48 protein-coding genes (1 of these 48 running past the window's edge) are annotated in these 57,671 nt (G+C 66.9%); 26 read left to right on the top strand and 22 right to left on the bottom strand.

The window, feature by feature from the left end; genetic code table 11:
• Positions 1-207 precede the first annotated feature (207 nt).
• On the top strand, positions 208-993 hold the full coding sequence (locus tag Q4F91_RS02470) for a DUF4143 domain-containing protein (RefSeq protein ID WP_303334199.1): 786 nt from the start codon (positions 208-210) through the stop codon (positions 991-993).
• A 148-nt stretch (positions 994-1,141) separates the two neighbouring features.
• Here the strand turns inward: Q4F91_RS02470 and Q4F91_RS02475 are convergent, their stop codons facing one another.
• The 8 genes from Q4F91_RS02475 to map all read right to left on the bottom strand — a co-directional run bounded on the left by Q4F91_RS02475 (position 1,142) and on the right by map (position 12,002).
• Positions 1,142-2,416, bottom strand: coding sequence for a carboxylesterase (locus Q4F91_RS02475; protein WP_303334201.1), 1,275 nt, complete (start codon positions 2,414-2,416; stop codon positions 1,142-1,144).
• Between the two features lie 103 nt (positions 2,417-2,519).
• Positions 2,520-4,766 (bottom strand): formate C-acetyltransferase, encoded by a 2,247-nt coding sequence (gene pflB, locus Q4F91_RS02480; protein WP_303334202.1) that lies wholly within the window; start codon positions 4,764-4,766, stop codon positions 2,520-2,522.
• Positions 4,767-4,814: 48 nt separating this feature from the next.
• Positions 4,815-5,570, bottom strand: a complete 756-nt coding sequence (pflA, locus tag Q4F91_RS02485; protein WP_303334204.1) for a pyruvate formate-lyase-activating protein — start codon at positions 5,568-5,570, stop codon at positions 4,815-4,817.
• 288 nt (positions 5,571-5,858) lie between these two features.
• Positions 5,859-6,602 (bottom strand): amino acid ABC transporter ATP-binding protein, encoded by a 744-nt coding sequence (locus Q4F91_RS02490; protein WP_303334205.1) that lies wholly within the window; start codon positions 6,600-6,602, stop codon positions 5,859-5,861.
• A complete protein-coding gene (locus Q4F91_RS02495; RefSeq protein ID WP_303334206.1) occupies positions 6,599-7,363 on the bottom strand; it encodes an amino acid ABC transporter permease in 765 nt (254 codons plus the stop codon). Before Q4F91_RS02495 ends, Q4F91_RS02490 begins: the two co-directional genes overlap by 4 nt.
• Before the next feature lie 142 nt (positions 7,364-7,505).
• Positions 7,506-8,273 carry a basic amino acid ABC transporter substrate-binding protein gene (locus Q4F91_RS02500; RefSeq protein WP_303334207.1) on the bottom strand — a complete coding sequence of 256 codons (768 nt, stop codon included), beginning with the start codon at positions 8,271-8,273 and terminating at the stop codon, positions 7,506-7,508.
• Between the two features lie 250 nt (positions 8,274-8,523).
• A complete protein-coding gene (locus tag Q4F91_RS02505; RefSeq protein ID WP_303334208.1) occupies positions 8,524-11,118 on the bottom strand; it encodes a [protein-PII] uridylyltransferase in 2,595 nt (864 codons plus the stop codon).
• 56 nt (positions 11,119-11,174) lie between these two features.
• Positions 11,175-12,002 (bottom strand): type I methionyl aminopeptidase, encoded by an 828-nt coding sequence (gene map, locus Q4F91_RS02510; protein ID WP_303334209.1) that lies wholly within the window; start codon positions 12,000-12,002, stop codon positions 11,175-11,177.
• Between the two features lie 456 nt (positions 12,003-12,458).
• Between map and Q4F91_RS02515 the strand changes: the two genes are divergently transcribed.
• The 16 genes from Q4F91_RS02515 to bamA all read left to right on the top strand — a co-directional run bounded on the left by Q4F91_RS02515 (position 12,459) and on the right by bamA (position 28,394).
• Positions 12,459-12,869, top strand: coding sequence for a NirD/YgiW/YdeI family stress tolerance protein (locus Q4F91_RS02515; RefSeq protein ID WP_303334210.1), 411 nt, complete (start codon positions 12,459-12,461; stop codon positions 12,867-12,869).
• An 88-nt stretch (positions 12,870-12,957) separates the two neighbouring features.
• Positions 12,958-13,404, top strand: a complete 447-nt coding sequence (locus Q4F91_RS02520; RefSeq protein WP_303334211.1) for a NirD/YgiW/YdeI family stress tolerance protein — start codon at positions 12,958-12,960, stop codon at positions 13,402-13,404.
• Between the two features lie 292 nt (positions 13,405-13,696).
• Complete coding sequence (locus tag Q4F91_RS02525) at positions 13,697-14,113, top strand: NirD/YgiW/YdeI family stress tolerance protein (RefSeq protein ID WP_303334212.1); 417 nt, start codon at positions 13,697-13,699, stop codon at positions 14,111-14,113.
• Between the two features lie 261 nt (positions 14,114-14,374).
• Positions 14,375-14,851 (top strand): YgiW/YdeI family stress tolerance OB fold protein, encoded by a 477-nt coding sequence (locus tag Q4F91_RS02530; protein WP_303334213.1) that lies wholly within the window; start codon positions 14,375-14,377, stop codon positions 14,849-14,851.
• Between the two features lie 229 nt (positions 14,852-15,080).
• On the top strand, positions 15,081-15,848 hold the full coding sequence (gene rpsB / locus Q4F91_RS02535) for a 30S ribosomal protein S2 (RefSeq protein WP_303334214.1): 768 nt from the start codon (positions 15,081-15,083) through the stop codon (positions 15,846-15,848).
• A 180-nt stretch (positions 15,849-16,028) separates the two neighbouring features.
• Entirely contained in the window at positions 16,029-16,913 is an 885-nt protein-coding gene (tsf, locus tag Q4F91_RS02540; RefSeq protein WP_303334215.1) for a translation elongation factor Ts, read from the top strand.
• 362 nt (positions 16,914-17,275) lie between these two features.
• Positions 17,276-18,007 carry a UMP kinase gene (gene pyrH, locus Q4F91_RS02545; RefSeq protein WP_303334216.1) on the top strand — a complete coding sequence of 244 codons (732 nt, stop codon included), beginning with the start codon at positions 17,276-17,278 and terminating at the stop codon, positions 18,005-18,007.
• Positions 18,008-18,182: 175 nt separating this feature from the next.
• Complete coding sequence (frr, locus tag Q4F91_RS02550; RefSeq protein WP_303334217.1) at positions 18,183-18,743, top strand: ribosome recycling factor; 561 nt, start codon at positions 18,183-18,185, stop codon at positions 18,741-18,743.
• Between the two features lie 155 nt (positions 18,744-18,898).
• Positions 18,899-19,300: a hypothetical protein gene (locus Q4F91_RS02555; RefSeq protein WP_303334218.1), complete on the top strand. Its 402-nt coding sequence runs from the start codon at positions 18,899-18,901 to the stop codon at positions 19,298-19,300.
• 168 nt (positions 19,301-19,468) lie between these two features.
• Entirely contained in the window at positions 19,469-20,179 is a 711-nt protein-coding gene (uppS, locus tag Q4F91_RS02560; RefSeq protein WP_303334219.1) for a polyprenyl diphosphate synthase, read from the top strand.
• Between the two features lie 222 nt (positions 20,180-20,401).
• Entirely contained in the window at positions 20,402-21,247 is an 846-nt protein-coding gene (locus Q4F91_RS02565; protein ID WP_303334221.1) for a phosphatidate cytidylyltransferase, read from the top strand.
• A complete protein-coding gene (locus Q4F91_RS02570; RefSeq protein ID WP_303334222.1) occupies positions 21,244-21,882 on the top strand; it encodes a YigZ family protein in 639 nt (212 codons plus the stop codon). Before Q4F91_RS02565 ends, Q4F91_RS02570 begins: the two co-directional genes overlap by 4 nt.
• A 196-nt stretch (positions 21,883-22,078) precedes the next feature.
• The gene (locus Q4F91_RS02575) at positions 22,079-23,242 is read left to right on the top strand and encodes a metallophosphoesterase (RefSeq protein ID WP_303334225.1); all 1,164 of its coding nucleotides are present in this window, start codon (positions 22,079-22,081) and stop codon (positions 23,240-23,242) included.
• A gap of 48 nt (positions 23,243-23,290) precedes the next feature.
• Positions 23,291-24,463, top strand: coding sequence for a 1-deoxy-D-xylulose-5-phosphate reductoisomerase (gene dxr / locus Q4F91_RS02580; protein WP_303334227.1), 1,173 nt, complete (start codon positions 23,291-23,293; stop codon positions 24,461-24,463).
• Positions 24,464-24,486: 23 nt separating this feature from the next.
• The gene (gene rseP / locus Q4F91_RS02585) at positions 24,487-25,878 is read left to right on the top strand and encodes an RIP metalloprotease RseP (protein WP_303334229.1); all 1,392 of its coding nucleotides are present in this window, start codon (positions 24,487-24,489) and stop codon (positions 25,876-25,878) included.
• Positions 25,879-26,072: 194 nt separating this feature from the next.
• Positions 26,073-28,394, top strand: coding sequence for an outer membrane protein assembly factor BamA (bamA, locus tag Q4F91_RS02590; protein ID WP_303334231.1), 2,322 nt, complete (start codon positions 26,073-26,075; stop codon positions 28,392-28,394).
• 134 nt (positions 28,395-28,528) lie between these two features.
• Here the strand turns inward: bamA and Q4F91_RS02595 are convergent, their stop codons facing one another.
• The 3 genes from Q4F91_RS02595 to Q4F91_RS02605 form a co-directional block, all read right to left on the bottom strand.
• The gene (locus tag Q4F91_RS02595; RefSeq protein ID WP_303334233.1) at positions 28,529-29,662 is read right to left on the bottom strand and encodes an amino acid racemase; all 1,134 of its coding nucleotides are present in this window, start codon (positions 29,660-29,662) and stop codon (positions 28,529-28,531) included.
• A gap of 37 nt (positions 29,663-29,699) precedes the next feature.
• Complete coding sequence (locus Q4F91_RS02600) at positions 29,700-30,479, bottom strand: alpha/beta hydrolase (protein WP_303334235.1); 780 nt, start codon at positions 30,477-30,479, stop codon at positions 29,700-29,702.
• 88 nt (positions 30,480-30,567) lie between these two features.
• Positions 30,568-31,890, bottom strand: a complete 1,323-nt coding sequence (locus Q4F91_RS02605) for an anaerobic C4-dicarboxylate transporter family protein (protein WP_303334237.1) — start codon at positions 31,888-31,890, stop codon at positions 30,568-30,570.
• A 314-nt stretch (positions 31,891-32,204) separates the two neighbouring features.
• Here Q4F91_RS02605 and Q4F91_RS02610 point away from each other — a divergent pair, with 314 nt between their 5' ends.
• Positions 32,205-33,167: a LysR family transcriptional regulator gene (locus tag Q4F91_RS02610; protein ID WP_303334239.1), complete on the top strand. Its 963-nt coding sequence runs from the start codon at positions 32,205-32,207 to the stop codon at positions 33,165-33,167.
• Positions 33,168-33,493: 326 nt separating this feature from the next.
• Here Q4F91_RS02610 and dcuC read toward each other — a convergent pair whose 3' ends face one another.
• On the bottom strand, positions 33,494-34,756 hold the full coding sequence (gene dcuC, locus Q4F91_RS02615; protein WP_303334241.1) for a C4-dicarboxylate transporter DcuC: 1,263 nt from the start codon (positions 34,754-34,756) through the stop codon (positions 33,494-33,496).
• Between the two features lie 492 nt (positions 34,757-35,248).
• Between dcuC and Q4F91_RS02620 the strand changes: the two genes are divergently transcribed.
• From Q4F91_RS02620 to ccmI, 4 genes are all read left to right on the top strand, one after another.
• The gene (locus Q4F91_RS02620; RefSeq protein ID WP_303334243.1) at positions 35,249-36,004 is read left to right on the top strand and encodes a GntR family transcriptional regulator; all 756 of its coding nucleotides are present in this window, start codon (positions 35,249-35,251) and stop codon (positions 36,002-36,004) included.
• Positions 36,005-36,154: 150 nt separating this feature from the next.
• Positions 36,155-37,579: a sodium:alanine symporter family protein gene (locus Q4F91_RS02625; protein ID WP_303334245.1), complete on the top strand. Its 1,425-nt coding sequence runs from the start codon at positions 36,155-36,157 to the stop codon at positions 37,577-37,579.
• Between the two features lie 357 nt (positions 37,580-37,936).
• On the top strand, positions 37,937-39,568 hold the full coding sequence (locus Q4F91_RS02630) for an ammonia-forming cytochrome c nitrite reductase subunit c552 (RefSeq protein WP_303334247.1): 1,632 nt from the start codon (positions 37,937-37,939) through the stop codon (positions 39,566-39,568).
• A 159-nt stretch (positions 39,569-39,727) separates the two neighbouring features.
• Positions 39,728-40,618, top strand: a complete 891-nt coding sequence (gene ccmI, locus Q4F91_RS02635) for a c-type cytochrome biogenesis protein CcmI (protein ID WP_303334249.1) — start codon at positions 39,728-39,730, stop codon at positions 40,616-40,618.
• A gap of 76 nt (positions 40,619-40,694) precedes the next feature.
• Here ccmI and Q4F91_RS02640 read toward each other — a convergent pair whose 3' ends face one another.
• From Q4F91_RS02640 to Q4F91_RS02670, 7 genes are all read right to left on the bottom strand, one after another.
• On the bottom strand, positions 40,695-41,522 hold the full coding sequence (locus Q4F91_RS02640; RefSeq protein WP_303334251.1) for a DUF1266 domain-containing protein: 828 nt from the start codon (positions 41,520-41,522) through the stop codon (positions 40,695-40,697).
• A gap of 32 nt (positions 41,523-41,554) precedes the next feature.
• Positions 41,555-43,768, bottom strand: coding sequence for a U32 family peptidase (locus tag Q4F91_RS02645; protein WP_303334252.1), 2,214 nt, complete (start codon positions 43,766-43,768; stop codon positions 41,555-41,557).
• Complete coding sequence (locus Q4F91_RS02650; RefSeq protein ID WP_303334253.1) at positions 43,765-44,478, bottom strand: ankyrin repeat domain-containing protein; 714 nt, start codon at positions 44,476-44,478, stop codon at positions 43,765-43,767. The genes Q4F91_RS02645 and Q4F91_RS02650 overlap by 4 nt, the downstream gene beginning before the upstream one ends.
• 165 nt (positions 44,479-44,643) lie before the next feature.
• A complete protein-coding gene (locus tag Q4F91_RS02655) occupies positions 44,644-45,429 on the bottom strand; it encodes a TatD family hydrolase (RefSeq protein WP_303334255.1) in 786 nt (261 codons plus the stop codon).
• 25 nt (positions 45,430-45,454) lie between these two features.
• Positions 45,455-47,881 carry an ABC transporter permease gene (locus tag Q4F91_RS02660; protein WP_303334257.1) on the bottom strand — a complete coding sequence of 809 codons (2,427 nt, stop codon included), beginning with the start codon at positions 47,879-47,881 and terminating at the stop codon, positions 45,455-45,457.
• A gap of 5 nt (positions 47,882-47,886) precedes the next feature.
• Positions 47,887-48,900: an HlyD family secretion protein gene (locus Q4F91_RS02665; RefSeq protein ID WP_303334259.1), complete on the bottom strand. Its 1,014-nt coding sequence runs from the start codon at positions 48,898-48,900 to the stop codon at positions 47,887-47,889.
• Positions 48,901-49,024: 124 nt separating this feature from the next.
• Positions 49,025-50,425 (bottom strand): TolC family protein, encoded by a 1,401-nt coding sequence (locus Q4F91_RS02670; protein ID WP_303334260.1) that lies wholly within the window; start codon positions 50,423-50,425, stop codon positions 49,025-49,027.
• A 248-nt stretch (positions 50,426-50,673) separates the two neighbouring features.
• Between Q4F91_RS02670 and Q4F91_RS02675 the strand changes: the two genes are divergently transcribed.
• The 4 genes from Q4F91_RS02675 (at position 50,674) to Q4F91_RS02690 (ending at position 53,676) form a co-directional block, all read left to right on the top strand.
• Entirely contained in the window at positions 50,674-51,327 is a 654-nt protein-coding gene (locus Q4F91_RS02675; protein ID WP_303334261.1) for a heme-binding beta-barrel domain-containing protein, read from the top strand.
• A 581-nt stretch (positions 51,328-51,908) separates the two neighbouring features.
• Entirely contained in the window at positions 51,909-52,676 is a 768-nt protein-coding gene (locus tag Q4F91_RS02680) for a Crp/Fnr family transcriptional regulator (protein WP_303334263.1), read from the top strand.
• Positions 52,673-53,095 (top strand): LysR family transcriptional regulator, encoded by a 423-nt coding sequence (locus tag Q4F91_RS02685; RefSeq protein WP_303334265.1) that lies wholly within the window; start codon positions 52,673-52,675, stop codon positions 53,093-53,095. The genes Q4F91_RS02680 and Q4F91_RS02685 overlap by 4 nt, the downstream gene beginning before the upstream one ends.
• Entirely contained in the window at positions 53,038-53,676 is a 639-nt protein-coding gene (locus tag Q4F91_RS02690) for a LysR substrate-binding domain-containing protein (RefSeq protein WP_303334281.1), read from the top strand. The genes Q4F91_RS02685 and Q4F91_RS02690 overlap by 58 nt, the downstream gene beginning before the upstream one ends.
• A 3-nt stretch (positions 53,677-53,679) precedes the next feature.
• Here Q4F91_RS02690 and Q4F91_RS02695 read toward each other — a convergent pair whose 3' ends face one another.
• The 3 genes in view from Q4F91_RS02695 to Q4F91_RS02705 are tightly spaced (each overlapping or abutting the next) and all read right to left on the bottom strand, a layout consistent with a single transcriptional unit that may run on beyond the window.
• Positions 53,680-54,753: a 4Fe-4S binding protein gene (locus Q4F91_RS02695; RefSeq protein WP_303334267.1), complete on the bottom strand. Its 1,074-nt coding sequence runs from the start codon at positions 54,751-54,753 to the stop codon at positions 53,680-53,682.
• Positions 54,753-57,245: an FAD-dependent oxidoreductase gene (locus Q4F91_RS02700; RefSeq protein WP_303334269.1), complete on the bottom strand. Its 2,493-nt coding sequence runs from the start codon at positions 57,243-57,245 to the stop codon at positions 54,753-54,755. The genes Q4F91_RS02695 and Q4F91_RS02700 overlap by 1 nt, the downstream gene beginning before the upstream one ends.
• Positions 57,242-57,671, bottom strand: the 3' portion of a protein-coding gene (locus Q4F91_RS02705) for a 4Fe-4S dicluster domain-containing protein (RefSeq protein ID WP_303334271.1). 236 nt of this gene lie beyond the right edge of the window; only the last 430 of its 666 coding nucleotides appear in the window; the start codon falls outside the window, past its right edge; the stop codon is at positions 57,242-57,244. Before Q4F91_RS02705 ends, Q4F91_RS02700 begins: the two co-directional genes overlap by 4 nt.

Here is a 57,671-nt window from a genome sequence, read left to right on the forward strand (position 1 = left end):
ACGCCTAAGGACTTACCTCATAGTAGGTACTTTCCCGTAATTCCGCGAAGTGCCCGGACTTGTCTCCCTCTGAGGGATGAAGGAACTCAATGTTCCGTATGATAATTTGGAAATCCGGGAAGGTTGTTCAACAGCTGTCAGCCCATCAGTGCCGGCTGCTGCGCAGAACGTTCCGTTCCTATCCAGTGAATCACTGAGGGAGGCTTTGTGGCAGAGATTCCTGAAAAGGCAATCAACCCGGTTTCGCTTGAGGAGATTGCGGCGGAGACGGGGCTCTTCAATGCGCAGCGGCGCATTCCGGAGTTCCTCGTCATGGGCATGCTCCCGCAGGTGCTAGCGGCGGAGAACCGGGCGGAGAAACTCCGCGTTCTGCTTGACCGCGCGGTCACGGGCGGCATTCTCGCCGTGGCCGGACTGCGGAATCCCCAGGCATTCCTCCGGCTCCTCCATGTCCTCGCCGGGTCCGTCGGCCGGGACGTGACGATGGAGTCGCTCGGTCGCGCGGCGGGCGTCTCGCGGCACACGGCGGAAAGCTATCTCGCGCTCCTCGAGGAGGCCGGGCTCGTCACGGTCTGCCGCCCCTGGGCGGATAGTCTCCCGACGGAGGTGCGCGGGACGCGGAAGATCTGGTTCCGTGACCTCGGCATCCGCAACGCCGTGCTCAACGACTTCACGCATGCCGGCGCCCGCAAGGATCTCGCGGGACTCTGGCAGAACTTCTTCTTCATGGAGCGCGTCAAATGGAACGCGGCGCACGGCACGGGCCGCGAGCTGCACTTCTGGCGCCTGATGCGCCCCTCGACCGCGCACATCGACTTCATCGAGACGGGGCCGGGTGGCATGCGGCTCTTCGCCTGCCGTGAGGACGGCGCCCGCATGCCGAAGCTTCCCGCGCTCTTCGAGAAGGCCTACGGTCCCGGGAGACTCGAGATCGTCGACCGCCGCTCCGTCGTCCGGTTCATCACGGGCAACGGCGGCATGACTGAGACCTGAGGCGGTTGAGTCTGAGCGGACGGATTTCCTGAACACATACTTCCGTTTTCCTTAAGGATTCCGGCAGTACGCTGACGAAATTCTGCTCTCCTCACAAGGAAAGCGCGCCAGGACCGAAGTCCGGCGCGCTTCTTCTCAGGAGGAATTTTCAGCCCTTCACGGGCGGCGGATTTCCGTTCATCACGCCGAGGATGTCGATCTGCTGCCACACAAACCACGGGTTGAAGGTGAGGCGGGCGCGAACGCCTGTGCGCAGCTTGTCGCCCCAGGCGCCGTAGTGGATCTCGGTCTCGGGGACGCCGGCGCAGGCATCCGCGGTCGGGCGTTCCTCGCCGCGGCTGCAGATGAGCGAGTCGCCTCCGCGGCCGTAGTGCGGGTTGTCCGGGCGGTAGAGCAGACCCATGTGCGAGAAGCTCGAGATCCGCGCCTCGGGGATGTTCGCGCGGCGCACGATCACGCGCGGGTCGTTGCCCGACAGTTCCTTCGCTTCGGCCGAGGAGCCGTACCAGAGGAAGCGCGTCGCGGGATTTGTGAAGCGCTTCGCGAAGAAGCCGATGAGCGACTGAGTGTCGACGACCGAGTCGCGCTCGCTCATCATCAGCACCGCCGGGCGGTCGAAGGCCTTTTTCTCGAGCGCTCGTTCCGCGCCGCGCATCGTCGAGACAAAGGCGGCGAGCGCGGGCACGGGGACGATCGTGTAGCGATAGGGGCTCTGCCCGCCCATCATGGATTCCTCGGGCTCGCGCAGCCAGTCGACGAAGGGCGAGATCACGGGCGCGAGGAAGGCAAGTTTGGTGCGCACCGCCACCGCGGGAGAGAAGAGCACGAGGCCCGAAACCCACTCGTGCTCGGACGCGAACTCGATGGCGAGATTGCAGCCCGTCGAGAAACCGGCGAGCCAGATCTGAGGCGTCTCCCCGGGACGGGCGGCGGCGATGTCGCGACGGAGGATCTCCGCCTGCTCGGCGACGACCTGACGCCAGTCGTCCGCGGTCGGGGTGAGCATGTCCTCGGGGCGGGTGCCGCAGCCGGGGAGCAGCACCGTGCGCACGAGCCAGCCGGCCTCGGCGTAGGAGCGCGCCTGATCGATGAAGCTCCAGGGCGAGTCGCCGAGCCCGTGAATGAGAAGGATGCCGCCCTTCGGAGGCGCGTCCCCGGCGGGCGGCGTCTCGGACGGCGTGTTCCAGGCGAGCTCGGCTTCGCGCCCCTCCGCCGAGGCGGAGACGAACTTCCGGCGCGCGGCGACCCACGCGCGGGTGTCCGCGGCGTACTGGGCGAACGTCGTCTGCCCGAGCGGCTGCACGGGCGGCGGGGTCTCGGACGTGCTCGCGCACGCGACGAGCCCGGCCGAGCCGGGAAGGGCGAGGATCGCAGCGCTCCCGAGGAGCCTGCGGCGGGAGATGGTGTGCGGCGTCTTTTTCATAAGCAAAAATATAGCGGGCCGGAAAAATTCCGGCCCGCCGATTGGTTGCCTGTTTCAAGCGGAAACCTGCTGTTTCCGCTCAAAACATTTTGCCGCGTTCGCCTTAGAGAACCTTGTGGCAGGTACGGGCGATCACGTCGAGCTGCTGCTCACGCGTGAGGTCGATGAACTTCACGGCGTAGCCGGAGACGCGGATCGTGAAGTTCGCGTACTCGGGCTTCTCCGGGTGCTCCATCGCGTCGATGAGCTTCTCGGTGCCGAAGACATTGACGTTGAGATGGTGGGCGCCCTGGCTGAAGTAGCCGTCCATCACGTTGACGAGGTTCTCGGCGCGCTCGTCGGTCGAGTGACCGAGGGCGTCCGGGCTGATCGTCTGCGTGTTGGAGATGCCGTCGAGGGCGAACTCGTACGGGAGCTTCGCAACCGAGTTGAGCGAGGCGAGAAGACCGTTCTTCTCAGCGCCGTAGCTCGGATTGGCGCCCGGCGAGAGCGGCTCGCCGGCCTTGCGACCGTCAGGCAGCGACCCGGTGGCCTTGCCGTACACGACGTTCGACGTGATCGTCAGGATGGACGTCGTCGGCTCGGAATGACGGTAGGTCGGGTAGCGGCGGAGGTGGTCCATGAAGGTCTTGAGGATCCACACGGCGATCGAGTCGGCGCGTTCGTCGTCGTTGCCGTAGCGCGGGAAGTCGCCCTCGGTCTCGTAGTCGACGGCGAGGCCCTGCTCGTTGCGGATGGGCTTGACCTTGGCGTACTTGATGGCGCAGAGCGAGTCAACCACATGCGAGAAGCCAGCGATGCCGGTCGCGAACGTGCGGCGCACGTCCGTGTCGATGAGCGCGAGCTCAGCGGCCTCGTAGTAGTACTTGTCGTGCATGTAGTGGATCAGGTTCAGCGTGTTGACATAGAGACCCGCGAGCCAGTCCATCATCGGGATGAAGCGCTCAATGACCTCGTTGTAGTCAAGGACGTCCGCAGTGATCGGGCGGTAGGCGGGGCCCACCTGAACGCCGGACTTCTCGTCAACGCCGCCGTTGATTGCGTAGAGCATGCACTTGGCGAGGTTGGCGCGGGCGCCGAAGAACTGCATTTCCTTGCCGGTCTCGGTCGCGGACACGCAGCAGCAGATCGAGTAGTCATCGCCCCAGACCGGACGCATCACATCGTCGTTCTCGTACTGGATCGAGGAGGTCTTCACGGAGACGCGGGCGGCGTACTCGCGGAACTTGCGGGGCAGAGCCTTCGTGTAGAGGACCGTGAGGTTGGGCTCCGGCGACGGGCCCATGTTCTCGAGGGTGTGCAGGAAGCGGAAGTCGTTCTTCGTCACCATCGAGCGGCCGTCCATGCCAATGCCGGCCATCTCAAGCGTCGCCCAGATCGGGTCGCCGGAGAAGAGGGAGTTGTACTCGGGGATGCGGGCGAACTTCACCATGCGGAACTTCATGACGAGGTGGTCGATGAGCTCCTGGGCTTCGCTCTCGGTGAGCGTGCCTTCGGCAAGGTCGCGGCTGATGTAGATGTCGAGGAAGGTCGAGATGCGGCCGACGGACATCGCGGCGCCGTTCTGCGTGCGGACGGCGGCGAGGTAGCCGAAGTAGAGCCACTGCACGGCCTCGCGGGCGTTCTGCGCCGGCTGGCTGATGTCAAAGCCGTAGCTCTTGGCGAGTTCCTTCATCTGGTTGAGGCAGCGGATCTGCTCGGCGAGTTCCTCGCGCTGGCGGATCACCTCGTCGCTCATCATGCCGCAGCCGCAGTTGGCGAGATCCTTCTGCTTGGCCTTGATGAGGTAGTCGATGCCGTAGAGGGCCACGCGGCGATAGTCGCCGACGATGCGGCCGCGGCCGTACGTGTCGGGAAGACCGGTGATGATCTTGTTGCGGCGGGCCGTGCGCATCTCGGGCGTGTACGCATCAAAGACGCCCTGGTTGTGGGTCTTGCGGTACTCGTTGAAGATCTGGTCGAACTTCGGGTTCGGGGTGTAGCCGTAGGTCGTGCAGGCCTCCTGCGCCATGCGGATGCCGCCGTAGGGCATGAAGGCGCGCTTCAGGGGCTTGTCGGTCTGCAGGCCGACCACCTTCTCAAGATCCTTGAGATCGTCCGAGATGTACGCGGCCGGGTAGGCGGTGATCGACGAGACGATCTCCGTCTCCATGTCGAGGACGCCGCCCTTGGCGCGCTCTTCCTTCTGGTACTCCTGGAGCTTGGCCCAGAGCTTGTCGGTCGCCTCGGTCGGGCCGCAGAGGAACTCACTGCCGCCGTCGTACGGCGTGTAGTTGGTCTGAACGAAATCGCGGACGTTCACGTCCTCGCGCCAGTGGCTGCCGTTAAAGCCGCGCCATGCATTGGTCATGATGGAGACTCCTTTTGAAGAAGATTTGAATGACAAAGATGGGGAAATTCAGGACGATTTCTTGGTGAGATCCGTGACCCGTGCTCCGAGAATGCGCTCAGCGTTGGCGATGCGTTCACGCGTGGGAGACGGCAGACCCTTGGTGCGGCACGGAATGCGCAGCAGCTCCCACTTCGGCTCCGCAAAGCCGTGGTAGGGGAGAACCTCGACGCGGTCAACGGTCTTCAAGGTGCGGATGAAAGCCGCAAGACGCTCGAGCGCCGCGTCATCGTCCGTCCACTCGGGCACGAGCACGTGGCGGATCCACATGGCCTTGCCGATGTCGGAGAGATGGCGCGCGCAGTCGAGGATGTTCTCGTTGCCGAAGCCCGTGAGGTGACGGTGCGCTTCCGTGTCAATGTGCTTGATGTCGAGCATCACGAGATCCGTGACGCTCATCAGGTCGTCGAACTTGGCGAGCCATTCCGGGTCGCGGCTGAAGGGCGCGCCGCTCGTGTCGAGCGTGGTGTTCACACCCTGGGCCTTCGCGAGCCGGAAGAGCTCGGTGACGAATTCAATCTGCAGGAGCGGCTCGCCTCCGCTCACTGTTATGCCGCCCTTCGTGCCCCAGTAGGTCCGGTAGCGGAGGGCTTTGCGGAGAACGGCCTCGGCCTCGATCTCCTCGCCCGCATGAACGCGCCACGTGTCGGGGTTGTGACAGTAGGCGCAGCGCATGCGGCAGCCCTGCACGAACACAACGAAACGCACGCCGGGTCCGTCGACGGAACCGAAGGTCTCAAAGGAATGAATGCGTCCGATGGTCATGGTGCAGATACGGTGGAGAGGCTCGATTCAGGGGCTGATCTCGAAAAGGCTTCTAGGTAGAGACATCTAAGTAAAAGCCCTCGGTAGGTCACTTTAACCAATCTGAGAAATTAGGGTATCCCCTCACTAGGGGATACCCTAACACAGGGTTAGCCCTTACGACTTTCGACCTACGACGAAATAGTTGGAATCTATCAGGAAACAATTTGGCCCGACGGCGATTCTATCGACATCGGGCCACTTCCGTACCAATTACGGGGGACTAAATTGTGACTGATTTGCCTTCGATCACAGGACGCGGGCGAGGAAGGACCGGGTGCGCTCCTCCTTCGGGCTGACGAGGATCTCGTCGGGCGATCCCTGCTCGACGATCTTCCCGCCGTCCATGAAGATCACGCGGTCGGCGACCTCGCGGGCGAAGCCGATCTCGTGGGTGACCACGATCATCGTCATGCCCGACTCGGCGAGCCGCTTCATCACGGCGAGCACTTCGCCGACGAGCTCGGGGTCGAGCGCCGAGGTGGGCTCGTCAAAGAGCATCACCTTCGGGGACATCGCGAGCGCGCGGGCGATCGCGACGCGCTGCTGCTGGCCGCCCGAGAGCGCCGCCGGGTAGGCGTCGGCCTTGTCGGAGAGCCCCACGCTCTTCAGAAGCTCGAGCGCCTGCGCGCGCGCCTCGTCGGCGCCGGCGCCGAGCACGATGCGCTTGGCGAGCATCACGTTCTCGAGCACCGTTTTGTGCGGCCAGAGGTTGAAGCGCTGGAAGACCATGCCGAGGTGCTCGCGCACCTTGTTCAGGTTCGTCCTCGGGCTCGTGATCTCGGCGCCGTCCACGTAGATGTGGCCGGAGGTCGCGACCTCGAGCGCGTTGATGCAGCGCAGCATCGTGCTCTTGCCCGACCCGGAGGGGCCGAGCACCACGACCTTCTCGCCCGGGTGCACGTCAAGGCTGATGCCGTCGAGCACCACGTGGTCGCCGAAGGCCTTCTTGAGATCGCGGATCTCCACGATGGGTTTCGTCGTTTCGCTCATGACTGCGCTCCAAGTCCGTTGTCACCGCGCCCGAGGCGCTTCTCGAGCCTGCGGATGCCCCAGGCCAGGAGCAGCGTCATCACCCAGTAGACGCAGGAGATGGTGATGTAGGGCTCCCAGTAGCGGGCCGAGGCGCCGGCGACGGTGCGCGCGGCGTAGGCGAGCTCAGCGAGGCCGATGGCGCTGACGAGCGACGAGTCCTTCAGGATCGCGATCGCGTTGTTGCCGAGCGCGGGGAGCATGCGGCGGAAGGCCTGCGGCAGGATGATGTGGCGCATCGCCTGGAAGTAGCCCATGCCGAGCGAGCGGGCGGACTCCATCTGGCCCTTGTCGAGCGACTGGATGCCGGCGCGGAAGATCTCGCACATGTAGGCGCCCGAGTTGAGCGTGATGGCGGTGATGCCGGCGAGCATGGCGCCGTAGTTGGCGCGGAGCTCCCGGGCGAGCGCGCCGTCGATCAGGATGCCGTCGATCGGGTGGATGAAGATCGGCAGCACCGCGAAGTGCATGAGGAAGATCTGCACGAAGAGCGGAGTGCCGCGGAAGAAGCTCACGTAGACGGCGATCGGCCAGCGCACGCCGTAGTGGAGGAGGGACTTTGCGGGCTCGTAGCGGGCGCTGGCGAGCCTGCCCATGCCGAGGAGGGTGCCGAGGATCATGCCGAGGAAGACGCAGATCACGGTGATCTCAACCGTGGTCACGGCTCCGTGCACGAAGAGCGGCCAGTATTCGGCGATGACGTCGGAATGGAAGCCAAACATCTCTTGTCAATGCGGATGGTCAGAATACAAAAATCCGTCGGAAGCCCGTTCCCCCAGAAGCGAGGCGGGCCGCCGACGTGGCTGATGCGGGCGGCTTCTTCTATAAAAGCCGCCCGTCATGGACGCAGTTGAGCGCCGCGGATTACGGGAGCTTCGGGGCGTCCGAGCCGAACCACTTGCGGTACACCTCGTTGTAGGCGCCCGACTCGATGGTCTTCTCGAGACCGCGGTTCACGTCCTCAAGGACCTTGGTGTTGCCCTTGCGGATGCCGATGCCGAAGTACTGCTCGGCGAAGCCCGGGTCACGGCACTGGTTGAACTTCTTCTCGGGGTTTTGCTTGACGTACCACTGAAGGACGCCGACGTCGCCGATCATGGCGTCAACGCCGCCGTTGGCGAGCTCCTCGAGGGCGAGCGGGGTGTTGTCGAAGCGGCGGATGTTGGTAGAGGCCTTGCCGAACTCGGCCGAGGCGGCGACGTCACCGGCGGAGGCGTTCACCACGGCGATGAGCTTGCCCTTCAATTCCTTCAGGCTCGAGATCTTGAGGCTCTCGTTCGTGAGGATGAGCTGGTGGGCGAGGAAGTACGGACGCGAGAAGTCGATCGACTGCTGGCGCTTCTCGGTGATCGTGATGCCCGACATGATGATGTCGCGGTCGCCGTTGTTGAGGCCGGCGAAGATCGCGTCCCACGGCGTGTTGATGAACTCGACCTCGAAGCCGCCCGCCTTGGCGATCTCCTTCATGAGGTCGACGTCGAAGCCGACGAGTTCCTTCTGCGCGGTCTCGAACTCGAACGGACGGTAGGTCGCGCCCGTGCCGACGGTGTAGGTCGCGGCGCTCGCGATGCCCGCGGCGAGGGCGGCGGAGAGGAAGGCGGCCGAGAAAAGAACCTTGGTCTTGAGAGACATGGCTGAGAACTCCTTTGGGTTTCGGGGGGAGAGGCGTTCCGCACCGGGAAGCGGGCCGGCGCAGACGTCGGGATTGGATTGGTTGTCGAAAAAGGATTATCCGCAGGGCGTTTCCCTGCGTAAAGACTTTTCGCCGCAGGGCGAGGAAAATTTCGCCCCCGGAATGTGCATTCGGGCGAAAACACTAGTCAGAAAGCAATAGGCGTGCCGCCCTCCGGTTCCGGAGGGCGGAAACGCATGTGTCCCGTTCTCAGCAGCCGTGCGGGAGCAGCGCCTCGATGAGCTCCCCCTCGAGCGCGAGGAGCCGCGTGTCGTCGTGGAGCGCCTCGCCGTCGATCAGGAAGACGTCCTCGGCGCGCTCGCCGAGCGTGGCGATCTTCGCCGTCTGCAGGTTGACGCCGTACTTGGCGAGCACCTGGGAGATCGAGTAAAGGAGGCCGATGCGGTCGGTGCCGACCAGGTTCAGGATGAAGGCGCGGCCCGACTCGTCCGGGCCGATCTTCACGAAGGGCCGGGTGGGGAAGTGGCGCGAGCGTCTCGAGAACCTCGCCTGCGGCGCGGGCGGAAGGGGCTTCTCGGAGATGAGGCCCGCCGCGAGCTTCTCCTCCATCAGCGCGAGCTTCTCGCCCGTGTCGAAGCGGTTGAAGGAGTCGGTGACGAGGAAGGTGTCCAGAGCCCAGCCGTGGCGCGTCGTGTGCACGCGGGCGTCCACGACCGAGAGCGAGTTCTTGCCGAACCACGCGACGGCGCGCAGAAAGAGGTCCTTGCGGTCGGGAAGGTAGATGAGGAAGACGAGGCCGCCCATCATTTCGCTCCGCTTCACCCGCACGACGGGCGCGTCGTCGAGCACATGGCCCGCGAGCATCTCGGCGTGCCAGGCGATCTCGTCCGAGGAGTGGCGCATGAAGTAGACGAGGTCGAGCTCCTTCCAGAGGCGCTCGCGCGCCTCGGGCGACACGCGGCCCGCGAGCTTCTCCGCGGCCTCGGCCTGGCGGCGGCGGATCACGTCGGTCACGGTGTCGGGGAGCGACCCGCCCGAGAGCCACTCGAGCGAGGCCTTGTAGAGCGTCTCGAGAAGCTGCGCCTTCCAGGGCGTCCAGACCTTGGGCGAGGTGGCGCGGATGTCGGCCACCGTGAGAAGGTAGAGGGCGTCGAGGCGTTCCTTCGTGCCGACGATCCTCGCGAAGCGCTCGACCACCTTCGGGTCCGAGATGTCCTCTTTCTGGGAAACGCGGCTCATCATGAGGTGCTCGAGGACGAGGAAGCAGATGAAGCTGCTGTCCTCCTCGGAGAGTCCGAAGCGCTCGCAGAAGATCCGCGCCTTCTCGGCGCCGATCGCCTCGTGGCCGCCCCCGAGGCCCTTGCCGATGTCGTGGAAGAGGCCCGCGATGAGAAGGCGCCACGAGCCGGGCAGAGCCGTCATGAGCTGTGTGCAGAGCGGATACTCGTGCGCGTGCTCGCTTCGGCGGAACTGGCAGAGGTTCTGCACGACGAGGATCGAGTGCTGGTCGACGGTGAAGATGTGGTAGAGGTCGTGCTGCATCTGCCCGACCACGTGCCGGAAGGCCGGCAGGAACCTGCCGAGGATCGCCCAGGCGTTCATCATCTTGAGCGCGTCGTCGGTGAACTTGTCGAGCTGCAGGATGTCGAGGAAGACCTTCTGATTGACGGGGTTCTCGCGGTACGCGGGGCCGATCAAGGGCGTCGCGTGCCAGAGCGCACGCAGGAGCCTCGTGGAGAAGCGCGTGATCTCGGGGCGCCTCGCGAAGACGAGGAAGACGCGCAGGATCGCGTTCGTGTCCTTCTCGAAGATCTCCTCGTCGACGATGTCCATCTCGTCGCCCAAGGCGAGGAACGCCGGGTCGATGCGCACGGGCGTCGCGCGCGAGTTGCCGCCGAAGAGGCGGTCGGAGATCGCCTGGAGCTGGATCACCGACATCTGCACCACGGACTTCGCGTTCCAGTAGTAGCGCTTCATGAGCGCCTCGGAGGCGCGCATCATGCCGGTGGCCTTGTAGCCGAGTCTTCCGGCGAGCGACTCCTGCACGTCAAAGAGCAGCCGGTTCTCGTCGCGCGAGGTGAGGAGGTGGAGCTCGATGCGCAGGTTCGAGAGGAACCTGAAGCACTGCTCGATCGTGTGCATCTCGCGCTCGGTGATGAGCTCGGCCTCGTGCATCTCCTCGACGCTCTCGGCGATGCCGGCGGCCTTCACGCACCAGAGGAAGGTCTGCAGGTCGCGCAGACCGCCCGGGCTTTCCTTCAGGTTGGGCTCGAGCGAGTAGGGCGTGCTCTCGTACTTCTGGTGACGGCGCTGCAGCTCGAGCATCTTGTCGCGGAAGAACGATCCCGCGTCGAGGCTCGCGAAGAAGTCGTCGCGCGCGTCGGCGTAGAGCTCTGCGCTCCCCCAGAGACGGCGGCTCTCGAGGTACGTCGTGGCGATTGAGACGTCGGTGCCCGCCTCGCGGGTGTACTCGGTCCGCGTGCGCACGGCGGCGCCCACGGTGAGGCCGAGCTCCCAGAGCGCGGCGAGGAACCCGGAGAGCTTCTCGCCGAGCGCCCGGTCCTCGCCCGCCTCGTCGGTGAGCAGCACGAGAAGGTCGATGTCGGAGTGGGGAAAGAGTTCCCGGCGTCCGAACCCGCCCACCGCGGCGAGCGTGATGCGGTCCGGAGGCAGTTCGGCAAGCTCGCCGAGCGAGATGATCGCCTCGTCGAGCGCCGCGGCGTGCGCGCGCAGATACGCCTCGGAGTCACGGCGCTCCCGCCACTGCTGGGCGAGGCGCGCCCGCGCCTCGTGGAAGCGCTCCCGGACGGCGGTTACCTGCTGCGGGTCAAGATCCTGGGGCATCGTCGTCGCTCCTTCGCGCGGGATGGTGGCGGGGAAAAGGGTTTCGGTGGAGAGGGTCAGAGGTTCTCGGGGAGCTTCCAGCCCTTCACGAAGTCGGGCGGGGCCTGCGTGCCCTTGCTCACCGTGAGGATGTCGTAGCCCGTCTCGGTGACGAGCACCATGTGCTCCCACTGCGCGGAGAGCGAGTGGTCCTTGGTGACGACGGTCCAGCCGTCGCCCAACATCGTCACGCCGTAGCGGCCGGCGTTCACCATGGGCTCGACCGTGAAGACCATGCCCGGAACGAAGGTCGCCGTCGGGTGGCGGGTCGGGAAGTGGTTCACGTGCGGCTCCTCGTGGAAGCCCTTGCCGATGCCGTGGCCGCCGTAGTCGCGCACGACCGAGACGCCCATGCGGTCGGCGTAGGCCTGGCAGGCGACGCCGATGTCGTTGAAGCAGCCGCCCGGGCGAACAGCGTCGATGCCGGCCCACATCGTGCCGAAGGCCACGTCGACCATGCGCTTGCCCTGGATGGTGGGCTTGCCGACCACGAACATGCGCGAGGTGTCGCCGTGGTAGCCGTCCTTGATGCTCGTCACGTCAATGTTGACGATGTCGCCCGCCTTGAGGATCTTGCGGTCGCTCGGGATGCCGTGGCAGACGACGTGGTTGATCGAGATGCAGGTGGTCGCGGGATAGGGCGTCATGCCCGGGGGGCAGTAGCCGAGGCAGGCCGGGATGCACTTCTGGACGTTGACGGTGTAGTCGTGCGCGAGGCGGTCGAGCTCGCCCGTGGAGACGCCGGGCTTGACGAAGGGCGTCAGATAGTCGAGCAGCTCGGCGGCGAGGCGGCCGGCGATGCGAAGGCCCGCGATGTCCTCGGGCGTCTTGATGGTGATGGCCATGATTTGCTGGTTTTTCCTGTAGGAATGCTGTCGGTCGGGCGGGTGCCGCGCGGGCCGGTATGAAGATGACCGGGCGGCGGGAGCGTGGATCTCCCGGGATGAAGCGCGGGCTGACGCCCGGAATGCGGTCCGCGGGATTCTTGAGCCGCGGCCGTCTGATAGTGCGAGGGAATTTTAATCGCCATCGTGCATCGCTGAAGGCGACGCGCCGGAGGAGAAGAAGCGGGCGCCGCCGAACGGGACACGTGTGAAAGAAATTATTTCACTAAGTTTGGACTAACGAATTTCTCATGCTTCACTAATTTTCCGTCCTTAATCTGTGAACCATCAGGAAACGGCAGGACGCCCCGGAAACACCGGGGATGTCCGGGATCCGGGAAAGCCTCCCGTGATTCTCAGGGCCGCCACCGACCACGCAATGAGGAGGTCCAGGACGGACCTCCGGAGGAAAAGACCATGACCCGCAACTCGATCCGCCTCGCTTCCCTCGCCGCGATCGCCGCGCTCGCCATCGCCGCCGCCCCCGCTGCGCAGGCCTCCGGCCCCCACGGCTTCGAACACCCGCATGCGGCTCCCCACGCCGCCGCGCCCCAGGGCTTCGCCCACAGCGGCCCCGTCTCGGTCGACTGGGTGCTGAGGAACGGCTCCGACGATCAGCACGTGACGCTGCGCGGCCGCTTCACCGAGCACATCCGCGGCGACAAGTACGAGTTCGTTGACGAAGCCGGCCACGGCATCACCGCCGAGCTCGACGACGACCGCAACTGGTCGATGATCCGCCGCGGCGCCCCGGTCGAGATCCGCGCCGAAATCGACCGTGACTGGAACCGCACCTCGCTCGACGTTATCTCGGCCCGCCCGCTCTGACCTCGGACGAACCCCCGGACACTCTCAGGGCGGCGCTCAAAGAGAACAGGCCGCCCGCCGAAAACAGAATTCCTGAAAGGAGAAAACCATGAACCGCAACTCGATCCGCCTCGCCGCCCTTGCCTCGATCGCCGCCCTCGCGCTCGCCGCGATGCCCGCCGCCCAGGCCGCCGGTCCCCAGGGCTTCAACGGCCCGCAGGCCGCCCCGCACGCCCCGGCCGCCTCCGGCCCGCAGGGCTTCGGCCACGACGGTCCCGTCACGGTCGCCTGGGTGAAGGATAAGGGCACGGACGATCAGGTGGTCACCCTCCGCGGCCGCTTCACCGAGCACCTGCGCGGCGAGAAGTACACGTTCGTCGATGAGCAGGGCGGCTCGATCACCGCCGAGCTCGACAACGACCGCGACTGGTCGATGATCCAGCGCGGCGCCCCGGTGGAGATCCGCGCCGAGATCGACCGCGACTTCACGGGCACGACGCTCGACGTCCGCTCCGCCCGTCCGCTTCAGGGCCGCGAGCCCCAGCCGAGGAAGTGATTTCCTCCGAAGGCTGATCATCTGAAACGATCACGCGCCCCGCGTGCTTCCCCCGGGAAGCCGCGGGGCGAAGTTCGTCCGCGGCGGACGAATCCGTTTTCTCCTAAGCCATCGCTAACCGATTGCTCATTTTTTTCTAATCCTCGGCCTCTAAAGTAAGCATCACAGAAGAGAACCCAGGGCCGCGGTCAGGACCCCAGACCAGGACCGGCGCTCCGGGGAGAACCAGTTTTTGACAAGTGAACGCGCCGTCCGGACCAGAGGGACGGCCGACGTTCCGGAGGACCAGACCATGACACGCAATTCGATCCGCCTCGCCGCCCTTGCCTCGATCGCCGCGCTCTCGCTCGCCGCCATGCCGGCCGCCCAGGCCGGCGGCCCCCAGGGCTTTGAGATGCATCACCCCGAGGCGCATGCCCGTGCGCCGCAGGGCTTCGGCCACGGCCAGCTCGTCACGGTCGACTGGGTGCTGAAGAACGGCTCCGACGATCAGATGGTGACGCTGCGCGGCCGCTTCACCGAGCACATCCGCGGCGACAAGTACGAGTTCGTCGACGAGCAGGGCAACGGCATCACCGCCGAGCTTGACCACGACCGCGACTGGTCGATGGTTCACCGCGGCGCCCTCGTGGAGATCTCAGCCGAGATCGACCGCGACTGGAACCGCACCGAGCTCGACGTCCGCTCCGCCCGCCCGCTCGGCAAGTGACGACCGGCAGGGACGCTTCCCGCAGGCGTCCCGCCCTGAAGGAACCTCAAGGGAACCGCCTTCGCAGCGAACACCGCCGCGGGCGGTTTTCTGCTTCTCCGGGGGCCGGCGGTTACGGAGAGTGACGCACTAAGCCTTTGCTAACCTGCGGCTCACCTCTCTCTAATTCAAGGTCCGTAAAGTGCGTCTCAAGGAGGAAGAGAAATCCTCCGGAACCGACTCTTCCGGCTCCGACGCCGGAATCTTTGAGGAGACAAGACCATGACACGCATCAAGCTTCATCTCGCAGCACTCGCCTCCGTCGCCGCGCTCGCCATGGCCGCGATCCCCGCCGCCCAGGCGGCAGGTCCCCAGGGATTCGGCGGGCCCGCCCCCGCTCCCGCGCCGCACGCGAAGGCCCACCAGGACCAGAGCCCGATCGTCACCGCCGACTGGGTGAAGCGCCACGGCCGCGACGACATGCACGTGACGCTGCGCGGGCGCTTTGACAAGCAACTGCGCGGCGAGAAGTACCTCTTCGTCGATGAGGGCGGCGGCTCGATCACCGCCGAGCTCGACCACGACCGCGACTGGTCGCACTTCCGCCGCGGCGAGCGCGTGGAGATCCGCGCCGAGATCGACCGCGGCAAGCGCGGTGTCGAACTCGACGTGAAGTCGGTCCGCCCGCTCCAGGCCGCGCCGAAGCCGGCCCCGAAGCCTGCTCCGAAGCCCGCGCCTCAGCCGGGGCCGCGCCACTGAGGCCAAGAAAAATCGCTCCTGCAGTTGAAATAAACCGGGAGCCTGTCTAAAATCTCATCTTTCGTCCGGCCTGGGGTCCCCTCGGGCCGGATTCTTTCCGCCCGGAGTCCATGGTCGGCCCGGGTATGTACATTGCGCGCGGCCTGCACCCGAGGTGCCGTTGATTCGAACTAAGAAGAATCGGTTCCTGCAGACTGTGTCAGACTGACAAAACCTTGGAGATATTCAAATGGTCAGCATGCGTGAAATGCTCGAAGCGGGTTGCCACTTCGGTCATCAGACCCGTTTCTGGAACCCGAAGATGGCTCAGTACATCTTCGGCGCCCGCAACAAGATTCACATCATCAACCTCGAGAAGACGGTTGTGATGTTCGACGAGGCCTGCAAGTTCGCCCGTCAGCTCTCGAGCCAGGGCGGCCGCATCCTTTTCGTTGACACCAAGCGCGGCGGTCGCGAGATCATCGCTGAAGAGGCGCAGCGCGCCGGCTGCGGCTGGGTTGACCAGCGCTGGCTCGGCGGCACGCTGACCAACTTCAAGACGGTCCGCGGCACGATCAAGCGCCTCAAGGAAATGGAAGCCCAGCTTGAGGACGGCACCGCCGCCAAGCTCACGAAGAAGGAAGCCCTCGACTTCCAGCGCTCCGTTGAGAAGCTCAACAAGTCGATCGGCGGCATCAAGGACCTCAACGCCCTTCCGGACGCCCTCTTCATCGTCGACGTCGGCTATCACAAGATCGCCATCCAGGAAGCCAACAAGCTCGGCATCCCCGTCATCGGCGTTGTCGATACGAACGGCTCCCCCGAGGGTGTTGACTACGTCATCCCGGGCAACGATGACTCCTCCAAGGCCGTCCAGATCTACGCCTCCGGCATCGCCGACGCCGTGATCGCCGGCCGCGCTGACTCGGCCACGTCCGCCGAGGAAGCCGCCGCCGCCACCGACGAGGAGTTCGTCGAGGTCGCCGAGGAAGCCCCCGAGGCCACCCCGGCCGCCTGATCAGTCAACTGATCTGAAGGCCCCTGCCGGCACGAGCCGCCCGCAGCCGTTCAGTCCGAACACATCCGCGGCGCTGGCCTGTCTGACCGGCCGAAGGCAGAAAGGGGCCCCTCAGGGGCCCCTTTTTCTATAGAATCCACCCGAATTTTTTTTCCGTTCCTCTGATTGGAGTTAAAGAACATGGCTGCTATTTCCGCCGCCCAGGTGAAGGAGCTGCGTCTCAAGACTGACGCCCCGATGATGGAGTGCAAGAAGGCGCTCACCGAAGCCGATGGCGACATGGCCAAGGCCGAGGAGATCCTGCGCGTCAAGCTCGGCAACAAGGCCAGCAAGGCCGCTGCCCGCATCGCCGCCGAGGGCGTCGTTGTCGTGTACGTTTCCGATGACCGCAAGACCGGCGCGATCCTCGAGGTCAACTCCGAGACCGACTTCGTCGCGAAGAACCCCGAATTCCTCAAGATGGCCAACGACGCCGTCAAGCTCGTCGCCGAGAAGAACCCCGCCGACATGGCCGCTCTCCTCGCGCTCGACGTCGAGGGCACGACCCTCGAGGCCATCCGCACGGGTCTCGTCGGCAAGATCGGTGAGAACATGACGTTCCGCCGCTTCGCCCGCATCGAGGCCAAGGGCGAGATCTCGCAGTACGTCCACGGCAGCCGCATCGGCGTGCTCGTCGACCTCGTCGGCGGTGACGCCGAGCTCGCGCATGACATCGCCATGCACATCGCCGCCTCCAAGCCGAAGGCCATCGACGAGACGGGCATCGACGCCGCCGCGATCGAGTCCGAGCGCCGCATCGCCATCGAGAAGGCCCGCGAGGCCGGCAAGCCCGAGGCCATGCTTGAGCGCATCGCCGAAGGCTCCGTGAAGAAGTTCCTCAAGGAAGTCACGCTCGTCAACCAGCCGTTCGTCAAGGACGACAAGAAGGCCGTCAGCGACCTCCTCAAGGCCGCCAAGGCCGAGGTTGCCGCCTACACGCTCTACGTCGTGGGCGAAGGCCTCGAGAAGAAGAGCAACGACTTCGCCGCTGAAGTGGCCGCTCAGGCCGCCGCCGCCAAGGCGTAATTTCTCAGCAGCGGCCGCTCAGGCCGCCTGAAGAAGCTTGCTTCGATAAACGCTCTCCGGGAGGAATTCCCCCGGGGAGCGTTTTTTTCGGGCCTGATGCATCCACGCGTCAGCGTCATCCCGTTTCACGCTCTTCCCTGTCATTCGGACACTAGGGATTTTTGCTGAGGCCGCGTATAATCCCGCTCCGAGCCTGCGACACGGCCCGGACGGATCCGATGGACAAGCACCTGATTCTCCCGGGACGCGGCGCACATCCCGCCTGCGCGGACCGGTCACCGGCCGCCAGCGGCGGGCCAGACAGTCAATCTTTGCCGGCTTGAGGGTGCGGATGCCCGCGGCCGGAATGGGGAGCAGGAAACATGGATACCGAAGAGCAGCCCAAGGCCATTTACAAGCGCATTCTTCTCAAACTCTCCGGCGAGGCCCTGATGGGCGACGACGCCTTCGGCATCAACCGCTCCGTGCTTCAGCACATGATCGAGGAGATCCGCACCGCGCTTGAACTCGGCGTGCAGATCGGCATCGTGGTGGGCGGCGGCAACATCTTCCGCGGCGTCGCGCTCGGCGCCACCGGCATGGACCGCGCCACGGGCGACTACATGGGCATGCTCGCCACGGTGATGAACGCCATGGCGCTCCAGGACTGCTGCCGCAACAACGGCATCGAGGCCCGCGTCCAGTCCGCGCTCAACATCGAGCAGGTCGCCGAGCCCTACATCCGCGGCAAGGCCCTGCGCCACCTGCGCCTCGGCCGCGTCGTGATCTTCGCGGCCGGCACGGGCAACCCCTTCATGACGACCGACACGACGGCGGCGCTGCGCGGCGCCGAGGTGGGCGCCGACATCGTGCTGAAGGCCACCAAGGTCGACGGCATCTACACGGCCGACCCGAAGAAGGATCCGACTGCCACGATGTTCGATGACATCACGTTCGACCAGGCGCTCCGCACGAACCTCAAGGTGATGGACGCCACGGCCTTCGCGCTCTGCCGCGAGCAGGGTCTGCCGATCAAGGTCTTCAACATCAACAAGAAGGGCGCCCTGCGCCGCGTGCTCCTCGGCGAAAAGGAAGGCACGCTCGTTCATAGCTAAACCCGCAAGTTTGCTAAACTTCCAGTTTGCACTCCGGGCCGGAAGGTGCGCCTTTCGGCCCGTTTTCGCACTGAATTCCAGACATACTGAACCGCAAGCTTTCCGCTCCGGACCGCCCTGATGAAAAGACCGGGCTCCGCCGGAGGATATGCGGGAAGCGCCAAGGAGAATTTTCATGACCGCTGCCGAATGCATCAAGCAGACCGAGCACAAGATGGGCGTCACCGTCGAGAAGCTCCGCGAGGACTTCTCCCGCATCCGCACGGGCCGTCCCTCCACGGGCCTGCTCGACAAGGTCAAGGTTGACTACTACGGCTGCCCCACCCCGATCAACCAGATCGCCCAGGTGGGCGTCGGTGACGCGCACACCCTCACGGTCCAGCCGTGGGAAAAGAACATGGTGAAGGCGATCGAGAAGGCCATCCGTGACTCCGACCTCGGTCTGAACCCCGCCACCTCCGGCGACACGATCCGCGTTCCGCTGCCCCCGCTCACCGAGGAGCGCCGCCGCGAGCTCACGAAGGTCGTCAAGGGCTTCGGCGAGGACGCCAAGGTCGCCGTGCGCAACCTCCGCCGTGACGCCAACTCGACGCTCGAGCGCCTCGAGAAGGACAAGGAGATCTCCGAGGACGACCAGCGCCGCTTCGAGACCGAGGTCCAGAAGCTCACCGACCGCTACGTCGGCGAGATCGACAAGGTGATCGAGGAGAAGGAAAAGGAGATCATGACGGTCTAAACCGTCGGATTCCGGTGTCCTCAGTGAGGACACCTTTACTTGCAAAAAGGCTCGCTTCGCGCGGGCCTTTTGCATCTGCGGAGCGGCATCATTGGTGTCAGAGAGCAGCGGCGCGTCCGCCCACGCCGGTTTTATTTCTGAAGGAGTTTTTTCCGATGACATCCTCCCGTCGAATTCTTGCCGCCGCGCTCACTGCCGGCGCCGTCGCCCTCACGGGCTGCTCCTCGGCCGGTCTGCTCGGGGGCGACCGTGACGATCACGGCTGCATTCCCTCGGCCGGCTTCAGCTGGAGCGAGGTGAAGGGCGCCTGCGTGCAGCCCTTCGAGGCAGGCGTGAGGCTCAACCCCGTCGAGCGCACCGGCTCGGCCGTGATCTCCGCCTTCGCGCTCGTCTCCGACGACGGCTCCCGCGCCGAGGTCTGGCTCCCCGAGTCGACGGGCTCGGCGGTGCTCGCTCGCTCGGGCGACATCTGGGCGGACCAGTCGCTTCGGCTCGAGCGCCGCTCCGGGAAACTCGTGCTCTCGGTCGACGGGCGCGCGAAGTACGCCGAGGAGTGAAATGCTGGCCGTCGGCGGGACGGTGCCCGGCTCCGGTGATACACATTTGACATCGTCCCGTCGTCAGAACGCACCTCACTGCCTGTAAACTTTCATTTTCCGGGGGAGCGCCCCTCCCCCGGGAAAAGCCGAGCCAGAACCCCAGATTCCTCCCAGAAGAGCCGCCACATGTCAAAGAAACCCGCACTGCCCAGGCACATCGCCATCATCATGGACGGCAACGGCAGGTGGGCGAAGTCCCGCTTCATGCCGCGCGTGGAGGGACACCGCAAGGGCGTGCTCGCGCTCGAGCGCGTGGTGAAGCACGCGGCCGAGCGCGGCATCGCCGCGCTCACGGTCTTCGCCTTCTCAAGCGAGAACTGGCGCCGCCCCGCGGCCGAGGTGACGGCCCTCATGAAGCTCTTCGCCGCGGGCCTGGACCGCTGGGAGCAGCCGCTCGCCGACGCGGGCGTGCGGCTCCGCGTGATCGGGGACCGCACGGCGTTCTCGGAGACGCTCAACGCCGCGATCGACCGCACCGAGGCCGCGACCGCCGCGGGGCGAAGCATGCAGTTCAACATCGCCGCCAACTACGGCGGCCGCTGGGACATGCTCCAGGCCGCTCAGGCCGCCGCGGCCGCGGGCGAGCTTACCCTCGAGGGAATCGAGAAGCGCCTCTGCGCCCGTGACGACGGCCCCGTCGATCTGATGATCCGCACCGGGGGCGAGCGGCGCATCTCGAACTTCCTCCTCTGGCAGGCCGCCTACTCGGAGCTCTACTTCACCGACACGCTGTGGCCCGACTTCGACGGCGCGTCGCTCGACGATGCGATCGACTGGTACGTCGGCCGCGAGCGCCGCTTCGGCATGACCTCCGAGCAGGTGACCTCGATCGGCTGATTTCGCCGGTCCTTGAGGAAGCGGGCGCTTTTTAAGGTTTTCCCGCGGACTCGCTCGCTACAATTCGCCTTTGAAGTGCCCCGCCTTCTTCCCCGCGGACAGACCGCGGCGGACGGCGCATGCCGCGCGGCCGCAGCCCCCCCGGGCCGCCCGCATGACCTCTTCTCCCTCGAAAGAGGGCGCTTCCAAGATCATTTCAACTACAAAAGGTTCCCGTCAAAGATGCTGTCGCTACGAATCGCCACCGCGGCCGTTCTGTTTCTCATCCTGGGCTTTTCAATCTGGGCGGGCCCGCTCGCGTTCGCGGGCGTCATGGCGATCGCCTTCGGCCTCGCGCTCTTCGAGTGGCTGAGGATCGGCAACCTCGGCCCCGTCCCGGCCGCGCTCATCTCCGCCGTGGAGATGGTGACGCAGTTCTCGCTCTACTGGGCGGGAGCGCTGCCGCGCATGGACTGGTTCCTCTTCATCGTCGACGGCGTCGTGATGCTCGCCTGGTTCGTCATCTTCTTCGTGGAGCTCTTCACCCGCGAGAAGGGCTTCAAGGTGAACGTCATCCAGTGCCAGCTCTCCGCGGTCGTGTTCGTTCCCGCGGCGTACCTCTCCTTCCTCTGGCTCAATGAGTACGGCGGCTGGGTGCTCGTGCTCTCCGTGATGTGCATCATCTGGGGCGCGGACATCTTCGCCTACTTCTGCGGCCGCGCCTGGGGCAAGCACAAGCTCTGCCCGGCCATCTCGCCCAAGAAGACCTGGGAAGGCGTGATCGGCGCCTACATCCTCGTCATCATCTACTTCCTGCTCTGCTACTGGTTCTGCGACCAGAAGAACGTCTTCACGAACTTCGTCTTCGAGCACGCCGGCTTCATCTGGGGTGTCATCATCCTCGCGATGCTCATTGCGCTCTCGATCGCGGGCGACCTCTTCGAGTCGATGCTCAAGCGCCTCGCCGGCATCAAGGACTCCTCGAACCTGCTCCCCGGCCACGGCGGCTTCTATGACCGCATGGACTCCTCCATGCCCGTGATCCCGACGGCGACCTGGATCATGATCACCATCATGCTCTTCGCATGAGCGAGACCTATCCCGTCCCCGATCTCCCGCCCGGCGGCATTCACCGCGCCGAGGAGACGATCAAGCGCTCGCGGTTCATCGTGACGATGGCGCGCGCCGCCTCGCCCGAGGCCGCGCACGCGTTCGTCGAGCGCATCCGCGCCGAGCACCCGCAGGCGACCCACAACTGCTGGGCCTTCAACGCGGGCGCGCCCGGCTCGACCGCCCAGGTCGGCGCGAGCGACGACGGCGAGCCCAAGGGCACCGCAGGCCGCCCCATGCTCACGGCGCTCCTGCACAGCGGCGTGGGCGAGATCGTCGCGGTCGTGACGCGCTACTTCGGCGGGACGCTGCTCGGCACCGGCGGACTCGTGCGCGCCTACCAGGGATCGGTGAAGCTCGGCCTCGAGGGACTTCCCGTGCGCGAGCGCGAGGTGCTCGTGCGCTACGTGATCTCGATGGACACGGCCTATGACGGGAGCTTCCAGAACCTCGCCCGCGAACTCGGCTGCGAGGTGCTCACCGCCGACTACCGCTGGGACGCCTCGTACGAGATCCTCGTCCCCGAGGCCGCCGCCGGAAAGCTCGAGGCGGAGCTCGCGCGTCTCACCTCGGGCGAGGCGCTCATCGACCGCCAGGAGGAGGAGGCGAACTGAGCGCAGGCGTCTCCGTTCGCTCTTTTCTCCCGGAAATACTTTCGGGCGTTTCGAAACGCTTTCGGGCCCGTGCACGTCTGCATGGGCCGCTAGAATCGGACGCGCGCCCGCCCAAGGAGTTCTTCGTCCGCGGGAAGGGCGGAAGTTTCCTGATCAACCCCAAGGATCTGAGCCTTAAGAACCACCGTCGAGTCGAATGCGCTTCTCCCTTTTTCATTTCATCATGGCCGCGTGGGTGCTGTGGCGGTTCGTGCTGCCGCTCGACGTTCCGCGGAACGTGAAGCGCGCGCTCGCCGCGCTCACGCTCTTCTGCGCATTCTTCTCGACCTTCTCGACGCTCTTCGGAGGCGGCCTTGTCTCCCCGGAGCTCCCGCGGTGGCTTCTCATCGCCGGCAACTACGGCGAGGGCGTGCTGCTCTTTCTCTGCGCGCTGACGCTCCTGCGCGAGGCGGTCATCTTCTTCTCCGTCCTCGCGGGCCGCTCGGGCGAGAAGGTGCACGACGCGGTGCAGAAGAGCCGCCGCACGGCGATCGGCATGGGACTCGCGAGCGCGGCGCTCGCGCTATACGGCGAGAACAGGGGCATCGAGGTGCCCGAGGTGCGCCGCCATGTGATTCCGGTGAAGGATCTCCCCGAGGCGCTCGAGGGCTTCGAGATCGTGCAGCTCTCCGACACGCACTGCTCGGCGATGATGTACGAGCCCTGGACGCGTGCGATGGTCGAGCGCATCAACGCGCTCAATCCCGAGCTCGTCGTGATCACGGGCGACTTCGTCGACGGCATGGTCGAGCGTCGCGAGCGCGACGTCGCGCCCTTCGCGGAGCTGCGCGCCCGCTCGGGCGTCTGGGGGTGCGAGGGCAACCACGAGCACTACGGCGACTACGACGCGTGGATCGCCAAACTGAAGAGCCTCGGCATCCGGCTGCTGCAGAACGAGCACGCGGTCGTTGACGTCCGGGGGAAGGGCGGCGCGCCGGCGCAGATCGTCCTCGGCGGCGTCCGCGACCCGATGGCGCAGCGCTTCGGACGAATCCTCCCCGACGCGCGCGCGACCTTCGAGGGCGCCCCGGCGGCGGACGAGGTGCCGCGCATCCTGCTCGCGCACCAGCCGGGCTACTTCAAGCAGTACCTTGCCGAGACCGATTTCGCGCTCCAGCTCTCCGGCCACACCCACGGCGGACAGATCCTCGGCATGGATCTGCTCGTGGGGCTGATGAACCGCACCTACGTGCGCGGCCTCTACGAGGGCCCGAGGGGCGCGCGGCTCTACGTCCACCCGGGCTCCGGGCTCTGGAACGGCTTCCCCATGCGCGTGGGCGTGCCTTCCGAGATTGCGCTCCTGGAGCTCAGGCGCGCCTGAGCCCCCGCGGAAAAGAATTCATTTTGAAGATTTGTTGAGAGACAAGACATGCAGCAGAAAATCACGCTCCTCGGCGCCACGGGAAGCATCGGCCGCTCGACGCTCGCGGTCGCAGCCCTTCATCCGGACAAGTACAGGATTCATGCGCTCGCGGGCGGCAGCCGCGTCGCTCCGCTCGTCGAGGCCGCGGTGCAGTTCCGTCCGAAGCATGTCGCGGTCGCGGACGAGTCGCGCTACCGGGAGCTCCGTGATGCGCTCGACGCCGCGGGCCTGAAGGACACCGAGGCCCATGCGGGTCAGGCGGCCGTCACCGAGCTCGCGCGCGATCCCGAGTGCGACGCCGTGCTCCAGGCGATCGTGGGCGCCGCGGGCGTTGCGCCCACCTTCGCCGCGGCCCGCGCGGGCAAGCGCCTGATGCTCGCCAACAAGGAGAGCGTGGTGTGCGGCGGCGGGCTGCTCATGCGCACCGTCGCCGAGTGCGGCGCGACGCTGCTGCCCGTCGACAGCGAGCACAGCGCGGTCTTTCAGAGCCTCGCCGCGGCGACGCCCGCGCAGCGCCGCGAGGCCCGCATCATTCTCACCGCCTCGGGCGGCCCCTTCCGCGGCTGGAAGGACCTCTCGGGCATCACGCCCGAGATGGCCGTGAAGCACCCGAAGTGGAACATGGGCCGCAAGATCAGCTGCGACAGCGCGAGCCTGATGAACAAGGGCCTCGAGGTGATCGAGGCCGCGTGGCTCTTCGACTTCCCTGAGAGCAGGATCGACGTGCTCGTGCATCCCGAGTCGATCATCCACTCGATGGTCGAGTACGCCGACGGCGCCGTGATGGCCGAGCTCGGCAGCCCCGACATGAAGACCCCGATCGCGATCGCCATGGCCTGGCCCGAGCGCATCACGACGGGCGTGAAGCCCCTGAGGCTCGCCGAGTGCGGAAAGCTCACCTTCGAGGAGGCGGACACGGAGACCTTCCCGCTCCTCGCGCTCGCCCGCGAGACGCTCCGAGAGGGCGGCGCCGCGTCGCTCGTGATGAACGCCGCCAACGAGGTGGCCGTCGAGACGTTCCTTGACCACCGCATCTCCTTCACGGGGCTCTTCGCGGCCGTCGCCGAGATGACCCGCGGCTTCACCGCGCCCGCGCCCGCGTCGCTCGAGGAGATCCTCGCGCTCGACGCCGAGGCCCGTGAGCGCACCCGCGCGCTCCTCGCCTCGCGCGCCTTCTGAACACCTTGGGGTTCACTCATCAAATGCAGACACTGACCGTGCTCCTCGCCCTCGCGGGCTTTCTCATCACGATCGGCATCATCGTGATCATCCATGAGGGCGGACACTTTCTCGCCGCCAAGTGGCTCGGCTTCGCCGTCCGCCGCTTCTCGATCGGCATGGGCAAGGTGCTCTGGCGCCGCCGCGCCTGGGACACCGAGTTCGCCGTGTCGGCGCTGCCGATCGGCGGCTACGTCGCGTTCGAGGACGATGACAACGACGTGCCGGGCCTCACCGACCCCAGGTCCGTGAACGAGCCCGGCCACGTCCGCGCGAAGGGCCTCTCCTTCGAGGACGGCCCGCGCTGGCGCAAGGCCATCGTGGTCGCCGCGGGACCGCTCATGAACTTCGTGCTCGCGGTGATTCTCTTCGCCGCCTCGGGCGCGATCGGCGTCCAGGACGTCGCCCCCTACATCAGTCCCATGCCCGAGTCGCAGGCCGCGGCCCAGGGGCTCGCCAACATGGACCGCGTGGTCCGCGTGGCGGGCCGCCCCATCACGGGCGTGATGGATCTCAACTCCGCGCTCCTCGAGCGGATCGGCGAGCCGGACGTCGTCATCGAGTTCGACCGCTCGGGCGAGCTCATCGTGCGCCACTTCGACCTCTCCGGGATCTCGATGGCGGAGGCCACGGAGAACAAGGGACTCGTGCTCCCGAAGGTGGGCCTGATGCTCGCCGCGCGCGGCCTCATGGTCATCTCGGCCGAGCCGGGCGGCCCGGCGGATCAGGCGGGCCTCAAGCCCCGCGACATCGTGAGCGCGGTGAACGGCGAGCCCGTGCAGATGGAGACCTTCGGGCCCATCATCCGCGCCAATCCGGGCAAGCCCATCGAGCTCACCGTCCGGCAGTTCGACCGCAAAACGCCTGAGCGCACGGTGGTCCTCACCCCGCGCGCGGTCACCGACGAGAAGACCGGCCAGGTCATCGGCCGCGCCGACGTCCGCTTCGGGCCCGGCATCGAGCCCGTCACCGTCCGCCACGGCCCGCTCACCGCGATCCAGGTCGCCTTCTCCAAGGTGGTCGGCCTCACCCGCTTCCAGGCCGAGGCCGTGGGCGGCATGGCCAAGGGCGAGGTGGGCACGGACAACCTCGCCGGCCCCGTCGGCATCGCGGCGCTCGCCGGAACGGCGCTGGCCTCGGGCCTCTCGCCTTTCCTCGAGTTCGTCGCGCTCATCTCGATCGCGGTGGGCTTCATGAACCTGATTCCGATCCCGGCGCTCGACGGCGGGCAGCTCGTGCTCCTCGCGCTTGAGGGCCTCATGGGGCGCTCCTTCTCGCGCGATCTCAGGCAGAAGCTCGCGATGATCTCGATGGTGCTCCTGGGGGCGCTCGCGATCTACGTGACCTTCAACGACGTGTGGCGCCTCGGCAGTTAGTTCTGAAGTGTTTCCGCGGGCGATATCACATGCGCCGCGCCCTCGTCAGGGCGCGGCCTTGTGGTAACCTTAGACCCAAATTTTTTCATGGGATTTCGCGCGGCTTTTTTGAGAAAATCCGCGCGTTTTCCGCGAAGAGCGGGCGTCTACCGGGCAGCCGGCCTTCGAGCAGACAGTTTTCGAGAGAGTTCGTCTTGCATCTCCACAAACCACTCACCCGCCTCGCGGCCGGCCTCTGCGCCGCCCTTCTCCTCGGCGGGTCGGCCTCTGCCTTCACCATCTCCGACATCCGTGTCGAGGGTCTCACGCGAACCGAGCCGGGCACGGTGTTCTCGCACCTTCCCTTCCGCGCCGGCGAGGACTACACCCCTGAGAAGGGTGTCCGCGCGATTCACTCGCTCTATCAGTCCGGACTCTTCCGTGACGTGACGCTCACCCAGGACGGCGACGTGCTCGTCGTGCAGGTGATCGAGCGCCCGGCCGTGGCGACGATCGAGACGCACGGCATCAAGGCCTTTGACAAGGACGCCGTCGAGAAGAGCCTGCGTGACGTGGGTCTCGCCGAGGGCCGCATCTTCGACCACGCGATCCTTGAGCGCGCCGACCAGGAACTGCGCCGCCAGTACCTCTCGCGCGGCTACTACGGCGCGAACGTCACGACGACGGTGACGCCGCTCGAGCGCAACCGCGTCCGCATCACGATCAACGTCGACGAGGGCAAGGCGAGCTCGATCGCCTCGATCCGCATCACGGGCAACAGGCTCTTCGACACCGAGGACCTCACCGACCTGATGCAGCTCGGCACGCCGAACTGGTTCTCCTGGTACACGAAGCGCGACCTCTACTCGCGCGAGAAGCTTGCGGCGGACCTTGAGACGATCCGCTCCTTCTACATGAACCAGGGCTACCTCGACTTCAAGATCGACTCCGTGCAGGTCTCGATCGCGCCGAACAAGTCCGACGTCTACATCGTGATCAACATCACCGAGGGCGAGAAGTACACGATCCGCTCGGCGAAGCTCCAGGGCGACATGCTCGGCCTCGATGATCAGCTCAATGCCCTCGTGACCCTGAAGGAAGGCGACATCTACAACGCCCAGGCCGTCAAGGACGTCTCCACCGCGATCACCGACAAGCTCTCCACGCTCGGCTACGCCTTCGCGAGCGCGAACGCCAACCCGGTCTCCGACGAGGACAACCGCACGGTCGACATCGTCTACACGATCGACCCGGGCCGCCGCGCCTACGTCCGCCGCGTGAACATCACGGGCAACAACCGCACCCGCGACGAAGTGATCCGCCGTGAGGTCCGCCAGTACGAGTCAGCCTGGTTCGACAGCGACAAGGTGAAGCTCTCGCGCGACCGCATCGACCGTCTCGGCTTCTTCGAGACCGTCACCGCCGAGCCCAAGCCCGTCGCTGGCACCCGCGATCAGGTTGACCTCGAGGTCAACGTGAAGGAGCGTCCGACCGGCTCGATCTCGCTCGGCGCGGGCTACTCCACCTCGGAAGGCATCATCCTGTCGGCCGGCTTCGCGCAGAACAACGTCTTCGGCACGGGCAACTCCTTCTCGGTCGAGGTCAACACCTCGAGCTCGCAGCGCACCTACGCGCTCTCCGTCGTGCAGCCCTACGTCACGGTTGACGGCGTGAGCCGCTCCTACGACATCTACGACCGCCGCGTCGACCTCGAGGACCTCGACGTCGCGGACGTGAAGTACGAGACCCGAGGCGCCGGCGTGAGCTGGGGCATCCCGTTCACCGAGCTTGACCGCATCTACCTCGGCACCCGCGTCGAGTCGACGAAGGTGAGCGCGAACAGCAATTCGCCGCGCCGCTACATCAACTACGTCGAGAAGTTCGGCAAGAACCCCGTCTCGGTCGCGCTCACCGCCGGCTGGACGCGCGACAGCCGCGACAACTCGCTCGCCCCGACCCGAGGCTCCTATCAGCGCTTCTCGGGCGAGTTCGGTCTGCCGGGCCTCGACATCGAGTACTACAAGGCCACCTACCAGTACCAGCGCTACATTCCGCTCTCGCGCACCTGGACGCTCGCGTTCAACGGCGAAGTGGGCTGGGGCGACGTGTACGGCGGCACCGACCAGTACCCGTTCTTCAAGAACTTCTACGTGGGCGGCATCGGCTCGGTCCGCGGCTTCGAGTCCGGCACCCTGGGCCCGCGCGAGAACAAGGCTGATCCCGGCTCCGACTACCTCGGCGGCGACCGCATGATCGTCGGCAACGTCGAGCTCCTCGCCCCGCTCCCGGGCGGCGACCGCACGCTGCGAATCTTCGGCTTCTTCGACGCCGGCTATTCGTGGGGCTACATGGGCGACGGCCAGGGCAACTACGAGCGCCAGAAGATCGACTTCGGCGACCTGCGCTACTCGACCGGCATCGGCGTGGCGTGGATCTCGCCGCTCGGCCCGCTCAAGTTCTCGATCGCCTTCCCGCTCAACGAGGAACCGGGTGACGACACCCAGCGCTTCCAGTTCCAGATCGGCACGGGCTTCTAAGCGAACCCTGCCTCAGGCCTGACGGAAGGCTCAGAAAAACAAAACGCGTCCCGCCGAAACGGGGCGCGTTTTGTGTCTGTGGGGTTCCCGGCCGACGGGCGCGGCCGGGGAGACTTCGATGAAGTTCGCTCTGCTCAGTTCGCCCTGGAGAGCGGCGTGCGGCCCGACTCGATCGCGGTCTGAACCGCACGGCGCGCGAGCGTCGCCGTGGGATCCACGACCGCTGCCGTGAGCCCATCGCCCAAGTCCTGGCACTCGTTTTCGGTGAGGATCAGCGGCAGCTCCGTGCAGCCGAGAATGAGCACCGTCGCGCCCTTGTCGCGCACGAGGTGGCGCGCGGCCGCGAGCAGACTGTCGCGGCACTCGCCCGTCGTGAAGCCCGCCTTCACGCCCTTTTTGCCGTAGATCGCCTCCATCACCTCGGCCTGGTGCGCGGGCTCGGGCGTGACGAGCGTGAGACCCGTCTCCCCGGCCTTGTCGGCGTAGATCCCCGTGCGGCAGGTGCCCGTCGTCGCGAGGAGCCCGATCACGGCCCGTTCGCCAAACTTCTCGCGGATGCTCTCCATCGTCACGCGTTGCATGTTGAGGACGGGGACGCGGAGCTTCGCGCCGAACCCCTCGAGGAACGCGTGCGCGGTGTTGCAGGGGATGAGGAGGAGATCGGCACCCATCGCCTCAAGACGGCGGCAGGCCGAGAAGAGGGGGAGCGTCGGGTCGGCGCCGCCGTTCAGCAGATACTCGGTGCGGTCCGGAACCTGCGGGTTCTGGTCGACGAGGACGCGGATGTGTTCCTGGTCGTTTTTCGCGGGCGTTGCGTCGACGATCTTCTTGTAGAGATCGACGGTCGCGGCCGGCCCGAGGCCGCCCACGAGGCCGATGCGGAAGGGACGGGTGACGCCCGCGCGGAGGGCCTCAGCCATGCGGTCGGCGGTGTGGGCCGCATCGTCGCCGGCCTCCACCACGGGAACCGTGAGCTCGGCCTGAAGCTCGGCGAGCCAGGGCGCGGCGTTTCTCTCCGTGAGGACGAGCACTTCGGCGCCGCCGGCGATCATTTTCAGCGCCTCGTCAAGGTACGCGGCCTTCACGGCGCCCTCGCGGGCGATGCGCGTGCGGCGCGTTTCCTCCGGGACCGTAACGGGCCAGGCGGGAAGCGCTTCGGCGGGCGTGAGCGCGGCGACGCCGCGGCGGGTGAATTCGCTGCGGAGCGCCGCAGCGGCGGGGGACGTCTCAGTGCCGAGGATGCCGGCGCAGGAAAGATTCGAAGTCATCTTTGGATTCTTCAGAAAAGGAATTCGGGGGATGGGGTCAGGCCGCGAGTGCCGAGCGGGCGAAGCAGAGGAACTTCTCGCGCCAGATGCCGGGGGCCATGAAGGGCTCGGAAGTCTTCGCCCCGGGCGCTTCCCAGCAGGTGCAGTTGGCCGGGATGTGGCGGAGAAGGGCACGGTGTTCGGCGGCGGGGAGCCACGCGTCGCGCTCCGCATGGAGCAGCGCCGTGGGGATGCCGGTCCGGGAAAGAAGTTCCGCGGGCTCGGGCGTCTCGCTCTCGAGGAGCGCCGCGCAGAGGTGTCCGATGCCGGGGCCGTAGCGGTGGATGAGCCAGCCGCGACGGGTGGCGTAGAGACTCTCGAGCACCAGTCCCCGGCAGAGGACCGGGTTGCGGGCGGCGAAGCGCAGAGCCGCATGGGCGCCGGCGCCCTGACCGAAGACGATGAGTTCGCCCGGCCTGACATCCGCCGCCGCTGCGGCGGCCTCGGCGTCCTCGTGGAGCAGGTCCGGGCGGAGGGAGCCCTCGCTCGCGCCGGATCCGCGGTAGTCCGGGACGAGAACGCGCCAGCCCGCTGCGGCGAGCCAGGCGACCTGCGGGAGATGGAAGCCGCGGTTGTGCGAGCCCGGGTGGAGGTAGAGCACGGTGCCGGCCGGCTTTCCTTCTGCGGGGTCGATCACGAGCGTGCTGACTCTTGAGCCGTCCGGGGCGGGGGAGAGGATCTCGCGGCCCGTGAGCCCGAAGTGCTCCGGGCTCCAGTAGCGCTGTCTGTCGGTGCTGAGGAAGAGCCCCTCGATCGTGCGGGAGAGAAAGCCGGTCATTTGCCTGTGCCTCTTCACGGAATTTGCCTGGGAAGGAACCGGGCGGTTCGCCGCAGGAGTCTGGTTCGCCGCCCGTTCCCCAGGGACATCAGTAGAGGATGCTCGTGATCAGCAGGCCCGTTGAGACCGCGATGATGGTCGCGACGAGACCCGGGATCATGAAGGAGTGGTTGAGAACGTACTTGCCGATGCGGGTCGTGCCGGAGCCGTCGAAGGCGATGGCGGCGACGAGCGAGCCGTAGGTCGGGATGAAGAAGTAACCGTTCACGGCCGGGTACATCGCGATGAGCGTCTGGCAGGGGATGCCCAGCGCGGCACCGAGCGGCATCACGGCGCGGGCCGTGGCGGCCTGCGAGTAGAGCAGCACCGAGACGAAGAAGAGCACGAAGGCGAAGGTCCAGGGCATCGCACGGGCGATGTCGCCGACGGTGTTGATGAGGTCGGCCTTGTTCGCGGCGACGAAGGAGTCGCCGAGCCAGGCGAGGCCGAAGATGCCGATCATGGCGACGAGGCCGGCGCGCATCGTGGCCGTGCGGACGATGTCATCGACCTTCGGGCGGCACGTGACGAGGATCGCGGCGGCGTTGACGAGCATGAAGATCTCGAGGACCGTGGCCATGCCGACGGGCTTGTCGGAGCCGGGCAGCGTGCGCAGCTCAGGGATCAGGCCCGAGGCGACGGCGATCGCGACGAAGATGAGGAAGACGATGGCGGAGCGGCGGGCCGTGGGCTTGATCGTCTTCTTCTCACCGGCCTTCGGCAGGTTCACGAGGCCGGCCTTGACACGGGCCTGGAACTCGGGGTCATCGGCCAGTTCACGGCCGAGGTGCATCGAGATGAAGCCCGCGATGATGACGCCGACGAGGGTCGAGGGCACGCAGATCATGAGGATCTGCGGCAGACCGAAGTCCGTGAAGTTGTAGGCGGCGAACATGCCGAGCATGGCGGCCGTCGCGGCCGAGATGGGCGAGGCGGTGATCGACTGCTGCGAGGCGATCGTCGCGACGGCCATCGGGCGCTCGGGGCGGATGCCCGCGGACATCGCGACCTCGTAGATCACGGGCTGCAGCGGGTAGACGATGTGGCCCGTGCCCGCGAGGAACGTGAAGAGCCACGTGACGAGCGGGGCGATGATCGTGATGTACTTCGGGTTCGCGCGGATGATGCGCTCGGCGATCGAGACGAGCCAGTCGATGCCGCCCGCGGCGTCCATCGTGGCCGCGGCCGTCACGACGCCGAGGATGATGAGCAGCACGTCAACCGGGGGCGCGGTCGGCGTGACGCCGAAGACCATGCTGATGACGAAGAGGCCGACGCCGCCCCAGATGCCGAGACCGACGCCGTTGAAGCGCGCGCCGATGAAGATGCATGCGAGCACGATGACGAGCTCGATCCAGAAAGTGATTGCCATGGTGGAGGTTGCTCCTCGAAGGAGTCCGGTCCCGCTTCCCGGGGCGGGCTCCGTTCGCTTGGGGGTTGATGTTTCTCTCCGGACCGGCCTGCGCGTCTGAGCGGGGAGCTCCGCGGCTCTCCCGCCTCGGACTGGTCATGCGCCTGAGGCTCCGCCCGGGGTGTCCTTGAAGATCGGACAGGAAAATTATCCTTGTCAGAATTGATAAACTGGAGGCTGAAACTGCCTCTAGAGAATCAAATCTGATCACAACCCTGAGGCATGGAAGGCCATGCCCCGGCGGCATCGGAGCCCTCCGGGGAGGGGAAAGGAAAATGGACAAGCTCGACAACATCAACTGCCTGCGCATCTTCTGCCGCATCGTCGAGTGCGGCAGCGCCCGCGACGCGAGCTCGCCGCTCGACATGGAGGCGAGCAACATCTTCCGCACGGTGAGGGCGCTTGAGAAGGAGGTCGGCATGCCGCTCTTCGTGCGCCGGGCGAGGCCCATGCAGCTCTCGCGCGAGGGCGAGTGTCTCTACCGCCATGCGAAGAGAATCATCCGGCAGCAGGAGCTGATGCGCGAGGAACTCCTCGAGGACGCGGACTCCGAGAGCGCCGTGATCCGTGTCGCTGCGGCGGCCGGCCTGCGCCACGACTTCCTCACGGGGCTTATCGTCGAGTACCAGCGCCTGCACCCGCAGGCCGTGATCGAGATGCGCGACATGGCCGTGGGCTCGAAGCACCCCTTCACGGCGGCGGACGGCTCCGAGCACGACCTGCTCTGCGCGTTTCGCACGGCCGACGAGATGCCCGAGGGAACGATCGTGCGCGAGGTCGCGGAGATTCCGCTCGTCGCCTGCGCATCGCCCAACTACATCGCAAGGCACGGCGCGCCGACCAGGCCCTCGGAGTGCTCGGCGCACAAGGGGCTGCTCCTCCACACGGCGAGCCGCGCGTCGGTGACGCACCTCTATCGCGACGGCGTTCACGAGCGGCTCGACTGGAAGGCGACGACCGTCTTCACGAGCACGATCGACGCGATCAACGCGGCGGTGCTCGGCGCGGGCATCATCCCGGACGTGGCGCTGCCGTACTTCATCCGGCAGCAGCGGCAGGGCTTCCTCTCGCTCGTCATGCCCGGGTGGACGAGCCCCCGCAGGACGGCGTGCCTCTACATGTCCGCCAGGGGGCACCGCAAGAAGAGCGTGCGCGACTTCGCGGATTTCTTCGCCGAGCGCTACCTCACCTACATCCGGGGATGCATGGACGCCTATGAGGCGCTCCTTGAGGCCTGAAATCGAAAAAAACGGACGCCCCGGTGCTCGGCCGGAGGCGTCCTGAACCACCACCAGGGGGATCCTCAGAAAAGAGAAAAGAAGTGCGCCGCACGGAAAGTGCGTCGCCTGAGGAATATTCTGATGATCAAAAAAGGCTCTGTGGTGGCAATTTATGAACGGAAAAAATCAATTTTGATCACAAGAAGGGTAAAAAAGAGGAGCGGTCCTGTCGGACACGCTCCTTGACGGGCCCCGGCGTCGATCGAGAGGAGGATGAGGAAGGACGCCGGGCTTGAGGTGCCCCGGCGCTTCCCCAAGGCGAAGGAAGCGCCGCAAGAGAGTGATCAGAAGAAGATCATCACGGCGAGCCAGCAGACGATCATCGGGATCGCGGTGCGCTTGACGAGCTCGAGGGGATTGACCTTGCAGAGGCCGGAGATCAGGATCACGACGCCGGCGACGGGGCTCATCGTGCGGCCGAGCTGGGCGCTCACGAGCGCCGTGTTGCCGAGGTTGCTGATCGTCATGCCGAGTTCGGGCGCATGGGGCGTCACGGCCTCGTTGAAGGCGAAGGTCGCCGCGTCGCCCGAGCCCGTCAGGATGGCCATCAGGAAGACGCCGCCGCCGCCGCCGATGCGGGCGAAGTCGCCCACGTTCTTGAGCGCCTCGATCAGGGCGTCGACGAGACCGGCCTCGCGCAGGCCGCCCGCGAACACGCCCGCGGCGATGATGATGCCGAGAACGTTGCCGTAGCCCTTGCCGGCGCCGTTGAAGAACTCAGGAATGGCCTTCTGCGGATTGCAGAGCGTGACGATCATCGTGTAGATGACGCCGATCAGCATCGCGTGGGCGACGCCCATCTTCAGCGCGGGCACGCAGGTGTTGCCGAGCAGCAGGATCACGAGCGGAACGAGCGGGGCGGCGGCCCAGAGAAGGTTGATCTTCTCGAGCTTCTCGCCCATGCCCTCGAACCCCTCGGCCGAGCCGGAGGTCTTGTGGTCCTTGAGGAGGAGCTCGACCACGGTGACGAGGGCGGCGCCGATCGCGATCATGATCGCGTACATCAGCGAGTGCGAGATGATGAACTCCATCGGCTGGATGCCCGCCATCTCGGAGATCATCACGATGTGGGGAATGCCCGGGTTGTAGCAGGAGCCGTAGGTGCCGGCGAGGATCGCGGCACCCGCGCCCGCCGGGCTGATGCCCGCGCGGATCATGACCGGGAGCAGCGTCGTCGCGACCGCGGCGGCGCAGCCGGCCGCGGACGGAATGGCGGCATTGATGATCGCGGTGACGATCGTGCAGGCCGGGATGAGGAAGATGCCGAGCGCCTTCATCGGACGCGTGAGCAGCTGCACGAGGTGCATGTCGGCCTTGGTGTAGCCGACGAGGAAGGCGAAGCCCATCGCCGAGCAGATCGACTGGATGAGGCCGGAGTTCGTCATGGACTTGACGAACTGGTTGAGAGCCGACATCGGGTTGAGCGAGATCACGCAGAGGAAGAGGCCTGCGGCGAGCAGGACGAAGCGCGTCTCGATGCGTTTCACGAGCGCGATGACGGTGAGAATGACGACGACGATCGCCGTCCAGAAGGTGAAGGTTGCCATGACTGGGTCGACTGGATGACTTGGGGTGAACCCGGGCGGTTCTCCCTCATGAGGGAGCGGGCGGGCGCTGGTGTCAATCGGGTGCGGGATCCCCCGCGGCGCTTCCAGTTTCAGGGGGCGCCGGAGGGCGGCATCTCTGACGGATGCCTTCAGTCCTGTGCATCGGGACACTCTCCGGATGCATTCAAGGCGCTAATTTTCGGTTTTTCCCGCGCCGGAGATGAATTATCATGGGTCAGGAAATGCCTGATATCGCTATAGGATAAAAGTTAAAGGACTATCTCTTCAGAGGTAACGTCTGACTGGACGGTTTCCAGGAAAAACAGGATGCTGAGGAAGCCCGGGACTTCCTTCGAGTCAGGTAACTGACTGTGGATCTGGCAAAGTTCCCGAGCGCGGCGTCGCGGCGCCGGAGAGCGGCCGGGCACGCCGGTTGCTTCCACTGTGTCTCATTGCAGAGTGCGATATCAACAGGAATGTCAGGAGAGACTGATGCCGGATTTTTCCCCGTTTTCAACGATCCAGCGCAAATCGCTCTACCAGAGCGTCAAGGACGAGATTCTGCTCAGGATCCGCACGGAGCAGTGGACCGTGGGATCGGTCCTCCCCAATGAGATCGAGCTCGCGAAGCTCTTCGGCGTGAGCCAGGGCACTGTGCGCCGGGCTCTGAAGGAACTCGTCGACGACGGACTCCTCGTGCGCCGGCAGGGGAAGGGCACCTATGTCAATGACTACGGCAGGAACCGCGACTTCACGCGCCGGCAGTTCCAGCGTTTCCGCCCGGACCGTGAGGGGGCCTGGCAGACCACGCCGAAGCTCGTGCTCTTCGAGGAGATTCCGGCGAGCATGCGCGTCGCGCGGGCGCTCGAGATCACCCCGACCATGCCCGTGATCCACCTGCGCCGGGAACTTGTCTTCGTGCTCGCGAGGCAGCAGCAGCCCGGCACGGCCTTCGACGAGATCTGGCTGCCGAGGGACGTGTTCCCGAGGCTCACCCGCGAGATGATCGACGTCGACATCCGCTCGATCTACGGCTTCTACCAGCACGAGTGCGACGTGACGGTCACGCAGGTGGAGGACACCGCCAAGGCGGTGCTCCTCAACCCCGAGCAGGCCGCCGTCGCCCGCGTGCCGCTTCCCTGCCCGGCGATTCGGCTCGAGCGCGTCTCGAGGAACGTCTCCGGCCGGGCGGTCGAGTACCGCATCCAGACCGCCGTGACGGAAGGGTTCCATCTGGTGTTCTTCTGACCGGGGACGCTTCCCCGGATCCCATTGTTTACGGGAGGTCCCGGCCTTCGGGAGGGTATTCCCCGCCAAAAGTGACTGGGTTAAAATTTTCTCTTTGCCCCGGGCAAAGGAAAAACCTACTACAACAAGTCACCACAGGAAGCCTCGGCCGTGGAACTCCTCAATACCCTCGTCTCTGCAGTCAACGATTTTCTCTGGTCCTACGTGCTCATCGCGATGCTCGTCGGACTCGGCATCTGGTTCACCATACGCACGGGCTTCGTGCAGATCGTTCGTCTCCCCGAGATGGCGCGCCTCCTCACCGAGGGCGTGGGCGCGAAGACGAAGGAGGGCCACATCTCCACCTTCCAGGCGTTCTGCGTCTCCACGGCCTCGCGCGTGGGCGTGGGCAACATCGCCGGCATCGCGATCGCCGTCACCGTGGGCGGCCCGGGCTCGGTCTTCTGGATGTGGGTGATCGCCATCCTCGGCGCCGCCACCGGGTTCGTCGAGTCCACGCTCGCGCAGGTCTACAAGGCCCCGCGCCGCCGCGGCGGCTTCGTGGGCGGCCCGGCCTTCTACATCGGCAATGCGCTCGGCTCCCCCTTCTTCGCCACCGTCTTCGCGGTGCTGCTCGCCATCACCTACGGCCTCATCTTCAACTCGGTGCAGGCCAACACGATCGCGCTCTCGCTCAAGGCCTCGCTCGGCGTTGATCCCTGGATCTCGGCCGCGGGCGTGGCGGTGCTCACCTGGCTCGTGATCTTCGGAGGGCTCGACCGCATCGCGAAGGTCGTCGGCTGGCTCGTTCCGCTCATGGCCGGTCTCTACCTCGCCGTCGCGGGCATCGTCACCGTGATGAACATCACGCTCGTGCCCGAGGTGCTAGCCCTCATCGTGCGGAGCGCCTTCGACATGGAGGCCGCGGCCGGCGCAGGCTTCGGCCTCGCGGTGATGACCGGCGTCAAGCGCGGCCTCTTCTCGAACGAGGCCGGCATGGGCTCGGTGCCGAACGCCGCGGCCTGCGCGGACGCGACGCACCCCGCCAAGCAGGGCCTGGTGCAGGCGATCGGCGTCTTCGTCGACACGCTGATGGTCTGCATGTCCTCGGCCATGATCGTGCTCCTCTCGCCCGACTGGCGTGACGCCGGCGTCATCGGCATCGAGCTCGCGCAGCACGCCCTCGAGGGGCAGCTCGGCAGCTGGACCGGCTACTTCCTCACCGTCATCGTCCTCTTCTTCGCCTTCAGCTCGATCATCGGCAACTACTTCTACGGCGAGGTCAACATGGACTTCATCAGCCGCCGTCCGAAGGCGAGCAAGATCTACCGCGGTCTCGTCATCGTGATGGTGGTGTTCGGGTCGGTCGCGAGCCTCACGCTCGTCTGGAACCTCGCCGACCTCTTCATGGCCTTCATGGCAATGACGAACCTCGTGGCGATCGCGCTCCTCGGCAAGATCGCCTTCATCGTGCAGAAGGACTACTTCAGGCAGAAGGCCGCGGGCATCCGCGAGCCCGAGTTCGATCCGTCGGTGCTCCCCTCGACCCACGGCGTGATGTGCTGGCCGAGAAAGAAGGACGACGAGAACGTCTGAAACATCTGATACAGCAAATCCAAGTCGAAGCCCGCGCAGCGGTGAGCACATCACCGGCGCGGGCTTCTTTGCATCCCCCGGACACCTCCCGGGGGTGGTGCCGGGGGAGACCCGGGAGAGGTCTGAATTACCCCTTAATGAGTATCAACCTTGACCTCAGTTGCCTCAAAACCCCTGCGGCTCTAGGGAAGACAGCCTTTGAGAATGACTTTCAACTGTCGGAGACCCCCTCCCTTTGGGGATCTTTAAGAAAAGATTAAGCAAAAATAAAATTCCTAACATAAAAGAACAATTCCAGCGTCCCTTGAGCAGACCCCTGCCATCACGGGGGCTGTTCATCCGGAAAGGAGACCAACCATGAAGTCCCTTCATTGTCTTACGACTCTCGCCGCCGCCATGTTCGCGCTCGGCGCCACGGGCATCGCCTCGGCTGCTGACCTCAGCAACTGCGCGGCCTGCCACCCCAACATCACCAAGGCTCATGCCGGCACGAAGCACGAGAACGTCGCCTGCACGTCCTGCCACACCGGTCTTGACGAGCATCTGAAGAGCCCGAAGGCCCGTCCGACGACGAACCTCGACCCGGCCAACTGCGGCATGTGCCATCAGCCGCAGTACACGTCCCTCTACAAGGACGAGGGCCGCGCTCCGCGCATCTCGAAGAAGGTCACGACCGGTCCGTCGCCCGACCCGTTCTTCGACCGCGCCCTCGGCGCCCACGGCTTCACGAAGGAACATGCCCTTCCGCGCGCCCACGTGTGGATGGCCATGGACCAGTTCATCGCCGACCGTGCGTTCGGCGGCCGCTTCGAGCCCAAGATGGGCTGGCTCTACTCCACCCTCGAGGGCGGCAAGTCCTACAAGGTGTGGGACGTCCTCAAGGACAACTATCCTGACAACAACGCCCAGAAGGCGCACAAGGGCTCCGGCTACGCCGCTGCCGCGAACGGCGTCTGCTGGAGCTGCAAGTCGGCTGACCTGATCCTCGACTGGGCCTACATGGGCGACAAGGTCGAGGGCGCCACCTTCAGCCGCGGTTCCAACCCGGTCGACGTGGTCCGCAACATCAACCACGCTCTCAACTGCAACTTCTGCCACGATCCGCACACGACGCAGCCGCGTATCGTCCGCGACGCCCTGATCGACTCGATCACGCGTGACAACAAGGGTCTGCCGAACGTCTGGCAGGACAACGCCGCCCACAAGACCAAGGTCGAGGTCGTTGACTACGGCATGCGCGGCTTCGTCCGCAAGGTCGGCATCATGGAGCGCGCTGACTCCAACCTGATGTGCGCCCAGTGCCACGTCGAGTACGTCTGCAACCCGGGCTTCGACGCCAAGACGGGCAACAAGGTCGGTTTCGACAGCCGCCTGACGAACCTCTTCCCGATGGTCAATGCTGACCAGATCGAGCAGTACTACGACGCCGTCGGCTTCCGTGACTTCAAGCACAACATGACGGGCGCCTCGCTCATCAAGATGCAGCATCCGGACACCGAGACGTACTTCGGCTCGAAGCATGACAAGGCCGGCGCCACCTGCGCCTCCTGCCACATGCCGAAGGTGAAGGACGAGAAGACGGGCAAGATGTACACGCTGCACTGGTCCACCTCGCCGCGTCACTACATGCAGGAAACCTGCCTGACCTGCCACAAGGACAAGACCGAGGCCCAGATGAACAAGGCCATCGACACCCTCAAGGGTCACTTCGACGGCAAGGTTCGTGAGGCCGAGTCCCGCATGGATCAGATGTTCGACGCGTTCGAACTCGCGATCGCCAGCGGCGTTGACCAGAAGGTCCTCGACGAAGCCCGCAAGCTCCACGCCAGCGCTCACGTGAACTGGGAATACTGGACGGCCGCCAACGGTGCGTACTTCCACAACCCGGATCAGGCTTCCCGCAGCCTCGCCAAGTCCGCCAAGGCCGCCTCTGACGCCACGGCTCTCCTGAGGAAGGCCATCGCCGAGAAGGCCGCCGCGAAGAAGTAATTCTCTCCTGGCACAGGCCGGTGACTGAAGCGCTCCGGCCGCAGTAAAAAAGCTTCACCATAAGGGGGATGGATCCGTAAGGATCCGTCCCCTTTTCTTGGAGTACGATTCCGCACTCCTCAACAGATTCCTTCTTCATCACCGTCCGCAAGGCTCTCCATGTCGAATCCCTGGGTTCTCTACGCCATCTGCGCGCTCATGCTCATCGTCGCCATCGTCGCGGTGCTCCCCACGATCCTGCGCGCCCGCGAGGCACAGGCGCCCGAGGAGCGCGACGCCGCGGCGAGAAAACTCGTGCGCGAGGCGCTCACCGCGGAGAAGGCGCGTCTCGACGCCGACCTCGCCGACGGGCGGCTGACGTCTGAACAGTACGAGGCGATGCTCGGCGACCTGCGCGCACGCGTGCTCGAGGAGCAGGCCCCCGCGCTCAACGCCGAGGAGAAGGCGATGCCGAAGGCCGCGCCGATCCGCCTGACGCGCGCCCAGATGGCCGCGGCGGTCACGTGCCTCATCACCTTCGTCTCCTGCGGCAGCTACGCCTTCCTCGGCTCCCCGGAGCTCCTCGAGCTCGCCGAGGCGCAGAAGGTGCTCGAGGGCTCGGCCTCCGCCGAGTCGATCGAGCAGTACCTGAAGCGCGCCCCGAAGGACGGCCGCGCTTGGGTGCTCCTCGCCCACAAGAAGGTCGAGGCGGGCGACTTCCGTGCCGCCTCCTTCGCCTACAAGGCCGCGCGTGACGCAACGGCCAAGATCGCCCGCGACCCGGACGTGATGCTTGAGTACGGCGCCGCGGTGCTCACCGCCCGCGAGGAGTCGCTCTACAAGGACGCCTCGAAGGCGCTGCAGGAGGCCCTGGTCCTGAAGCCCGGCGACCCGCGCGCCGAGCAGCTCGCGCTCATGGGCGCCGTCGCGGCCGAGGACTGGGTCACGGCGCGCAACATCACGCGCACGCTCCTCGCTCAGATGAGCCCGGACAGCCCGGACTACATGCGCGCGGAGCAGACGCTCCGCATGCTCGAAGCGCGCGCCGCGGACATGGAAAAGGCGCCCTGAGCGGACGCCTTCCGAAGAACTTTTGCGCAGAACCGGATTTCCCTTGGGCGAAGTCCGGTTTTGCATTTTCTGGCGGTCAGATGATCTCCGGCTCCTCCGCGTCGGCCGTCTGCTCGGGCCAGGGAAGGAGCGTCCATGCGCCCCCGGGCGCGAGCAGCGCGTCAACGGCGGCCGAGGCGCGGGTGAGGGCGTCGGCGGCCGCGCGGTCGTTCTGCGCGAGTCCCTGCCACACCTCGCCCATGAGCGCGGCGCGGGCGAGCCCCTGCCAGGAGCCGCAGCGCAGCAGCAGCTCCGCGCCGATGCGGGCGCTCCAGAGCCCCGTGTCGCGGTCGGGGAGGATGTCGGCGGCGATGGCCTTCCTGAGGAGCGCCGCCCCCTTGAGCAGGTCCGGCGCGCGCAGCCCCGTCCAGTCGACGCGCTCGCGGTAGAAGTCCACCATCATGCGGCGGCGCTCGAGGCGGGCTCTGAGGTCCTTGTCCTGGTTCTCGACCTCGAAGCCGCCCCAGCCGAGGAGCGTGTCGTTCTTGAGGAACTTCGAGATCGTCGGAGCCTCGGCGATGCGGCGCCATTCAGCCGCCGAGCAGGCGCCCTCGATGAGGAGCGAGAGCTGCTCGTCGAGGTCCTCGCCGCTCATGATGCCGAAGTCGGTCGAGAGCTCGTGGAGGATCTCGCCCGCCGCCACGTCGTCGCGCGCGATCTCGCCCCCGGCCCAGCCCATCAGCATCAGCGGGAGCTTCGCTGCGGCGGAGACGAATTCCACGAAGGGCAGATCCTCCCAGGCGATGCCCGGGGCCTTCGCCTCGGGGTCGGGGAGTTCGGCGAGCTTCTTCTCGAGCGTCGAGAGAAGCGCGGTCATCGCGGGGCTCGGAGAGAGAATCTCAAAGGGCTCGTCGTCGTTCAGCATCTCAAGGTGACTCTTCGGGTCGGGGAAATTCTTCAGCGCCTCTCGCGGCCGCGGCGGTTGTTGGAGGCGGCGGCGCGGGGTCTCGGGGCGCCCATCCCCTTATTGTGCTTCAGGCGGCCTGATTCGCACAATGCCTGGCTTTGCTGCTTCCCCTGCAGCCTGTCCTGCTTCCGTGCGCCGCGGTCTTCCTCCGGGCGCCTGCCGCGCTCCGGGGCGTTCTCACGTCTGCGGTGCTCCGCGCGGGCGGGGCGCGCGGCGTCCCCGTCCCGTTCGACGCGGGGCTTCGCACGGACGAACTCGCCCTCGGGCTCGATCGTCATGCCGCAGGGCGAGGCCTTGCAGTGGAATTCGGCGCGGAACCGCTCGCCCGCGGAGTTGACGAGGATGAGTGGCTCGGGGCGCAGCATGGCGCGGTCAACGGTCTCGAGAATGCCGGGGAAGGCCTTCAGCATCTTCGGGCAGAGCTTCATCGAGGCGCGCACGCAGTGGCGGCAGTTCATGAGCGGCGCATGCGCGACCGGTTTTATCTCGAACGCGGGCTGCGTCACGGTCGCCCCGTGCGCCTCCCAGAAGTCGCGCGCGGCGCGGTTGGCGACATTGGCGCGGAAGTCGAGGATCCTGTCCGGCGACTCGGCCGACGGGTCCGCCGGGGCCCGGCGGGGCTTCACGCGGGCCGCCTCGCGTGCCTCGAGCAGTTCCTCGACGGCGGCGCGGCGCAGCTGGTTGGCGAAGCTCGCCGGCACGAAGACGTCGAGGTTCTCCGGAATGAAGACGTTCCTCGCCGAGAAGGGCGTGTCGCCGAGCTTGCCGAGGTTCACGGCGAGCGACGCGCGGTTCTTCTCCGGATCGGAGGGCTCCTGCAGGTCAAGCGCGACCGAGGCGCTGCCCACGGACTCGCCGTCGGTGACGACGAGGTCGAGCCCGTCCTCGTGCGTCGTGAAGATGAGGTCAACCGGAATGCGGCGCTCGGCGGTCCTGCCCGCCATGAGCTTCATGAAGGCGTGGTCGCGGTTGCGCCTGAGCGTGAGCCCCCGCGCGAGCCCGGGAAGCCTTGATGCAGGTTCCGAGGGATAGAGCGCCCAGAGGTTCTCCTCGCCGCCCCTGCGGGCCGGGAGGGGCTCGGCGCGGTTCACCGCGAGCCCGTGGATCTCCTCGTCGGCGGCGAGGTAGGTGAGGCCGTCGCCGTTCGCAAACCCCACGCCGGGAAGCGCCCTGACGATGACGCGGTCTCCGTCGATGCGCTCGACCGTCGCGGCGGGCTCGCCCGCGTGCTTCGGGCTCTCAAGTTCGGCGAGCTCGTAGGGGCGGTCGAAGGCGCGCCCGTGGATGAAGTATTCGGTCTGACCGCGGTTGAAGACCTTCTCGGTCGACGGGGTGAAGGTGAGCGAGCTCTCGCCCTCGGACGAGCGCGAGAGTTCGGGGCGGCGCGCGAGGATCTCGTCGATCCGCGCGCGGTAGTGCGCCGTGACGTTCTTCACGTAGGCGAGCCCTTTCAGGCGCCCCTCGATCTTGAAGGACGAGACGCCGGCGTCGATGAGAGCCTCGAGGTTCGCGGTCTGGTCGTTGTCCTTGAGCGAGAGCACGTGCTTGCGCTTCAGGAGCTTTTCGCCCGAGAGCGTCTCCACGTCATAGGGGAGCCGACAGAGCTGCGAGCATTCACCGCGGTTGGCGCTGCGGCGCGTCACGGCCTCGCTCATCCAGCACTGGCCCGAGTAGCTCACGCAGAGCGCGCCGTGGATGAAGAACTCGATGCGGGCGTGCGTGAGGGCGGCCCGGGCGGCGGCGATCTCCTCGAGGGAGAGCTCGCGCGCGAGCACGACCTGCGAGAAGCCGGCGGCCTCGAGGAACCGCGCCTTCGCGGGCGTGCGGATGTCACACTGCGTCGAGGCGTGAAGCTCAATCTCCGGGAGCTCTCCCATGAGGAGCCCCATGTCCTGGACGATGAGCGCGTCGGCGCCGGCGGCGGCGACGTCAAAGGCAAGCTTCCTCGCGGGAGAGAGCTCCGCGTCCGTGAGAAGGGTGTTCAGGGCCACGAAGACGCGTGCGCGGTAGCGGTGCGCATATTCGGTGAGCCGTGCGATGTCGTCGAGGGTGTTGCCGGCCGCGGCGCGCGCGCCGAAGGCGGGGCCGCCGATGTAGACGGCGTCCGCGCCGTGATCGATCGCGGCGATGCCCGTGTCGGCGTCGCGCGCGGGCGCGAGAAGCTCAAGCGCAGTGCGCGCGGGCGCCGAGGTGACGAAGGTCATTTGGCAACGCGGCCCTTGACGGCGCAGGCGGGAATGGCGAGGTACTCGGCGAGATCCTTGTCGCCGGCCTTGCGGGCGAAGTCAGCGGGCGACCGTCCCTGGTCGGTGCAGTAGTCGCGGTAGGCGCCCGCCTTGAGGAGCATCACCACAGCGGCGCGCGAGGGCTTCCTCGCGGCCATGATCAGCGGCGTGACGCCCGCGGTGGTCTGCACATTGGGCGAGACGCCCGCGGCGAGCAGACGCTCGATGAACTTGGTGCGGCCCTCGGTGGCGGCGTAGTGGAGCGGCGTCCAGCTGCGGCCGGCATTGGGATCCGCGCCCGCCTTGAGGAGCGCATCAAAGAGCTCCTCGTTGCCCTTGAAGACGGCGAGCATGAGCGGCGTCTCGCCGAACTTGTTCATCTCGTTCACGTCGAGCTTGCCCGTGGCAAGGAGGGCCTTCGCGATCTCGGGCGTGTCGCCCCGCACCGCGTACGTGAAGGCCGTGTCGCCGTTCTCCATGCGGAAGTTGGGCGAGAGGCCGCGGTCAAGGTACTGCTGCACCGCGTGCGCGGAGCCGAGTCGCACCGCCTGACGGAAGGCGTCAAGCTCGGTGGCGGAATCCGCAGAGCTCGCGGATTCCGAGCGGATGGTGACCTCGGCCGTGGCCGGAAGGGCGGAGAGGAGCGTGAACGACGCGGCAAGAACCGCGAGCATCGGACGGATCGACATGGGGGAACTCTGCTGGAAGTCTGGACGGGATGAATTCTGGCCTGGGGAGGCGCGGCGGGCGCTTTCTCCTCAGGCGCGCAAAAGAATATCACCGGGCGCGGGCACGCCCGGCGGCGTGCGGCCGCTGATTCTGCAACGGCTTGCAAGCGCCGGGGAATCAATGGGTCAGAGGGAGACGGGGAGCCGGAAGAGGCGGACGGTGTTGGCGCACGTGGCGGCGAGCACCTCGTCCTCGGGGAGGCCCTTCGCCGCGGCGATGGCGCCCGCGACCGCGCGCGAGTACTGCGGTTCGCACCGCTTGCCGCGCCAGGGAACGGGGGCCATGTAGGGTGAGTCGGTCTCAATGAGGAGCCGCTCGAGCGGAATAGCGCCCGCGATCGCGCGCAGCGCCTCGTTCTTCTTGAAGGTGAGGTTTCCGGTGAAGCTCACGCACCCGCCCGCGTCGACTACCCCTCGGGCGGTCTCGAGCGACCCGCAGAAGCAGTGCATGACGAACCCCATGTCGCCCGCGCGCTCGTCCCTGAGGATCTCGAGCGCCTCGGCCTCGGCGTCGCGCGCATGGATGATGAGGGGCTTTCCCGCGCGGCGGGCCGCCTCGATGTGGAGACGAAACCGGGCGCGCTGCCAGTCGAGCGGCTCCTTGCACCAGTAGAAGTCGAGTCCCGTCTCGCCCACGGCGACCATGGCGGGTTCGCTCGCGCGCTCGACGAGTTCGTCGATGTCCGCCTCGCGCGCCTCCGGGTACTCCGGATGCACCGCCCAGGCGCCGAAGAGGAACCCGGGGTGTGCGTCGAGAATCGCGCGCAGCGGCCTGATGTCGTCGTCCTCGCAGCCGATCGTGATCGCGGCGATCATGCCGGCCGCCTTCATGCGGGCGATGGTTTCCTCGCGGTCCGCGTCAAACGCGTGGTCGGTGAGGTGGCAGTGGGAGTCGATGAAGGATGCGGTCATGGTGTGGTGGCCCCGGGGAAAGACTTCAGCTCAGATCAGCGGAGGATATCGCGCGGCCGGACTCGCGGAGCGTGCCGAGACGCATCAGTGCGTAAATTCCGTAGAGCGCCGTGAGGAGCACGAGGTGCAGGCACGCGGGGAGGATGTCGGCGAGGGCCGCGCCGTCCTGGGCGGCCGCCGCGGACGCGATGATGCCCGGGGTCGTGGGAATGATCTGCGCGATGCCGCGCGCCACGGGGTGCAGGTTCTCCACGGGCCAGACCGCGCCCGAGACGAAGAGCGAGGGCGCCGAGAGGATGACGGTGACGGGGGCCGTCCAGGCGTTGGAGCGCACGGTCGTGACGATCGCGAGGCCGAAGGCGGTGACGGCCGCCGTGAAGCACGCGCTCACAAGGAGCACCGCGGGGGGATTCTCCATCGCGCCGTAGTCCCCGGACCAGAAGGCGAAGCCCTGCATGTAGAGGAACCAGGCGAAGGCGATCACCCAGAAGGCGAAGACCATGCCGAGGCCCTCGCACCAGGGGCGGAGCACCGCGTCGCGCAGGTACGCCTCGCGCGGCCGGCGGGCGAGCCAGCCGCCCACGGCCATGCCGATGCCCATGAGCATCACGGCCTGCACGATCACGGGACCCACCATCGGGACGGTGTAGTTGCCGTAGCCCGAGATCTCGTTGAAGCGGTAGCTCACAAGCACCGAGGGCGCGGCGAGCTTCATCGCCATGAGCGTGGCCGCGGGCGTTCCCGGCGTCAGCACGCTCGCGAGGTCCGCGCGCGCCGCGGGGTCGGTGAGGACGCCTGTGACCGCGCCCTGGATCGCGCGGGCCTTGACGGGGTAGGCGCCGCTGCCGAGCACATGGAGCGTGGAGTTCTTCATGCCGGCGAGGTCCTCGGAGTACCCGGGCGGGATTGTGATGAGGACGTCCACCTTGCTCCTGCGGAAGGCGTCGAGTCCCTCGGCCTCGGAGTGCGCGACGAAGGCGACGCGGGCGGCGGGCGTGCCGTCGATCGCGTTGATCAGGCGCCTCGAGACGCCGCTCCGGTCAAGGTCCACGATGCCCGTCGGGATGTTCTCGATCTGCTGCTCGCCGTAGGGCCAGCCGTAGAAGACGAGGTAGAACGCCACCGCGGTGCCGAGGATCGCGATCGTGTCGCGCGAGAGAAAGGCGTGGCGGGTGGAGAGAAGGAACGTTTTCCAGAATCCCGTGCGCGGGCGCGCCGCGCTGTCGGTGAGTGCCCCCGGCGTCTCGAGCGCGGCCTCGGTGAGCTCCTCGCCTGCGGTCTCGGTCCGGACGAGCTTCCGGACGCGTGCGGCGAGGAAGGGCATCGCGATCGCGAACATGCCGAGCGGGAGGAGCGCGAAGATCAGCTGCGTGCGGGCCACGGCGTCAAGGGGCGACCCCAGCACCCAGATCTGGGCCTGCGCCTCAAGGTAGTGGGTGAGCGGGAGGAACGAGCCGAAGAGGCGCGCCCCGGGCGTCATCGCGTCAAGCGGGAAGGAGAAGCCCGTGAAGGGGAAGGTCGGGGCGATGAGGCAGATCGAGGCCGAGAGCGCGATCACCCAGGAGGGCGAGAGCGCGAGCGTCATGAGCGCGAGCCCGGCCATCGAGAGGATGAGGAGCCACCCGGCGGTGAACCAGAGGATCATCGGGCCCGCGGCGCCCCAGCCCGCCCAGCCGGCGAAGCCCGCGGCCCAGACGGTGATGGCGGTGAGCCAGACCGTGAGCCAGGGAAGGAGCTTTCCGGCGACGACCGCGCTCACTGACCCGCCCGCCGCGTCCATCATGCGCCGCATGCCGCCCTCGCGCCACTCGCGCGAGAACATGCAGACGAAGGAGAGGAGGGCGCCGAGCGCCGTGAGGCCGGGGATGAGCGTCGGCAGCAGGTAGGCGACGAAGTTGAAGCCGGTGTTGCCGAGGAAGTGCACGTCGGGGAAGGTGGCGCGCAGGTGTCGGGCGTTCTCGGTGAAGGTGCCGCCCATGGCCGATGCGGCGCGCACCGCCAGACGGGCGACCGAGAGGTTCGAGAGCGCGGTCTTCACGTCCACCTCGAGGATGGTGCCGATCGCGTAGTAGCTCTTGTTGATCTCAAGCGCGACGGGCGCGCCCGTGCCGCGGCGGTTGTCGTACTCGTAGTCCTCGGGCACCGTGATCGTCGCGTAGGTGCGGCCGGCGCGGATCGCGCGGTCCGCCTCGAGCGAGTTCTCGAAGACGAGGAGCTCTGTCGAGGGGAGCGCCGAGAGCGCGAGGAAAGTCTCGCGCGAGAGCGCCGAGCGGTCGAGGTCGACGAAACCGACGGGGAGCCGCATGAGCAGACCCTGCCCGAAGGCGAGCGCGATGATCACGACCCAGAGGAGCGGGACGAAGATGCCCGCGATCCACTCGCGCGGGTGTGTGAGGACGTGCGCGGCCTCGAGCCGGGCGCAGCGCGCGACGCCGTTGAACCAGCCGGGCATCGGCTTCAGCGCTCGACGACGACCGTCATGCCGGGACGGAGATCCGCGTCGGGCGTCACGGGACGCGCGCGGACCTCGAAGGTGCGGATGTCATAGCCCGAGGACTGGCGCGTCGCGCGCCAGACGGCGTAGTCGCCGCGCGGGTTGATCCAGTAGACGCGGAAGAGAACGTTTTTGCCGAGCGCGGGGACCTTCGCCGTGAGCTCGGTGCCCACGCGGATGCCGGGCAGTTCGTCCTCGCGGATGTTGAAGACGGCCCAGCTGTCCGAGAGGTCGGTGACGAGCACGAGCGGGAAGCCCGCGGGGGCGACCTCGCCCTCGTGCATCACGACGCGCGTCACCTCGCCCGAGGCGGGGGTGCGGACCTCCGCCTCGCCGGCGAGCGAGCTCGCCTCGGCGACGCCGCCGGCGGCCTGCGCGGCGAGCGCGCGGGCGGCGGCCTTGTCCTGGTCGCGGGCGCCGTCCTCAAGCGCCGAGACCTTGGCCTGGGCGGCGCGCACGAGTTCCTCGGCGCTCCGCTTCTGCGCCTCGACCTCGTCGCGGCGCTGCGCGCTCACGAGCCCCTCGGCGTGGAGGGTGGAGACGCGTGCGAACGAGGTCTGCGCGAGCTTGAGGCCTGCGCGGGCGCGCGCGAGATCGGCGCGGGCGGCGTCAAGCTCCTGCGTGCGGGGGCCTTCATCGGCGAGCGAGACCTTCGCCTCGGCGGCGGCCTCGAGGGCCTTCGCCTGCTCGACCTTCGCGTTGATCTCGGGGAGCGAGAGGCGAGCGACGGCGTCGCCCGCCTTCACAACGTCGCCCTCGTGGACATGCACCGCGGCGAGTCGCCCCGGAACCTTCGCCGCGACCGACACCGTGCGGGCGTCCATCATGCCCTGGAGCGGCACCTCCGCCGGGGTCATCGCCTGCCAGATGCCCCAGCCGATGAAGGCTGCGGCGCCGAGGAGGATGAACGTGCCGGCGACGGCGGGAAGAAGGGAGGATTTCTGCTGTTGGACGGGAGCCTGTTCGGAGGGCTGCATGGCGGGCGGGAAAAGGAGGGTGATTCAAGTTAAATCAAAGCCCGCAATGATAAAGCAGGAGAGGCTTCCGAAGGAATCGGGAATCCCTCGGAAGCCTGTTGAACAGATTGGGTTGAAGCGCGGTTTACTGTGCGTTCCTGAAGTCCGCGCGCGAGAAGGCGTTGCTGAAGTCGGGCATCACGCCGGCGGAGGCGTGGAGCATCGCCCAGGCCACGACGAACTTGTAGGCCGCGGCGCGCTGAGCGATCTGCGCGCCCGTGAGCTGCGTGCGCGCCTCGCGCACGTCGAGCGCCGTGGAGAGCCCTTCGCCGAAGCTCGACTCGCGCAGTCTCAGGTTCTCCTGGGCGAGCGCTACGGTCGAGCTGGTGAGGTCGTACTCCTCGCGGGCCTGGGTCGAGCGCAGGAACGCGACCTCGACGGCGGTGGCGAGCGCGTTGTCCGCCTCGGCGCGGGCGGCCTCGGCCTTCGTGACGAGCGACTTCGAGGCGGCGAGCGCCGAATAGCGGTCGCGGTTGTCCCAGAGCGTGAACTTCACGCCGATGCCGGCCATCCAGTCGGGCTCGACCGGGGTGAGGTAGTGCTTCACGAGGTTCTTCATGCCGAAGGCGAAGACCTGCGGGTGGTAGGCGCTCTTGGCGGCCTTCACGCCCTGCTCGGCCTGGTCGCGCTGGGCGTCGATGCCGGTGAGGACGGGGGAGTTGGCGCGCGCACGGGCCTGCCACTCGGAGAGCGTCCCGAGGTCGCCCGTGAGGATGAAGAGCGGCGTGGAGAGCTCGGGGAGCGACTTCTCGCGCAGCGCGCTCATGAGTTCGCTCTCGGCGACGCGCGCGCTCGTCTCGGCGGCAATGAGTTCCCGGCGGGCCGTGTCGCGCGAGACCTCGACCGACATGCGCTCGATGCGCGAGATGAGGCCCTTCTTCTCAAAGCGGAGCGCGCGGTGGACCTGCTCCTCCTCGTCAGCGAGGACGCTGCGGCGCAGCGCCTCCACGGAGCGCGCGAGCTGCACGCCCCAGTAGCGGGCGACGAGCTCGGCGTCCTTCTCCTCGAGCCTCGCGGTGCGGGCGGCCGCGGCCTCGCGGACCTTCCCCTCGAGCGCATCCTGCTGCGCCGTGATCGCGCCGCCCGTGTAGATGGGCCAGGTGGCCGAGAGCACCGCGCGCGGGCCCGAGAGGTCGTACTCCGTGCCGAAGGCCATGGTGCTCGGCACCGAGAGCCCGAAGCGGCTGCCGAGTCCCTGAAGCATCGCCGGCGTGTCGACCTCGAGGTTGATGTCCTTCCTGCCCTCGACATGCATCACCGTGACGTCCACCTTGGGGCCCGAGAGCGCCTTCGCGCTGTCGGCGGCGTGGCGGGCGCGGTCCACCTCGGCGGTGTCGGCGCGGAAGATGTCGGCGCGCTCGTGGAAGCGCGCGCGGGCGGCCTCGAACGAGAGCGGTTCCGCAGCGGACACGTTCGCGCAGCCGAGGGCGGCGGCGGCGAGAATCACGGCGGCGAGAACGGAGGAAAGACGGCGGGAGGCGGTCATGATGGGAAACTTACCGAACGGTTAGTTGGCAGGTCAAAAAAAAGCCCTGCGGGCACTTCTCAAACCTCGAATCATATCAGCCCGGGGCCCTGCCGCGGCCGGAATAGATTCCGTTGATAGCCGTTATTAGTACAACGTCTCGCGGGGAAGCCCGGCGCATATTAGGATTCAGGTAAGGGAAACGCCGCGTCCTCAGGACGATCCGGCGCAGCCCCCTGACTGAACCCTACCGAAGGATGGAGAGACCCATGAACCATCACGAAGACATCTACACCGAGACCCCGTCGAACCCGAACACGCTCGAAGAGCTCGGGCCTCTGGCCCCGCTCGCGGGCACCTGGTACGGCGCCGACGGCGTCGACACGCATCCCGTCGCCGAGGGCACGGAGTCCGAGCCCTTCGTCGAGACGCAGACCTACGAGCTCCTCGACCCGCAGAACAGCGGTCCGCAGCTCCTCTACGGCCTTCGCTATCACGTGTCGATCCAGAAGCCCGGCGAACTGCAGGCCTTCCACGACCAGATCGGCTACCTCCTCTGGGAGCCCGAGACGGGCACCGTCTACATGACGCTCGCGATTCCGCGCGCGCAGGTCGCCATGGCGAGCGGCAAGGCGCAGCCCGGCGACAGGCAGATCAAGCTCCATGCCGAGCGCGGCAGCACCGTGAACGGCATCTGCTCGAACCCGTTCCTTGAGCGCAACTTCCAGACGAAGTCCTGGGACATCACGATCACGTTCAACGAGGACGGCACGATCAGCTACGAGGAGGACACGGTCCTCATCATCCCGGGCGTCGAGGCCGAGTTCCATCACACCGACCGCAACACGCTCAGCATGATCGCCGCGCCGCGTCCGAATCCCGCGATGGTGCAGGCCGGGCTCTGCAACCGCAACCCGAAGTAACCGCAGATCAAACGGGGCCGCTCCGCGGCTCCCCTCTGCGAAAAGATCTCCGCTTCTTCCGAGGGGCGGAGATTTTTTTGATTTCGACACCGGGAAACCAGTCGTATACGGGCGGTCCGGCGCGATTCCCTGCGCTCCGGGAGCCTCTCTCAGCGGCAGGCAGGCCGGATCCGACGGATATCCAAAAATTTGAAAAACCGTGCTCTGGAATACAGATTTTTCTCCGATCCCCGGATTAGGATCTAAATTCGAGTCTGAGCCGCGGTTCCCATGACACCGAAGCGGCTCATCAGAGGAGAGCGTCATGAAAAAGTTCAGTCGGGCAGCAGTGCCGAGGTCAGGATTCAGCGTACGTCACGGATGGATTTCTGACACCTAGCGGCCGCCCGCAGGGCTAAGCCGCGCCCGCGGGAAAACTGATCCGCTTCCGGGGGGGGGCCGCGGCTCGGCTCTCTCCGGTGCGGTTCCGTGCCCGCTCCTTTTTCATGAACTCCCTTCCGGGGATTCGCCTGACAAAACAAATTCATGCTCCGGCTGCCGCCGGGCAGGATGAATTCCCGGAGCCCCCCGAATCCGTCTCAATGGCCCCATTCAATCCGTCCGATCCACCCGCACAGTACGATCCGCCGGAGACCCCGCCCGAGGGTTTCCCGCATGAGCGTGTCTACACGTTCACGCCGTGGCTCAACGTGCCCGACGACCCGGCCTTCGCCGGGATCTTCGCCGAGTGCCCGGAGACCACGCTTCCGGCGCACCGGAGCTACTCGCTCGGCAACACCTTCGACGTCTGCCGCGTCGAGGAGGGGTGGCTCGCGACCTGCTACTGGCGAAGCGGGAGCTTCGACCGCATGGCCGGCCTCATCATGCCGGGGTCGCTCATCGGCGCGGCGAAGGCGATCAATCATCCGGGCGAGAAGATGCCGCTCCTCTCCCTCACGCTCACCCCGGTGCGCATGCGCCGGATGACGGCGGTGCGCTTCCGCGAGATCCTCGACGCGGATCACGAGCTGTGGCTGAGATTCATGCTCTCGCTCGTCCATCACCAGGAGGCCTACCTCGAGGGCATGTTCCTGATGGACACGAGTCCGGTGCCGGTGAGGCTCGCAAAGCTCTTCTCAATCCTGCTTCCGCTGGGGCAGAATGACGGGGATTGGACGGCGCTGCCCTTTTCCCCGCGCGTGGGCGAACTCGCGCTCATGACGCACGCGACCCGTCCGGCCATGAGCCGCGTGGTCTCGGACTGGCGGCGCAGAGGGCTCATTGCCCGAGAGGGAGATCGTTTTCTTGTCGCCCGTGATTTCACGGTGCGCGTCGCCGAGCTGCTCGGCACACTGCGGAGGTTTGGATGAAGTGCACGGAAAATTTGCTCGCCTGGCAGATCTTCGTCTCGGCCTGCCGCACCCGCAGCATCTCGCAGGCGGCGGTGCTCCTCGACATGGATCTCCCGAAGGCCTCGCGCCTCATCTCGGGCCTCGAGCGCGAGCTCGGCTTCGAGCTCTTTGACAAGTCGCGCCGCCCGATCCAGCCCACGCCCCGTGCGGTTGACCTGCGCGAGCAGGTCGAGCCCCTGCTCACGGGTTTCCAGGCCGTCCTCGAGCCGAGAAAGCCCCGCGCGGAGACGCTCACGATCCGCTTCGGCTCCCCGATCGAGCTCGCCCAGGAGTACTTCTCCGACACGCCGAGCTCTTCCCCGGCGTCGAGTTCGTCATCATTCCCGAGATCGGCCCGGACGAGGTCCGCGCGGGCGAGGCCGACGTCGCGGTCATGAACCGCCGTCCGGCGGATCCCTCCGAACTCATCATCCGCAACTACAACCACTCGAGCACGGTGCCGCTCGCGACGCCCGAGTACCTGAGGCGCCACGGCGTGCCGAAGTCTCCCGAGGATCTGCGGCAGCACACGGGGCTCCTGCACAAGGCCTTCAGCGACGACACGGTCACGCAGCAGCTCTTCCAGAACGGCCGCGGCTCGGAGATCCTGCGGTGGCGCAAGACCTTCGTCACGCACGATCAGCTCACTTTGAAGCGCCTGCTCCTCGAGCACCACGGCATCACCGTCGACCTCTCGATCATCCACTGCGGCGAGGAACTGAAGCGCGGCGAGGTCGTGCCGATCCTCCGGGGCTGGCAGAAGGCGCCCTGGAACATGTGCCTCGTCAACCGCCGCGAGGATGAGCTCAAGAACGCGAAGCTCAGGAACTTCGTTCTCTGGATCACCGCCGCCGCGCGCGACGACATGCGCGCCTGGGGCGTCGAGAACGACAGAATCATCGCCGAGGCCTACGAACGGTTCGAGGCGCAGCTCGCCGCGGGCGAACTCGGCGAGAAGGACGCCGAGGCGGCGTCCTGACGGTCAGGTGCGGTAGACCGGCCCGCTGAACATCCCGGAGAGCTTGTCCTCCCAGGTGTCGAGCGCGTGCCGGTCGGTGCCGCGCTTCATGAGCTCGATGGGTTCCCGGCCGATCACGTCGGCGAGGCGCCCGCGCGGGGCGATCTTCATCGCGTGCATGAAGCAGATGTCCGCGCAGAGACCGCACGCCGTGCATTTCTCGGCACTGACGCTCATGGTCTCGGAGCCGTGCGACTTTTCGCTTGTGAGCGCTCCCGTCGGACAGACGGCCGTGCAGATGCCGCAGGCTGTGCAGCGGATCGCCTCCACGCTGGGAAGGGCCAGCGCCGCGGCGGCGGCGGGACTCTCCGGAGCGGCTGTGACGCCGGGCTTCTGAAGGGCCTGCGAGCGCAGGCGCCTCAGCGCACTGATGAGGCGCTCCCTCGACTCGGGCGTGCGGATCTGCGGCTCCGCGGCGAGCTTCGCCGCGCGCAGACGCGCGCTCTCCGTCGGAGGCTCGGGCGCCTTCGGCGTCTCGGCGGCCTTCGCCCATCCTGAGAAGAGGGCGCGGCGGCCGGCGTCCACGGCGGCGCGCGCCACCGTGTGCTCGATCGTCATGGGTGACTTGAGCTCGGAGAGAATCGCCCGGGCGGTCCGCAGGCGCGCCTCGAACACGGGCCCGAGCTTCGCCTCGGCGCTCTCGCCCGCGCCGATGAGGACGAGCTTCTTCGTTCCCTCGGCGGCCGCGAAGAGGAGCCAGGCGAGGCTGAGCCACACGACCGAGGGGAGCCGGATTGCCTCGGTCGGGGCGTTCACGGCCTGGGCGCTCGCGAAGATGACTGTTCCGGTCTGAGCGGCCGCGCGGACGGCGCTTTCCAGCTGATCATCCGAGATCGCGGGAAAAAGGAGCGCGTCCGAGGGGCACACCGAGGCGCAGGCGCCGCACCCCGCGCAGCGCGCGGGATTGAAGCGCAGGCGCTTCTCGACGATCGCGAGCGCCCCGGCGGGGCAGATCGTCACGCAGGCGCTGCAGCCCGAGCCGATGTGGCGGGACTTGAGGCACCTTCTTCTGGCGAGCATCGGACGCTGAACGCTCATCAGTTTCCTCCCTCCGAGTTCTCAAGACCGAGGTCACGCATGATGGCCGTCGCCGCGGCGCGGCCGTCGGCGAGCGCCGTCGTGGCGAGCGCCGCTCCGCGCATGGCGTCGCCGCCCGCGTAGATCTTCGGGTTGCCCGTGCGGCCGCTGGAATCGGTCACGATGCGGCCGCGCTCGTCAAAGACGACGCCCTCGCGGGCGAGCCAGTCGAGTGCAACGGTGTGGAAGCCGCAGGCGACGAGGATCACGTCGCCCTCGATCGTCACCGGCTCGCCGGTCGCGACGTTGCGGCACAGCAGCCCCGTCACCTCGCCCGCGGCGTTCGTCATGACGCTTTCGGGCCGGGTCTCGTAGACAAACTCGGCGCCTTCCTCGCGGGCCATGTTCACTTCTCCGGGGAGCGCGCGGATCTGCCCCTCGGGCTTGCGCGCGATCGCGACCGCGCGGGCCGCGCCCTGGCGCAGGGCGCTTCTGAGGCAATCCATCGCCGTGTCGCCGCCGCCGATCACGAGGCAGCGCCTGCCCTTCATGTCGGGCAGAGGCGCGAACTGCGCGCCTTCCGGGAGCTTGAGCGACTGCGCGGCGGTCGCGGCGAGGTAGGGCCGCGCCTGGAGCACGCCCTTCGCGTCGGCGTTCCCGAGCTCGGGCATGACCGGAACCTCGGCGCCCACGGCGACGAAGACGGCGTCGTTGTCACTCAGGAGGCTTTCCATCGAGACGGCGTTCTCACCCGTGCCGCCCACTTCGCGGCCGAGCATGAACTTCACGCCCGTGCGGCGCAGGATGCGGCGGCGCCGCGTGATGACGGGCTTCTCGAGCTTGAAGGCCGGGATGCCGAAGGTGAGCAGCCCCCCGATCTCGGGCGCGCGGTCGTAGACGGTGACCTTCGCGCCCGTGCGGGCGAGGATGTCCGCGCAGCCGAGGCCCGCGGGGCCGGCGCCCACGATGGCGATTCTCCTGCGGCGGCGTGCGCGCTGGGCGCGCGGCTGCCAGCCGCGGTCAAGAACGGAGTCCGAGACGGCCCGGGAGATGGAGGCGATCGGGATGGGGCCGCCCAAGCCCTCGCCCGCGAGCGGACAGGCCGACTCGCAGAGGCGCTCGGACGGGCACACACGGCCGCAGACCTCGGGGAGGCTCCCCGCGCGCAGCATCACGAGCGCGGCGTCGCGGGTGCGGCCGGCCTTGATGAACTTCATCCACGCCGGGATGTCGTTGCCCTGCGGGCAGGCCTTCATGCAGGCGCCGCACTCGATGCAGCGCGCGCTCTGCTCGACGACCGTGCCCATCGTGAAGTCCTTCTCCACGGCGGCGAACGACGTGCGGCGCTTCGCCGCGTCAAGGCGCACGGGCTCCGCACGCTTGTGCGAGAGGGGCGCGGCGGGGTCGCTCGCGAACGCGGGAGCGGCCTCGGGCGCAGCCGCGGCGGCGGCCTGCTTCTTCGCGAGCGCCGGGAAGTGAATGGCGTGCGACGGGCACGCGTCCGCGCAGACGCGGCACTTCGTGCAGCGGCTCGAGAGCATGCCGGAGTTGAGGCCCTTCACATCAATCCCTTCGGGGCAGACCGACTCGCAGACGCGGCAGTCGAGGCCCTTCGAGCAGCGCAGGCACTTCGACTGCGCGACCGTCGGGCGGAAGAGGCCGAGCGCGGTGTTGGCCCGTGCGAGCAGCGTCATCATCGCCCCGAGCGGGCAGAAGCGGTGGCACCAGCGGCGCAGCACGAAGAGCTCGAGGACGAGGAAGACGACGAAGAAGCCGATCGACCAGGTGAGCTCGTTGAACTCGAAGAGGCGCCAGAGGGCGATCACGAGCGCGAAGGTGAGGCCCACCGGGCAGACGAGGCAGAAGACCGGGAAGCCGAAGATCGCCGACGAGGCGAGCGCGCCCGCGAGCACGGCGAAGGGACCGGCGTCCTCAAGGCGGCGGGCGGCCGTGCCGGCGGCCGCGGCGGCGCCGCAGGCGGGCTTCTCACCGGAAGCCGGGGCTTCGGCGGCGGGAGCGGCATCGACGTGAGGAACTGCGGCCTCCGCGGAGAGCGCCGCGTTTGTCTGATCCGAGGCAGACGGGACGTGAGGCGCGGCGGGAGAGAGCGCGGAGGCCGCGGGCTTGATCTCGGCGGAGTCGTCCTTCGAGCCGAAGAGGCGCTTCGTGAGCGGAACCGGGCAGAGCCAGCCGCAGAAGACGCGGCCGAGGAGCGCGCAGACGACGGCGACCGCGAGGATGCCGATCAGGGCGCGCGGGATGAGGGTCCGCTCGGCGAGCATGGCCTCGAGGCCTCCGAGCGGGCAGACGGCGGCGATGTCGCGCCAGCCGAAGGACGAGAGCGTGCCCCATCCGGTGTGCGAATAGAGACCGAGGGCGACGAGCCCGAGGAAGGCGAGCGCGACGAGCGAGCGCCAGACGTTCGTGCGGACCGGGCGCTGGTCGGGGGAGCCGCCCCTGCGGGCGCTGAGATCCCGGCGGGAGGCGCGGCGGGAGGAATTCCGGCGGGTCATCGTGCACCTCCTTCATTCTTGCGGGCCTCGAGCTCGGCGAACGTGCGCACGACGATGCCGCGCTCCGTCGCGCCTCTGTATGACTGGAAGACCATCGAGGGGCAGATGTACTCGCACGTGCCGCAGCCGTTGCACTTCTCGGCGTTGACGATCGGGCGGTTGCGGCTGTCGAGGTCGATCGCCTCGTAGGGGCAGACGTCGTGGCACTTGGTGCAGGCGCCGGTGCGGAGCGCAATGCAGGCCTGCGTCACCTCCGCGAGACCGACCTTCTCGGTCTCCGGGTCGAAGTCCTCGATGGCGCCCGTGGGGCAGACCTCGGCGCACTTGCGGCAGAAGTCGCAGTCGCCGAGATGGAATTTCATCACCGGGGTGCGCATCATCGTGATGCCGGACTCGATGCCGGCGACGCCGATGGCGCCGAGATGG

Origin of the sequence: Sutterella sp. (genome assembly GCF_030539355.1) — a bacterium.
Classification (GTDB): Bacteria; Pseudomonadota; Gammaproteobacteria; order Burkholderiales; family Burkholderiaceae_F; genus Sutterella.

Coding starts and splice junctions, on each gene's coding strand:
- Q4F91_RS02565 (WP_303334221.1), top strand. CDS start 20,402: ATGCTGTCGCTACGAATCGCCACCGCGGCCGTTCTGTTTCTCATCCTG.
- dcuC (WP_303334241.1), bottom strand. CDS start 34,756: ATGGCAACCTTCACCTTCTGGACGGCGATCGTCGTCGTCATTCTCACC.
- Q4F91_RS02650 (WP_303334253.1), bottom strand. CDS start 44,478: ATGTCGATCCGTCCGATGCTCGCGGTTCTTGCCGCGTCGTTCACGCTC.
- uppS (WP_303334219.1), top strand. CDS start 19,469: ATGTCAAAGAAACCCGCACTGCCCAGGCACATCGCCATCATCATGGAC.
- rseP (WP_303334229.1), top strand. CDS start 24,487: ATGCAGACACTGACCGTGCTCCTCGCCCTCGCGGGCTTTCTCATCACG.
- Q4F91_RS02605 (WP_303334237.1), bottom strand. CDS start 31,890: ATGGCAATCACTTTCTGGATCGAGCTCGTCATCGTGCTCGCATGCATC.
- Q4F91_RS02700 (WP_303334269.1), bottom strand. CDS start 57,245: ATGACCCGCCGGAATTCCTCCCGCCGCGCCTCCCGCCGGGATCTCAGC.
- Q4F91_RS02520 (WP_303334211.1), top strand. CDS start 12,958: ATGAACCGCAACTCGATCCGCCTCGCCGCCCTTGCCTCGATCGCCGCC.
- frr (WP_303334217.1), top strand. CDS start 18,183: ATGACCGCTGCCGAATGCATCAAGCAGACCGAGCACAAGATGGGCGTC.
- rpsB (WP_303334214.1), top strand. CDS start 15,081: ATGGTCAGCATGCGTGAAATGCTCGAAGCGGGTTGCCACTTCGGTCAT.
- pyrH (WP_303334216.1), top strand. CDS start 17,276: ATGGATACCGAAGAGCAGCCCAAGGCCATTTACAAGCGCATTCTTCTC.
- Q4F91_RS02675 (WP_303334261.1), top strand. CDS start 50,674: ATGAACCATCACGAAGACATCTACACCGAGACCCCGTCGAACCCGAAC.
- pflA (WP_303334204.1), bottom strand. CDS start 5,570: ATGACCATCGGACGCATTCATTCCTTTGAGACCTTCGGTTCCGTCGAC.
- Q4F91_RS02670 (WP_303334260.1), bottom strand. CDS start 50,425: ATGACCGCCTCCCGCCGTCTTTCCTCCGTTCTCGCCGCCGTGATTCTC.
- ccmI (WP_303334249.1), top strand. CDS start 39,728: ATGTCGAATCCCTGGGTTCTCTACGCCATCTGCGCGCTCATGCTCATC.
- Q4F91_RS02595 (WP_303334233.1), bottom strand. CDS start 29,662: ATGACTTCGAATCTTTCCTGCGCCGGCATCCTCGGCACTGAGACGTCC.
- Q4F91_RS02475 (WP_303334201.1), bottom strand. CDS start 2,416: ATGAAAAAGACGCCGCACACCATCTCCCGCCGCAGGCTCCTCGGGAGC.
- Q4F91_RS02640 (WP_303334251.1), bottom strand. CDS start 41,522: ATGCTGAACGACGACGAGCCCTTTGAGATTCTCTCTCCGAGCCCCGCG.
- Q4F91_RS02655 (WP_303334255.1), bottom strand. CDS start 45,429: ATGACCGCATCCTTCATCGACTCCCACTGCCACCTCACCGACCACGCG.
- Q4F91_RS02525 (WP_303334212.1), top strand. CDS start 13,697: ATGACACGCAATTCGATCCGCCTCGCCGCCCTTGCCTCGATCGCCGCG.
- pflB (WP_303334202.1), bottom strand. CDS start 4,766: ATGACCAATGCATGGCGCGGCTTTAACGGCAGCCACTGGCGCGAGGAC.
- Q4F91_RS02500 (WP_303334207.1), bottom strand. CDS start 8,273: ATGTCTCTCAAGACCAAGGTTCTTTTCTCGGCCGCCTTCCTCTCCGCC.
- Q4F91_RS02685 (WP_303334265.1), top strand. CDS start 52,673: ATGAAGTGCACGGAAAATTTGCTCGCCTGGCAGATCTTCGTCTCGGCC.
- Q4F91_RS02515 (WP_303334210.1), top strand. CDS start 12,459: ATGACCCGCAACTCGATCCGCCTCGCTTCCCTCGCCGCGATCGCCGCG.
- Q4F91_RS02620 (WP_303334243.1), top strand. CDS start 35,249: ATGCCGGATTTTTCCCCGTTTTCAACGATCCAGCGCAAATCGCTCTAC.
- Q4F91_RS02490 (WP_303334205.1), bottom strand. CDS start 6,602: ATGAGCGAAACGACGAAACCCATCGTGGAGATCCGCGATCTCAAGAAG.
- Q4F91_RS02695 (WP_303334267.1), bottom strand. CDS start 54,753: ATGAGCGTTCAGCGTCCGATGCTCGCCAGAAGAAGGTGCCTCAAGTCC.
- Q4F91_RS02555 (WP_303334218.1), top strand. CDS start 18,899: ATGACATCCTCCCGTCGAATTCTTGCCGCCGCGCTCACTGCCGGCGCC.
- Q4F91_RS02665 (WP_303334259.1), bottom strand. CDS start 48,900: ATGCAGCCCTCCGAACAGGCTCCCGTCCAACAGCAGAAATCCTCCCTT.
- Q4F91_RS02680 (WP_303334263.1), top strand. CDS start 51,909: ATGGCCCCATTCAATCCGTCCGATCCACCCGCACAGTACGATCCGCCG.
- map (WP_303334209.1), bottom strand. CDS start 12,002: ATGGCCATCACCATCAAGACGCCCGAGGACATCGCGGGCCTTCGCATC.
- dxr (WP_303334227.1), top strand. CDS start 23,291: ATGCAGCAGAAAATCACGCTCCTCGGCGCCACGGGAAGCATCGGCCGC.
- Q4F91_RS02645 (WP_303334252.1), bottom strand. CDS start 43,768: ATGACCTTCGTCACCTCGGCGCCCGCGCGCACTGCGCTTGAGCTTCTC.
- tsf (WP_303334215.1), top strand. CDS start 16,029: ATGGCTGCTATTTCCGCCGCCCAGGTGAAGGAGCTGCGTCTCAAGACT.
- Q4F91_RS02630 (WP_303334247.1), top strand. CDS start 37,937: ATGAAGTCCCTTCATTGTCTTACGACTCTCGCCGCCGCCATGTTCGCG.
- Q4F91_RS02505 (WP_303334208.1), bottom strand. CDS start 11,118: ATGCCCCAGGATCTTGACCCGCAGCAGGTAACCGCCGTCCGGGAGCGC.
- Q4F91_RS02495 (WP_303334206.1), bottom strand. CDS start 7,363: ATGTTTGGCTTCCATTCCGACGTCATCGCCGAATACTGGCCGCTCTTC.
- Q4F91_RS02600 (WP_303334235.1), bottom strand. CDS start 30,479: ATGACCGGCTTTCTCTCCCGCACGATCGAGGGGCTCTTCCTCAGCACC.
- Q4F91_RS02570 (WP_303334222.1), top strand. CDS start 21,244: ATGAGCGAGACCTATCCCGTCCCCGATCTCCCGCCCGGCGGCATTCAC.
- Q4F91_RS02610 (WP_303334239.1), top strand. CDS start 32,205: ATGGACAAGCTCGACAACATCAACTGCCTGCGCATCTTCTGCCGCATC.
- Q4F91_RS02575 (WP_303334225.1), top strand. CDS start 22,079: ATGCGCTTCTCCCTTTTTCATTTCATCATGGCCGCGTGGGTGCTGTGG.
- Q4F91_RS02660 (WP_303334257.1), bottom strand. CDS start 47,881: ATGCCCGGCTGGTTCAACGGCGTCGCGCGCTGCGCCCGGCTCGAGGCC.
- Q4F91_RS02530 (WP_303334213.1), top strand. CDS start 14,375: ATGACACGCATCAAGCTTCATCTCGCAGCACTCGCCTCCGTCGCCGCG.